Below are 48,295 nucleotides of genomic sequence, written 5' to 3'. Positions count from 1 at the left end.
ATCGCTGCCTTGGTGTTGGGGATCGCTTCCAGTCGATCTGTTTCTGCGTGATAAATCACCAACTCATCTTTGGCGACATCAACACCCACGATCGGCTTTGCGACAGAAACCGGCATTGCCATTGAAAATCCTCCGGGCTAAGGTTTGAACACTTGAAGGGTTCACCCAGAGGCGCAGGCTTGTTCCTATCGTCGGTCTAGGCCAGATGCATTCTTTATCGGCGCTTGGGTGAAAGGAGGAGGGGTGAAATCTCCCACGGTCTGTACTGCGGCTAACAGTCAGAATCGAGCTTTGTCCCTCCTCCTCCCTTCAAGTCCTACCATACAAGCGAGCTTGCTCGCGATGGCGTCGGATCTGTCAATGCCGCTTCTGGATCAGATGAAAAGAGGCACAAACAAAACAGCCCCTGCTTCTTATATAAGAAGCAGGGGCTGTTTCAATGCGGCTTGGGACCTATCGCAAGGCAGGTCTTACTTGCGGTCTTCCAGCTGGGTGATGTCACGCGACTCGTAGCCGGTGTACAGCTGGCGCGGGCGGCCGATCTTGTACGGGCTGGAGAGCATTTCCTTCCAGTGGGAGATCCAGCCGACGGTCCGCGCCAGGGCGAAGATCACGGTGAACATGCTGGTTGGAATGCCGATCGCCTTGAGGATGATCCCCGAGTAGAAGTCGACGTTCGGGTACAGCGAGCGCTCGATGAAGTACGGGTCGGTCAGGGCGATCTCTTCCAGGCGCATGGCGAGTTCGAGTTGCGGATCGTTCTTGATCCCCAGTTCCTTGAGCACTTCGTCGCAGGTCTGCTTCATCACGGTGGCGCGGGGGTCGCGGTTCTTGTAGACCCGGTGACCGAAGCCCATCAGCTTGAACGGATCGTTCTTGTCCTTGGCCTTGGCGATGAACTTGTCGATGTTCGAGACATCGCCGATTTCATCGAGCATGGTCAGCACCGCTTCGTTCGCACCGCCGTGGGCCGGGCCCCAGAGTGCGGCGATGCCGGCGGCGATACAGGCGAACGGGTTGGCACCCGAGGAACCGGCCAGGCGCACGGTGGACGTGGAGGCGTTCTGCTCGTGGTCGGCATGGAGGATGAAGATCCGGTCCATGGCCTTGGCGAGCACCGGGCTGATCGGTTTGATCTCGCACGGGGTGTTGAACATCATATGCAGGAAGTTTTCTGCATAGGTCAGGTCGTTGCGCGGGTACATCATGGGCTGGCCCATGGAGTACTTGTAGACCATGGCTGCCAGGGTCGGCATCTTCGCCACCAGGCGGATCGCGGAGATTTCGCGATGCTGGGGGTTATTGATGTCCAGGGAGTCGTGGTAGAAGGCCGAGAGGGCGCCGACAACGCCGCACATGACGGCCATCGGGTGGGCATCGCGACGGAAGCCGTTGAAGAAGGTCTTCAACTGCTCGTGAACCATGGTGTGGTTCTTCACGGTGCTGACGAACTGGGCCTTTTGCTCTGCGGTCGGCAGCTCGCCGTTGAGCAGCAGGTAGCAGGTTTCCAGGTAGTCCGATTTTTCAGCCAGTTGCTCGATCGGGTAGCCGCGGTGCAGCAGGATGCCGTTGTCGCCGTCGATGTAGGTGATTTTCGACTCGCACGAGGCGGTCGACATGAAACCTGGGTCAAAGGTGAAACGGCCCGTGGCCGTCAGGCCCCGTACGTCGATTACATCGGGACCAACGGTGCCGGTTAAAATGGGCAGCTCGACGGGGGCTGCGCCCTCGATGATCAACTGCGCTTTTTTGTCAGCCATGTGGCCTCCTATTAATGCTTGAAATCATCAGACAGACCCCCCACGCAGGGCCCGCACCACTATAGTGAGATAAATCCGAAAGTCAATTTGCCTAAAGTCTTGCTCCAGAAGGCTTTAACCGCACTTTTTCCGCGAAATTGCCTGCCGTTTACGCCTTTTGCGCCATATGTGCAATGCGCTATTAGGGGAAGGTGAACGCGTTGTCATTAGTAGCCTAACTGTCTATACTCGGCCACCGACCGCCAGGGGCTTTTGGGCCTGCTTTCTTGGGGGTCGTCACTCCCTGGGTGGTGAGTACCTGACCAGTGCGCGCCCCAACAACTTTGCCCTGATTGTTAGGGGCTCTTCAGTGTGAAAAAAAAGCCGTGAAAAGCCAACGACCTGTAAACCTAGACCTAAGGACCATCAAACTCCCAGTCACTGCTTACACGTCCATTCTTCACCGTATTTCCGGTGTCATCCTCTTCGTCAGCCTGGCCATCATGCTTTATGCATTGGACAAGTCGCTCGATTCGGAAGAAGGCTTCGGTCAGGTGAAAGCGTGTCTGACCAGTCCGCTAGCCAAGCTAGTGATTTGGGGCATCCTGTCCGCCTTGCTGTATCACTTGGTCGCCGGTGTGCGCCACTTGATCATGGACATGGGCATCGGTGAGACGCTGGAAGGCGGCAAGCTGGGCTCGAAAATCATTATCGCCGTGTCTGCGGTGCTGATCGTTCTGGCAGGAGTCTGGATATGGTAACCAACGTCACGAACCTTTCGCGTTCGGGCCTCTACGACTGGATGGCCCAGCGTGTGTCTGCGGTCGTTCTCGCGGCTTACTTCATTTTCCTGATCGGATATGTCGTGGCAAACCCTGGCCTGGGCTATGCCCAATGGCATGAACTGTTCGCAAACAACTGGATGCGTATCTTCAGTCTGCTGGCACTTGTCGCACTGGGCGCTCACGCCTGGGTCGGCATGTGGACCATCGCGACCGACTACCTGACGCCAATGGCGTTCGGCAAGTCGGCGACTGCCGTACGTTTCCTTTTCCAGGCAGTATGCGGCGTTGCGATGTTCGCTTACTTCGTCTGGGGTGTGCAGATTCTCTGGGGTATCTGATCCATGGCTAACATTCCAACGATTTCTTTCGACGCCATCATCATTGGTGGTGGCGGTGCCGGCATGCGCGCAGCGCTGCAACTGGCACAGGGCGGTCACAAGACTGCCGTGATCACCAAGGTTTTCCCGACCCGTTCGCACACTGTTTCCGCCCAGGGTGGCATCACCTGCGCCATCGCTTCGGCCGACCCGAACGATGACTGGCGCTGGCACATGTACGATACCGTCAAGGGTTCCGACTACATCGGCGACCAGGACGCTATCGAATACATGTGTCAGGAAGGCCCGGCCGCGGTGTTCGAGCTGGACCACATGGGCATGCCCTTCTCGCGTACCGAGCAAGGCCGTATCTATCAGCGTCCGTTCGGTGGCCAGTCCAAGGACTACGGCAAGGGCGGCCAGGCCGCGCGTACTTGCGCGGCGTCCGACCGTACCGGTCACGCACTGCTGCACACCCTGTACCAGGGTAACCTGAAAGCCGGTACCACGTTCCTGAACGAGTACTACGCCGTCGACCTGGTGAAGAACCAGGACGGCGCCTTCGTCGGTGTGATCGCGATCTGCATCGAAACCGGCGAAACCACCTACATCCGCGCCAAGGCCACCGTACTGGCGACCGGTGGTGCAGGCCGTATCTACGCATCCACCACCAATGCCCTGATCAACACCGGTGACGGCGTCGGCATGGCCCTGCGTGCTGGCGTGCCGGTACAAGACATCGAAATGTGGCAGTTCCACCCGACCGGCATCGCCGGCGCCGGTGTACTGGTGACCGAAGGTTGCCGTGGTGAAGGTGGTTACCTGATCAACAAGCACGGCGAGCGTTTCATGGAACGTTATGCGCCGAACGCCAAGGACCTTGCCGGTCGTGACGTTGTGGCTCGTTCGATGGTTAAAGAGATCATCGCCGGCAACGGCTGTGGCCCGAATGGCGACCACGTGATGCTCAAGCTCGATCACCTGGGTGAGGAAGTGCTGCACAGCCGCCTGCCAGGTATCTGCGAGCTGTCCAAGACCTTCGCCCACGTCGACCCGGTCGTCGCGCCGGTTCCAGTGGTTCCAACCTGCCACTATATGATGGGCGGCGTTGCCACCAACATTCACGGCCAGGCGATCACCCAGAACGCCGAAGGCGTGGACGAAATCATCCCTGGCCTGTTCGCAGTGGGTGAAGTGGCGTGCGTATCGGTCCACGGTGCCAACCGCCTGGGCGGCAACTCGTTGCTCGACCTGGTGGTCTTCGGTCGCGCTGCCGGCCTGCACCTGGAGAAAGCGCTGACCGATGGTATCGAATATGACGATGCCACCGACGCCAACATCGAAGCTGCCCTGGCGCGTCTGTCCGCTCTGAACGAGCGTACCGAAGGCGAAGACGTGGCAACCCTGCGTCGCGAGCTGCAGAACTGCATGCAGAACTACTTCGGTGTGTTCCGTACCGGCGAATACATGCAGAAGGGTATCGCCCAGCTGGCGCAATTGCGTGAACGAATCGCCAACGTGAAGATCAACGATAAGTCGCAGGCGTTCAACACTGCCCGTATCGAAGCGCTGGAATTGCAGAACCTGCTGGAAGTGGCCGAAGCCACCGCCATCGCCGCAGAAGTGCGTAAAGAGTCCCGTGGTGCCCACGCCCGCGAAGACTTCGAAGACCGTGACGACGAAAACTGGCTGTGCCACACCTTGTACTTCCCGGGTGAAAAACGCGTCGCCAAGCGTGCCGTGAACTTCTCGCCGAAGACTGTTCCGACTTTCGAACCAAAAGTCCGGACTTATTAAGGGTGACCGCTATGTTGCAAGTCAGTGTTTATCGCTACAACCCTGATCAGGACGCTGCGCCGTTCATGCAGGACTTCCAGGTCGATACCGGTGGTAAAGACCTGATGGTGCTGGACGTGCTGGCCCTGATCAAAGAGCAGGACGAAGGTTTTTCCTATCGTCGTTCTTGCCGCGAGGGCGTTTGCGGCTCCGACGGCATGAACATCAACGGCAAGAACGGCCTGGCCTGCATCACGCCGCTGTCGGCGGTGGTCAAGGGCAACAAGCTGGTGGTTCGTCCGTTGCCAGGTTTGCCGGTTATCCGTGACCTGGTCGTCGATATGAGCATCTTCTACAAGCAATACGAGAAGGTGAAGCCATTCCTGCAGAACGACACGCCGGCTCCGGCCATCGAGCGTCTGCAGTCTCCGGAAGAGCGTGAGAAGCTCGACGGTCTGTACGAGTGCATCCTGTGCGCTTGCTGCTCGACCTCGTGCCCATCCTTCTGGTGGAACCCGGACAAGTTCCTGGGCCCGGCCGCCCTGCTGCAAGCGTACCGCTTCCTGGCAGACAGCCGTGACACCAAGACGTCCGAGCGCCTGGCTTCGCTGGATGACCCGTTCAGCGTATTCCGCTGCCGCGGGATCATGAACTGCGTCAACGTCTGCCCGAAAGGCCTGAACCCGACTAAGGCCATCGGTCACATTCGTAACATGCTTCTGCAAAGCGGCGTGTGATTCAGCTGCTGTACCCGTAGGACCGTTGTACCCGTAAAGGCCAGGGCGCGGGCTTCAACCCGCGTCTTGGCTATAACCAGAACAGCCGCTCACAAAGCGGTGGTTCTTATTTTGAAGAAATGAGACAAGCAGGGGCATCCGGGCTGGTACCCGGACTATCAGCGTGATCCTAAGTGGCTTGTTTTAGTCGCTGCACTCGGACTTCTGCAAGTTTGCTCGGTGTTTTCGCCGGTGGTGTTCCCCTAATCGAGGGTGACCAAGCATGCAAGAAAGCGTGATGCAGCGCATGTGGAACAGTGCCCACCTCTCCGGTGGTAACGCTGCCTATGTGGAAGAGCTCTACGAGCTCTACCTGCACGACCCTAACGCTGTGCCAGAAGAATGGCGCACCTACTTTCAGAAGCTACCGGCCGACGGTAACTCTGCCACTGATGTTTCGCACTCGACGATTCGCGATCATTTCGTGTTGCTGGCAAAGAACCAGCGCCGCGCTCAACCGGTGTCTGCCGGCAGCGTGAGCTCCGAGCACGAGAAGAAGCAAGTTGAAGTATTGCGACTGATCCAGGCCTACCGGATGCGTGGCCACCAGGCAGCCCAGCTTGACCCGCTGGGGCTGTGGCAGCGTCCTGCACCTGCAGACCTGTCGATCACTCACTACGGCTTGACCAATGCCGACCTTGATACGACCTTCCGTGCCGGCGACCTGTTCATCGGCAAAGAGGAAGCGAGCCTACGCGAAATTCACGAAGCGTTGCAGCAGACATATTGCCGCACCATCGGTGCCGAATTTACGCACATCACCGATTCCGAGCAGCGCCAGTGGTTCCAGCAGCGTCTGGAAAGCGTTCGTGGCCGTCCGACGTACTCCGCCGACATCAAGAGCCACTTGCTCGAGCGCGTCACCGCCGGTGAAGGCCTGGAGAAATACCTGGGCACCAAGTACCCGGGTACCAAGCGTTTCGGCCTGGAAGGCGGCGAAAGCCTGATTCCGATGCTCGACGAGCTGATCCAGCGTTCCGGTTCCTACGGCACCAAGGAAGTCGTCATCGGCATGGCCCACCGTGGCCGCCTGAACGTACTGGTCAACACCTTCGGCAAGAACCCGCGCGAGCTGTTCGACGAGTTTGAAGGCAAGAAGAAGGTCGAGCTGGGCTCCGGTGACGTGAAATACCACCAGGGCTTCTCGTCCAACGTGATGACCAGCGGTGGTGAAGTCCACCTGGCCATGGCGTTCAACCCGTCTCACCTGGAAATCGTTTCCCCGGTGGTCGAGGGTTCGGTCCGTGCCCGCCAGGATCGTCGCAACGATCCGACCGGCGAGAAGGTACTGCCGATTTCCATCCACGGTGACGCGGCATTCGCCGGTCAGGGCGTGGTCATGGAAACCTTCCAGATGTCGCAGACCCGCGGTTTCAAGACCGGCGGCACCGTGCACATCGTGATCAACAACCAGGTTGGCTTCACCATCAGCAACCCGCTGGACTCGCGCTCCACCGAGTACGCGACCGACGTCGCGAAAATGATCCAGGCGCCGATTCTCCATGTGAATGGCGATGACCCGGAAGCCGTGCTGTTCGTGACCCAGTTGGCCATCGACTACCGCATGCAGTACAAGCGCGACGTGGTGATCGACCTGGTCTGCTACCGTCGTCGCGGCCACAACGAGGCCGACGAGCCAAGCGGCACCCAGCCCCTGATGTACCAGCAGATCGCCAAGCAGCGCACCACCCGTGAGCTGTATGCCGAGCGCCTGACCCAGGGCGGTGTTCTGGATGCCGCCCGCGTCCAGGAAAAAGTCGATGAATATCGCAATGCCCTGGACAACGGCCTGCACGTGGTAAAAAGCCTGGTCAAGGAACCGAACAAAGAGTTGTTCGTGGACTGGCGTCCATACCTGGGCCACGCCTGGACCGCGCGTCACGACACGCGTTTCGACCTCAAGACCCTGCAGGAACTGTCCGCCAAGCTGCTGGAGATCCCGGAAGGCTTCGTGGTCCAGCGCCAGGTCGCGAAGATCTACGAAGACCGGCAGAAGATGCAAGCCGGCGGCCTGCCGATCAACTGGGGTTACGCCGAAACCATGGCGTACGCGACCCTGGCGTTCGAAGGTCACCCGGTCCGCATCACCGGCCAGGACGTAGGCCGCGGCACTTTCTCGCACCGCCACGCGGCGCTGCACAACCAGAAAGACGCCAGCACCTACATCCCGCTGCAACACCTGTACAAGGGCCAGCCACGTTTCGACCTGTACGATTCGCTGCTGTCCGAAGAAGCCGTCCTGGCGTTCGAATATGGCTACTCCACCACCGAGCCGAATGCGCTGGTGATCTGGGAAGCCCAGTTCGGCGACTTCGCCAACGGCGCCCAGGTGGTTGTCGACCAGTTCATCACCAGCGGCGAGCACAAGTGGGGCCGTCTCTGCGGTCTGACCATGCTGTTGCCACACGGTTATGAAGGGCAGGGGCCGGAGCACTCGTCGGCACGTCTGGAGCGCTACCTGCAGCTGTGCGCCGAGCACAACGTCCAGGTTTGCGTACCAACGACGCCGGCACAGATCTACCACCTGCTGCGTCGTCAGGTCATCCGTCCGCTGCGCAAGCCGCTGATCGTGCTGACACCGAAGTCGCTGCTGCGTCACAAGCTGGCGATCTCCACGCTCGAGGACCTGGCCGAAGGCTCGTTCCAGACCGTTATTTCGGAAATCGATACCCTGGACGCGGCGAAGGTGACTCGCCTGATCCTGTGCAGCGGCAAGGTCTACTACGACCTGCTGGAAAAACGTCGTGCCGAAGGCCGCGAAGACATCGCCATCGTGCGTATCGAGCAGCTCTACCCGTTCCCGGAAGAAGACCTGATGGAGGCCATCGCGCCTTATACCAACCTCACCCACGTGGTGTGGTGTCAGGAAGAACCGATGAACCAGGGCGCCTGGTACAGCAGCCAGCATCACCTGCGTCGCAGCATCGGTAACCATAACAAGGCCCTGGGCCTGGAATACGCCGGCCGTGATGCTTCCGCTGCACCTGCGTGTGGTTATGCGTCGATGCACGCCGAGCAGCAGGAAAAACTGCTGCAAGATGCTTTCACTGTTTAAGCCTTCGTGCTGACTGAAACCGAATTTTAAGGACCCACAGATAATGGCTATCGAAATCAAAGCCCCGTCATTCCCGGAATCGGTTGCCGATGGCACCGTTGCCACCTGGCACAAGAAACCGGGCGAAGCAGTCAAGCGTGACGACCTGATCGTCGACATCGAGACCGACAAAGTCGTTCTGGAAGTGTTGGCCGAAGCTGACGGCGTGCTCGGCGCAATCGTTGCCGAAGAGGGCGCTACCGTCCTGTCCAACCAGGTACTGGGCTCGATCGAAGAGGGCGGTGCTGCCGCCGCCGCTCCGGCCGCTGCTGCTCCGGCCGCTGCTGCTCCTGCCGCTGCCCAGGCCGCAGCGCCTGCTGCCGATGGCGAAGACGATCCAGTCGCCGCGCCTGCCGCGCGCAAGATCGCCGAAGAGAACGGCATCAACATCGCTTCCGTTGCCGGCACCGGCAAGGGCGGTCGTGTGACCAAGGAAGACGTGGTGGCAGCCGTTGCCGCCAAGAAAGCCGCGCCAGCCGCCGCACCGGCCAAGCCAGCCGCACCTGCCGCCGCCGCTCCGGTGTTCGCTGCCGGTGATCGCGTTGAAAAACGCGTTCCGATGACCCGCCTGCGTGCCAAGGTTGCCGAGCGTCTGGTCGAAGCACAGTCGAACATGGCGATGCTGACCACCTTCAACGAAGTCGACATGACCGAAGTCATGGCCCTGCGTTCGAAGTACAAGGATCTGTTCGAGAAGTCCCACAACGGCGTACGCCTGGGCTTCATGTCGTTCTTCGTCAAGGCTGCCACCGAAGCGCTGAAACGCTTCCCGGCGGTCAACGCGTCGATCGACGGATCCGACATCGTCTACCACGGTTATGCCGATATCGGCGTCGCGGTTTCCAGCGACCGTGGCCTGGTGGTTCCGGTCCTGCGCAACGCCGAACTGATGAGCCTGGCCGAAATCGAAGGCGGCATCGCCACCTTCGGCAAGAAGGCCCGTGACGGCAAGCTGTCCATCGAAGAGATGACCGGCGGTACGTTCACCATCACCAACGGTGGTACATTCGGTTCGATGATGTCGACCCCGATCGTCAACCCGCCACAGGCGGCTATCCTGGGCATGCACAACATCCTGCAGCGTCCTATGGCGATCAACGGTCAAGTCGTGATTCGTCCGATGATGTACCTGGCACTGTCCTACGATCACCGCCTGATCGACGGCAAAGAAGCCGTGACGTTCCTGGTCACCATCAAGAACCTGCTTGAAGATCCGGCTCGTCTGCTGCTGGATATCTGATTTTCGCCGCGAGGGCCGGTCTGTCGACCGGCCTCTTGCTGAAACAACCGGTTTCGTCCCTCGACGGTCATCACAAGTGATCGTCCGGTTTGATTCGAAAAGGAATGACTCATGACTCAGAAATTCGACGTGGTAGTGATTGGTGCGGGCCCTGGCGGCTACGTAGCGGCCATCAAGGCTGCGCAACTGGGCCTTACCACTGCCTGCATCGAGAAATACACCGATGGCGAGGGCAAGCTGGCCCTCGGCGGTACTTGCCTGAATGTCGGTTGCATTCCTTCCAAGGCGCTGCTGGACAGCTCCTGGAAATACAAGGAAGCGAAAGAAAGCTTCAACGTTCACGGTATCTCTACCGGTGAAGTGAAGATGGACGTCGCCGCGATGGTTGGCCGCAAGGCTGGCATCGTCAAGAACCTGACCAGCGGTGTTGCCACCCTGTTCAAGGCCAACGGTGTGACCTCGATCCAGGGCCACGGCAAGCTGCTGCTGGGCAAGAAAGTCGAAGTGACCAAGCCAGACGGCTCGGTTGAAGTGATCGAAGCCGAAAACGTCATCCTGGCGCCAGGCTCGCGTCCGATCGACATTCCGCCGGCTCCGGTCGACCAGAAGGTGATCGTCGATTCCACTGGCGCCCTGGAATTCCAGAGCGTACCAAAACGCCTGGGCGTGATCGGCGCCGGCGTGATCGGTCTCGAGCTGGGTTCGGTATGGTCGCGCCTGGGCGCGCAAGTGACCGTGCTCGAAGCCCTTGACACCTTCCTGATGGCTGCCGACACCGCAGTGTCCAAGGAAGCGCTGAAAACCCTGACCAAACAGGGCCTGGACATCAAGCTGGGCGCTCGCGTGACCGGTTCGAAGGTCAACGGCGAAGAAGTCGTGGTGACCTACACCGACGCCAACGGCGAACAGACCATCACTTTCGACAAGCTGATCGTTGCGGTCGGCCGTCGTCCGGTGACCACCGATCTGCTGGCGGCCGATAGCGGCGTGAACATTGATGAACGCGGTTTCATCGCGGTCGATGATCATTGCGCAACCGACGTGCCGGGCGTCTTCGCCATCGGTGACGTGGTCCGCGGCATGATGCTGGCGCACAAGGCGTCCGAGGAAGGCATCATGGTCGTCGAGCGCATCAAGGGTCACAAGGCCCAGATGAACTATGACCTGATCCCATCGGTTATCTACACCCACCCGGAAATCGCATGGGTTGGCAAGACCGAGCAGGCCTTGAAAGCCGAAGGCGTTGAAGTTAACGTCGGCACCTTCCCGTTCGCCGCCAGTGGCCGTGCCATGGCAGCCAACGATACCGGTGGTTTCGTGAAAGTCATCGCCGATGCCAAGACGGATCGCGTATTGGGCGTTCACGTGATTGGCCCAAGCGCTGCCGAGCTGGTACAGCAAGGCGCGATCGGTATGGAATTCGGCACCAGCGCTGAAGACCTGGGCATGATGGTCTTCTCCCATCCGACCCTGTCCGAAGCCTTGCACGAAGCGGCCCTGGCCGTAAATGGCGGCGCCATCCACGTGGCCAACCGCAAGAAGCGTTAATAGACAATAAGAAACCACGGCGGTATGGCCCGTCGTGAGCCTTGCGAGCAAGACTCACCGCGGAATATCCGCTGGACGCAGCCTTGCGTAGCGGTACCGGTTGACCGGAACGCTGCGCAAGCAGCAGTCACAGGTGGTGCGGCACCAAAAATGGTGCAGCACCGAATGCGCAGTACCTAACGAAGACGGTAATAAGCATGAATCTTCACGAGTATCAGGGTAAGCAGCTGTTCGCTGAATACGGCCTGCCAGTATCCACCGGCTACGCAGTAGACACCCCGGAAGCGGCAGCAGAAGCTTGCGACAAAATCGGCGGCAGCGAATGGGTTGTCAAAGCCCAGGTTCACGCCGGTGGTCGCGGTAAAGCGGGCGGCGTCAAGCTGGTTCGCAGCAAAGAAGACGCCAAAGCCTTCGCACAGCAGTGGCTGGGCAAGCGTCTGGTGACTTACCAGACTGACGCCAACGGTCAGCCAGTCACCAAGATCCTGGTTGAATCGTGCACTGATATCGCTAAAGAACTGTACCTGGGCGCGGTCGTTGACCGTTCGAGCCGCCGTATCGTGTTCATGGCTTCCACCGAAGGTGGCGTGGACATCGAGAAAATCGCTCACGATACCCCTGAGAAAATCCTCAAGGCCACCATCGATCCACTGGTTGGCGCACAGCCATTCCAGGGCCGCGAGCTGGCATTCCAGCTGGGTCTGGAAGGCAAGCAGGTCACTCAATTCGCCAAGATCTTCGTAGGTCTGGCCAAGCTGTTCCAGGACCACGACCTGGCACTGCTGGAAGTGAACCCGCTGGTGATCAAGGCCGACGGCGACCTGCACTGCCTCGATGCCAAGATCAACATCGACGCCAACGCCATGTACCGTCAGCCTAAGCTGAAGACTTTCCACGATCCGTCCCAAGACGATCCGCGCGAAGCGCACGCTGCCAAGTTCGAACTGAACTACGTAGCCCTGGAAGGCAACATCGGCTGCATGGTCAACGGTGCCGGCCTGGCCATGGGTACCATGGACATCGTCAACCTGCATGGCGGCAAGCCAGCCAACTTCCTCGACGTGGGCGGCGGTGCTACCAAGGAACGCGTTACCGAAGCGTTCAAGATCATCCTGTCCGACACCAATGTCGCCGCAGTACTGGTCAACATCTTCGGCGGCATCGTTCGCTGCGACATGATTGCCGAAGGCATCATCGGCGCCGTGAAAGAAGTCGGCGTGAAAATCCCGGTTGTTGTTCGCCTCGAAGGCAACAACGCTGAGCTGGGCGCTAAAGTACTGGCAGAAAGCGGTTTGAACATCATCGCTGCTACCAGCCTGACCGACGCTGCTCAACAAGTCGTTAAAGCTGCGGAGGGCAAATAATGAGCGTCCTGATCAATAAAGACACCAAGGTTATCTGCCAGGGTATTACCGGTTCGCAAGGTAGTTTCCATACCCAGCAAGCCCTGGAATACGGCACCAAGATGGTTGGCGGCGTAACACCAGGCAAAGGCGGCACCGAGCACCTGGGCCTGCCCGTGTTCAACACCGTGAAAGACGCTGTAGCTGCCACTGGCGCCACCGCCAGCGTGATCTACGTTCCAGCTCCTTTCTGCAAGGACTCCATCCTTGAAGCAGCGTTCGGCGGCATCAAGCTGATCGTCTGCATCACCGAAGGCATCCCGACCATCGACATGCTGGAAGCCAAGGTCAAGTGCGACGAGCTGGGTATCACCCTGATCGGCCCTAACTGCCCAGGCGTGATCACCCCAGGCGAATGCAAGATCGGCATCATGCCAGGTCACATTCACTTGCCAGGCAAGGTCGGTATCGTTTCCCGTTCCGGCACCCTGACCTACGAAGCCGTGAAGCAGACCACTGACGCCGGTTTCGGTCAGTCGACTTGCGTCGGCATCGGCGGTGACCCGATCCCGGGCTCGAACTTCATCGACATCCTGAAGCTGTTCCAGGAAGACCCGAAGACCGAAGCGATCGTCATGATCGGTGAGATCGGCGGTTCGGCTGAAGAAGAAGCGGCTGCCTACATCAAGGCCAACGTGACCAAGCCGGTTGTTTCCTACATCGCGGGTGTGACTGCTCCTCCGGGCAAGCGCATGGGCCATGCTGGCGCAATCATCTCTGGCGGCAAAGGCACTGCAGACGAGAAATTCGCTGCGCTGCAAGACGCAGGCGTGAAAACCGTGCGTTCGCTGGCAGACATCGGCAAGGCCCTGGCCGAGCTGACTGGCTGGGAAATGAAGAAGTAAGCTTCGGCTGACCTTTTCGTTCCAGCAACAAAGGCCACCTTCGGGTGGCCTTTGTCGTTTCTGGGGCTATGGCGCCAGGGAGGGCCTCATCGCGAGCAAGCTCGCTCCCACAGTCGAGCGCATTTCATTGTGGGAGCGAGCTTGCTCGCGAAGACGGAATGACAATCGCCAACCATTTACATGCAAAAACGCGACACGGGGATGTCGTGCATCGGATAGTTCGCCCCTTTACAGTGCGTTTTATCGCCAAATTCGTTAGGCTAGCAGCCATTTTTGCGACCGCTGCCCACAAGGAAGCGCCGCGCTAAACGGGTCGGTCCCATACGGACCGGCAGCATTTCCCTCTACCCTCGGGGAAATCCCTCTCTAAATTCCGATTCAGTAGTGTGGTTTCCTTAATGAAAGTGTTGAAAGGCCAGGACATCCTGGCGCTTGGTTTCATGACATTTGCCCTGTTTGTCGGGGCCGGCAACATCATCTTCCCGCCTATCGTCGGTTTGCAGTCCGGGCCTCATGTCTGGATGGCGGCGCTGGGCTTTTTGATCACGGCGGTCGGGCTGCCGGTCATCACGGTCGTTGCACTGGCCAAGGTGGGCGGGGCAATGGACGCCTTGAGCAGCCCCATCGGCAAAGTCGCCGGTGGGTTGCTGGCGGCGGTGTGCTACCTTGCCGTTGGCCCGTTGTTCGCCACGCCGCGTACCGCCACCGTTTCGTTCGAAGTCGGCCTGGCGCCATTGACAGGCGAAAGCCCGCTGGCACTGTTCCTGTATAGCGCCGCGTATTTCCTGCTGGTGTTCTTCATCTCGCTCTACCCGGGTCGGCTGCTGGACACCGTCGGACGTTTCCTCGCTCCGCTGAAGATCATCGCCCTGGCCGTGCTCGGCATCGCCGCGTTTGCCTTGCCGGCCGGCGATATCGGCGTGGCGACCCCCGAATACGTGGCGGCGCCGTTCTCCCAGGGTTTTATCAATGGTTACCTGACCATGGATACCTTGGGCGCATTGGTGTTCGGCATCGTCATCGTCAACGCGATCCGTTCCCGGGGCGTCGAGTCGCCGGCCTTGATCACCCGCTACGCGATCATCGCCGGACTGATTGCCGGGGTGGGCCTGGCGCTGGTCTACGTCAGCCTGTTCCGCCTGGGGTCGGGCAGCCATGAAGTGGCGATGGGTGCGACCAACGGTGCCGCCGTGCTGCACGCCTATGTGCAACACACCTTCGGCAGCCTGGGCAGTGGTTTCCTGGCGGTGCTGATTTCCCTGGCGTGCCTGGTGACCGCGGTCGGCCTGACCTGTGCCTGTGCCGAGTACTTCAGCCGCGTCCTGCTGCTGTCCTACAAGACCCTGGTCGTGATTCTGGCGGCCTTTTCGCTGCTGGTGTCCAACCTGGGACTGACCAAGCTGATCGCGTTCTCGATTCCGGTCCTGACCGCGATCTACCCGCCGTGCATCGCCCTGGTGGCCCTGAGTTTCTGCAAGGACTTCTGGCATGAGCAGGGGCGCATTGTCGGCCCGGTGATGCTGGTGTCGTTCCTGTTTGGCCTGATCGATGCACTCAAGGGCGCCGGCCTGGCGGACTGGATGCCGACGCAACTGGCTCACTTACCGCTGAGCGAACAAGGCCTGGCCTGGCTGGTGCCTTCGGTGATGACCTTGGTGGTCGCGGTGGCGTGTGATCGCCTGCTGGGCAAGCGTAGCGAAGCACTGGCTTAAACAGCTTCAGGCAGATTCACCGGCCACAACCGAAATGCCCCGTATCAATCGATATGGGGCATTTTTTTTGAGTGCGGTGTCTTTTTCCGTGGGCTAACGTCGAAGCAGTGTCTTGAAAGGCTTGCAAACAACCTTGTGGGAGGGAGCTTGCTCGCGATAGCGCCAGATCAGCCAACATCGATGTGTCTGATGGACCGCAATCGCGAGCAAGCTCGCTCCCACAGGGTTAACCGCGACTATTGCTCCAGCTTTTGTTTCAGTCACACAGGAAATCGAATGTCATTCATCCAAGCCAACCTGATCCATCTGCTTGCCGCCGCCTGGTTCATCATCTGCTGGGCGGGCTACACCCGTTACGCCACCTGGAAGGCCCGCGATACAGCCTGCCTGGCCAGCGTCATGCACCTGTACCGCGAAGACTGGATGCGCCGCATGCTGCTGCGCGAGAACCGCATCGCCGATGCCAGCGTGATCGGCAACCTGGAGCGCAACGCCTCATTCTTCGCCTCCAGCACGCTGATCATCCTGGCCGGCATCCTGACGGTGCTCGGGGCGTCGGATCGGGCGGTGTCGTTGCTGGCGGACATCCCCATGGTGCAACAGGCTTCCCAGGGCATGGCGGAGGTCAAGTTGCTGTGCCTGGCACTGGTGTTTGTGTATGCGTTCTTCACCTTCAGTTGGTGCATGCGCCAGTACAACTTCGCGGCGGTGCTGATTGGCTCGGCGCCGATGATCGGTGAGCGGCATGTCTCGGAGCAGGAGCGCAAGGCCTTTGCGCTAAGGGCGGCGCGAGTCATTTCCATGGCGGCCAACCAATTCAACTTCGGCCTGCGTTCCTATTATTTCGGCATGACCATGTTGGCGTGGTTCGTCAGCCCTTGGTTATTCATGTTGATGAGTGCCGGTGTGGTGTTCGTGCTGTATCAGCGCGAGTTTCACTCCGATGTGCTGGACGTGATGGTCTATACCCCCACGCAAGCACCAGTGCCCGAGGTTGGCAAGGAAGCGGCCTGACAGGCGCCGCCAAATCGCAGGCAAAAGAAAACCCGCACCAGGCGGGTTTTCTTTTATAGCTAAAACCGTATCAGTTGGTTTTAGGCGCGGTGGCAGGGGCTTGTTCCTGCTGGGCGGCGCTGTTCGATTCAGACTGAGCTTTGGCGGCTTCGGCGTTTTCTTTCGCCGCGTCGTTCACTTTATCCTGTGCTTTGTTCATGTCTTGCTGAGCTTGCTCAGCGTGTTGTGCGGCATCTTGAGCTTTGTCCTCGGATTTTTTATCGCAGGCAGCGAGACCGAGGGAGGCGGCCAACATCAAGGCAATAGCAAAAGTCTTACGCATGGGGTGTTTCTCCTTATGGAAATAACTACTGGCCTTTTGAGCGACCCCCCTCAGGTTAAGTTCCTCTTTTGCTACAGATATATAACTTTGCACGGTCGCGGAACTTTAGCGAACACGCCTGTTGCCAGGCTTCCAAACAAACAAGGGCATTGATGGACATGGCTGAAGATCCCATTTTTGAGCGTGCCACGCGCTTTTTATCCGCCCTGCGGCATTGCCAGGTGTTGGGTTTGAAGTTGCACAGCGCCAGTCGTGATGGGCTGACGCTCATCCTGCCGTTCAGCCCGCAAATCGTCGGCAATCCCCTGACGGGCATCATCCATGGTGGCGCGTTGACCTCATTGATGGACAGTGCGTGCGGCATGTCGACCTTGTGTGTGCTGCCGCAATTCGAAGTCTGTCCCACCCTCGACCTGCGCATCGACTACATGCACGCCGCCGAGCCCCACAAGGACGTCTACGGCTTCGCTCAATGCTATCGGGTGACCCCGGACGTGATCTTTACCCGGGGTTTCGCCTATCAGGACGACCCCGAGCAACCCATCGCCCATGTGGTGGGCACGTTCATGCGCCTGGGCCAGCATGCCAGGGGCATGGGGAAGGCCAGCCCGATGACTGCCGTGGGCCAGCCATGACCGATACCACCGAGGAACAACTGCGCCGCGCCTGTGAGCAGGGCGACTACGCGCTGCTGCTCGCCTCGATTCCCTATGCCCGACTCATTGGCGTCGAATGCACGCGCCAGGGCGATGACTGGGTGTTTCGCCTGCCGGCCAACAAGGACAACATTGGTAACCCTTTACTGCCGGCCATCCACGGCGGGGTCATCGCCGGCTTCATGGAATTGGCGGCCGCCGTGCATCTGTTGATGGCCACCGGCACGCCGGGGGTGCCAAAAATCATCGACTTTTCCCTGGATTACCTGCGCACCGGGCAGTTTCGCGACACCTATGCCAAATGCCAGGTCTGGCGCCAGGGCCGGCGGGTCGCCAATGTCGCGATCACCGCCTGGCAAGATGTCGAGGCCGAACCCATCGCCACCGCCCGGGCGCATTTCAAGATCCAGGAGCCTTCAAAACCGAAACGCCCTTGAAATCATCAGCGTTGCCCCCACCTTGAGGACATCCCGCCGCCAATCTCAGCGAGGCGGACACCACCATCCACTTGGAGTTTGATGACCATGAGCGTGGAAACTCAAAAGGAAACCCTGGGCTTCCAGACCGAGGTGAAGCAACTGCTGCACCTGATGATTCACTCGCTGTATTCGAATAAGGAAATTTTCCTTCGCGAGCTGATTTCGAACGCCTCTGACGCTGTCGACAAATTACGTTTCGAAGCCCTTTCCAAGCCTGAACTGCTGGAAGGCGGCGCCGAGCTGAAAATCCGTGTGAGCTTCGACAAGGACGCGAAAACCGTCACCCTCGAAGACAACGGCATCGGCATGAGCCGCGAAGAGGTGATCACGCACCTGGGCACCATCGCCAAGTCTGGCACTGCCGACTTCATGAAGAACCTGTCCGGCGACCAGAAGAAAGATTCCCACCTGATCGGTCAGTTCGGCGTCGGCTTCTATTCCGCGTTCATCGTGGCCGACCAGGTCGAAGTGTTCAGCCGCCGTGCCGGCCTCGCTGCGAGCGAAGGCGTGCACTGGTCGTCCAAGGGCGAGGGCGAATTCGAAGTCGCCACCGTCGACAAGGCTGATCGCGGCACCCGCATCGTGCTGCACCTCAAGTCCGGCGAAGACGAGTTCGCCGATGGCTGGCGCCTGCGCAACATCATCAAGAAGTACTCCGACCATATCGCGCTGCCCATCGAGCTGCCGAAGGAAGTCACCGCTGCCGAAGGCGAAGAAAAGCCTGAAGTGGAATGGGAAACCGTCAACCGCGCCAGTGCCCTGTGGACCCGTCCGCGCACCGAAGTGAAAGACGAGGAATACCAGGAGTTCTACAAGCACATCGCCCACGACTACGAGAACCCGCTGAGCTGGAGCCATAACAAGGTCGAAGGCAAGCTGGAATACAACTCGCTGCTGTACGTGCCGGCCCGTGCGCCGTTCGACCTGTACCAGCGCGAAGCGCCACGTGGCCTGAAGCTCTACGTGCAGCGTGTGTTCGTGATGGACCAGGCCGAGTCGTTCCTGCCGCTGTACCTGCGCTTCATCAAGGGCGTGGTGGATTCCAACGATTTGTCGTTGAACGTTTCGCGGGAAATCCTGCAGAAAGATCCGATCATCGACTCCATGAAGTCGGCACTGACCAAGCGCGTGCTGGACATGCTGGAAAAACTGGCGAAGAACGAGCCCGAGCAGTACAAGAGCTTCTGGAAAAACTTCGGCCAGGTCATGAAAGAAGGCCCGGCCGAGGACTTCGCCAACAAAGAGAAAATCGCCGGCCTGCTGCGTTTTGCGTCGACCCAGGGTGACGATGGCGAGCAGATCGTTGGCCTGGCCGATTACCTGGCTCGCGCCAAGGAAGGCCAGGACAAGATCTACTACCTGACCGGTGAAACGTATGCACAGGTCAAGAACAGCCCGCACCTGGAGGTCTTCCGCAAGAAAGGCATCGAAGTGCTGCTGCTGACCGACCGCATCGACGAGTGGCTGATGAGCTACCTCAACGAGTTCGACGGCAAGAGCTTCGTCGATGTGGCCCGTGGCGACCTGGACCTCGGCAACCTGGATTCGGAAGAAGACAAGAAAGCCGCCGAAGAAGTCGCCAAGAGTAAGGAAGGCCTGGTCGAGCGGATCAAGACGGCCCTGGGCGATGCTGTCAGCGAAGTGCGTGTTTCGCACCGCCTGACCGATTCTCCGGCGATCCTGGCCATCGGTGAGCAGGACCTGGGCCTGCAGATGCGCCAGATCCTCGAAGCCAGTGGCCAGAAAGTCCCGGACTCCAAGCCGATCTTCGAATTCAATCCGGCCCACCCGCTGGTGGAAAAACTCGACAACGAGCAGAGCGAAGAGCGTTTCGGCGATCTGTCGCACATCCTGTTCGACCAGGCGGCCCTGGCGGCCGGCGACAGCCTGAAGGATCCGGCGGCGTATGTGCGTCGCCTGAACAAGCTGTTGGTCGAACTGTCAGCTTAATCTGACGCAGGAAAGTCCCTTGTGGGAGCGAGCTTGCTCGCGATTTCGGTCCAACATTCAACAGATACGTTGACTGGTCTACCGTCATCGCGAGCAAGCTCGCTCCCACAAGGGCTTCTTGAATGTTTCATCAGGAGGAGTCTGTCATGAGTCAGGTTACGGTTCGTTCGCTGGTCTATCAGATCGATGGTCAAAGTTATGAAGGTCGCCTGGCCTTCGACGTCAACCAGCAGGGCCCGCGCCCGGGTTTGCTGATGGCGCCGAACTGGATGGGCGTAGGGGCAGGTGCCGAGGAGATCGCCAAGTCGGTGGCGGCCAACGGTTATGTGGTATTGATCGCCGACTTGTACGGGCAGACGGTGCGCCCGAGCAATGCCGATGAAGCGGGGGCGGCGATGATGCCCCTCAAGAACGACCGGGCCTTGTTGCGCAAGCGCATGCAGGCCGCGTTCGAACAACTGCAGAGCCAGGGTGATGCACAGGTCGACACGGCGAGACTGGCCACGTTCGGCTTCTGCTTCGGGGGTTGCTGCTCTCTGGAATTGGCTCGCAGTGGCGCCCCACTGAAGGCGGCGATCTCCTTCCACGGCACCCTGGATACACCGAACCCGGCCGATGCGCAGAATATCAAGGGCGCGGTGTTGGTGCTGCATGGCGCCTCCGACCCGCTGGTGCCGAAAGAGCAGCTACCGGCCTTCGAAGATGAAATGAACGCGGCTGGGGTGGATTGGCAATTGCTGAGCTACGGCGGTGCGGTGCACTCGTTCACCGACCCGCAGGCCAATGTGCCGGGCAAGATGATGTACAACGCCAAGGTCGCCGGACGCGCGTTCCGGTCGATGCATAACTTGCTGGATGAAGTGTTCAAGGGCTGAGGTTGGGTTCTGGATTTGAATCCCTTGTTGTCTGATATAAAGCCATCGCGAGCTTGCTCGCGATGGCGGCCTGACAAGCAATCCTGAAATCAGGGCAACTCGATCCGCTCGCTTTCTCCAGGCACGGTCGGCCAGTCTCCGGCTGCCCAGCGCCGGCGGGCTTCGTCGATCCGGGCCGGGTCGCTGGCGACGAAATTCCAGTTCATCCGTCGCGGTCCATCCAGCGGTGCGCCGCCGAACAGCACGGCATGGCAGTCGCTCTCTGCAAACAGCGTCATTTCTTTCCCGCTTGGCAGTATCACCAACGAGTGGGGGTCCACCGGCTCACCGTCCAGCAACGCCTCGCCGCTCAACACATACAGGGCCCGCTCTTCATGCTCGGTGGGAATCAGCAACGTCGTCGCGGTCTGCAGGTGCAGTTCGGCATACAGCGTGGGCGAGAGCACCGGCACCGGCGACTCCAGGCAAAAGCCTGACCCGGCGATCATGCGGATGCTGACCCCCAGGTTCTCACTGACCGGCAGGCTCTGTGCCGGATGATGGCTGTAGTGCCCCGGGCCTTGTTCGTAGGCTTTGGGCGAGGCCAGCCAGACTTGCAACCCGTGCATGACGAAAGGGCTGCCCAGCAGTGACTCGGGGGTGCGTTCGACGTGGGCGATGGCGCTGCCGGCGGTCATCCAACTGACATCCCCCGCGTCCACCACCTGGTCGGAACCCAGGCTGTCCTTGTGCTGGAGTTTGCCTTCGAACAGGTAAGTGAGGGTGGACAGGCCGATATGCGGGTGCTGGCGGATGTTCATGCCTTTGCCGGCCGGGTAGGTGGTTTGCAGCATGTGATCGAAAAACACGAAAGGTCCGACGCTGCGGCATTTGGCGGACGGCAGCGGGCGAAGAATCGGCTGGCCTTCGACGTCTTCGGCGCGGGGGCGAACGGTCAGGGGAGTGGTCATGTTGTCTTCCAGGTTGAACAACGGTTGCGCGAAGCATAACCCGCCGCCGGCAGACACGGCAGAGGCGCCTTGAACCCCAGCGGGACGGTGAGGGTCTATGTTGCTCATGGCTTCTGGAGACTGCCCGTGCCTTTGACCCGTTTGATCTTTGCCTGGCTGCTGGTTATTTCGAGTAGCAGCGCCGCGGCCCGCGAATATGCCTACAGCGATGCACACCTGCATTACGTCGATTTCTTTCAGGAAACCGCCGGCATGTCCAAGCTGCTCCAGGCGATGGCGGACAATCGCATCGAGCATGTGATGATTTCCGGTGTTCCGGTGGCCAAGAAATGGCATGAAGACGAGCCCAAGCGCCCGCGGTATTACGCCGGTGATGATGCCGACGCCTATTGGTACAGCGCCACCGATGTGATTGTCGCGGCGGCAGTGAGTAAGCTGACCGAGGAGCAACGTCGGCACTTCCATCCTTTCCTGTCGGGCTTCAATCCCAACGACAAGAACTCCGCCGCCCACATCCAGCGCATGCTCGATCTCTACCCGGGGTTGTGGCAAGGCATCGGCGAAGTCTTCACCCGTCATGACGACCTGACGGCGCTGACCTCGGGCGATACCCCGCGGGCCAATAACGAAGCCATGACCCGGATCTATCACCTGGCGGCCGAGAATGACCTACCGGTGATGCTGCATTCCAACATCACGTCCAAGCGTGAAAGAAATCCCCTGTACCTGGCGGAAATCGAGGAGCCGTTGCGCAACCACCCCCATACGCGCTTCATCTGGGCCCATGCCGGCACCAGCATGGAAATCCATCGCCACCAGACCCAACTGGATTTTCTGTTGCCGACCCTGACCCGCATGCTCGAGGCCTATCCCAATCTGTACATCGACCTGTCCTGGAGCCTGCTCACGCCGTACTTGCTGGATGAGGCGGGCAAGCCCCGGGATGAGTGGGTAAAGCTGGTGGAGCGCTTTCCTGAGCGCTTCATGGTCGGCTCGGATGTGGTCGGGCGTTTCAACAAGTTGGGCAAGGAGTTGCACAGTTTCGATCCATTCCTTGATGCCTTGCCGGAAGAGGTGGCCAGGAAGGTCGCGCGGGATAATTTCCTGGCGGTGTTGCCGCGTTCCGTCCCGCGATAGGAAAGCACCTTGTGGCGAGGGGATTTATCCCCGCTGGACTGCGCAGCAGGCCCAAAACTTCGATGGTGATCGGTCTGACACACTGAGATATCAGGTTTGGGCCCGCTTCGCGAGGCCAACGGGGATAAATCCCCTCGCCACAGAGGATTCTCGGTGTATGGCCAATGCTGGTTTGTCATCAGCCTGTCACTGCGGCGTCATACCCTCGCGCTCATCTCAATCAAGGAGCGCACTATGCACCTCACCCGTTCAAGCGCACTGGTCGCGCTGTTGTTGACCTGCGGCCTGGCACAGGCCGAAGTCCGTGTCGAAGGCCCGGTGGAATACGGCGTCTTCGAAGGGCCGCAAGCCGAGCTGCAATCGGGGGAGCGGGTCCTGCGGCGCAGCAACGAGCAGATCCGCCAGACCGAAAGCGTGCCGGCGAAGCTGGGCACCAAGTTCGGCATGCGTTATCAGTTGGCGGGCAAGGTCGCAGACGACCAGCCGTTGACCCTGTTGTACTTCACTCCCGGTATCCGCACCCCCGATGGTGTGCGCCACGACAAGTTCGAGGTCATCCAGAAACTGGTGCCCGGCGCGCCTCAGGATGTCATGGCCTACGAATTCACCGAAAGCCACGAAGTGGTACCGGGGGAGTGGCGGTTCATGGTGTTCCAGGGCGATCGGTTGCTGACGCAGCAGCGGTTTGTGGTGCGCTGAGTTTCATCTCACTGTAGATCTCATGTGGGAGCGGGCTTGCCCGCGAATGCGCAGTGTCAGGCGGTATATTCGTCTGCTGACACACCGCATTCGCGAGCAAGCCCGCTCCCACGGAACCCTGTAGTGGATTGGCAGGCAAAAAAAACGCCCCGAACCAGTCGGGGCGTTTTTTATTGATTTGCTAGGCGCCGGAAAAGCCTGCGATCTTTTCGCTTAAAAGATCGCAGCCTGCGGCAGCTCCTACGCGCCCTGCCAGCGCTTCATCACCAGGGTGGCGTTGGTGCCACCGAAGCCGAAGCTGTTGCTCATCACGGTATTGATGGTGGCGTTTTCGCGAGTCTTGGTCAGGATGGGCAGGTCGGCCACTTCCGGGTCCAGTTCGTCGATGTTGGCCGAACCGGCCATGAAGTTGCCTTCCATCATCAGCATGCAGTAGATCGCTTCGTGAACGCCGGCGGCGCCCAGGGAGTGACCCGACAGGCTCTTGGTGGAGCTGATGGCCGGGGCCTTGTCGCCGAACACTTCGCGTACACCTTTCATTTCCGCGACGTCGCCGACCGGGGTCGAGGTGCCGTGGGTGTTCAGGTAGTCGATCGGTGCATCGACAGTGGACATGGCCATCTGCATGCAACGCACGGCACCTTCACCGCTTGGTGCGACCATGTCGTAGCCGTCGGAAGTCGCGCCGTAGCCGACGATTTCCGCGTAGATCTTCGCGCCACGGGCCAGGGCGTGTTCCAGCTCCTCGACCACGACCATGCCACCACCGCCGGCGATGACGAAACCGTCACGGTCGGCGTCGTAGGCACGGGACGCTTTTTCCGGCGTGTCGTTGCGCTTGCTGGACAAGGCGCCCATGGCGTCGAACAGGAACGACTGGCTCCAATGTTCTTCTTCACCGCCACCGGCGAACACGATGTCCTGCTTGCCCATCTGGATCTGTTCCATGGCGGTACCGATGCAATGGGCACTGGTGGCGCAGGCAGAAGCGATGGAGTAGTTCAGGCCCTTGATCTTGAACGGCGTGGCCAGGCAGGCGGAAACGGTGCTGCTCATGGTCCGCGTGACGCGGTAGGGGCCAACGCGCTTGACGCCTTTTTCGCGCAGGATGTCCAGCGCTTCCATCTGGTTCAAGGTGGAGGCGCCACCGGAGCCGGCAATCAGGCCGGTGCGCGGGTTGGAAACCTGCTCTTCGGTCAGGCCGGAGTCAGCGATGGCGTCCTTCATGGCCAGGTAGGCGTAGGCCGCTGCATGGCCGACGAAACGGTAGATCTTGCGATCGATCAGTTCTTCGAGATTGAGGTCAATGGAGCCGGAAACCTGGCTACGCAGACCCATTTCAGCATATTCCGGGTTGAACCGGATGCCAGGGCGACTTGCACGCAGGTTAGCGGAGACGGTCTCTTTGTCATTGCCCAGGCACGAAACGATGCCCAGACCAGTGATAACGACGCGGCGCATGCGGATAACCCTTAGAAGTTGTCAGTGGAGGTGAAAACGCCGACCCGGAGGCCTTCGGCGGTGTAGATCTCGCGACCGTCCACGGCAACCGAACCATCGGCAATGGCCATGTTCAGCTTGCCCTTGAGGACGCGTTTGATATGAATGTTATAGGTGATTTTCTTGGCGGTCGGCAGGACCTGACCAAAGAACTTCACTTCGCCCGAACCCAGGGCGCGACCGCGACCCGGCAGGCCTTGCCAGCCGAGGAAGAAACCGACCAGTTGCCACATGGCGTCCAGGCCCAGGCAGCCCGGCATCACCGGATCGCCTTCGAAGTGGCAGGCGAAGAACCACAGGTCCGGAGTGATATCCAGCTCGGCGACCAATTCACCTTTGCCGTACTTGCCACCCTCTTCGCTGATATGGGTGATGCGATCCACCATCAGCATGTTCGGGGCGGGCAGTTGCGCGTTACCTGGGCCGAACAGCTCACCGCGACTGCAGCGCAGCAGGTCTTCCCGGGTAAAGGCGTTTTGTTTGGTCATGCGAGCTCCTCAATAGTCCCATGCGGCAGGGTGGGGCAAATCTTCCCGGCCGATCGAAGCGTTCATGCCTCGAATCGACAGCCTACTCATAGACTATTGCGTTGTAGTGAAAGTCACAGCACACGGGAAATGAATGTACACCTGTGCACTGAAATTTTTATTCAAGCCCCAATCGAGGCTTGTTCGGGTGCCTAAGACTGCCGCACTTTCGCCTTTCACGCCAGTCACAGATGGTCCGGTGAGCGGTTCTAGTTCACCCAGCGCTGCAGAATCTGCTGCAGGTCGTTCCTTTTGAACGGCTTGGCCAGGTAATCGTTCATGCCCGCCGCGAGGCAGGCTTCGCGATCGCCCTGCAAGGCGTTGGCCGTCAGGGCGATAATCGGCACCTCGTCGCAGCCAGGCAACTGACGGATCTGCCGGGTGGCTTCGTAGCCATCGATGATGGGCAGGCGGCAATCCATGAGGATCGCTTCGAAAATCAGGCTTTCGGCGCTGCGTACGGCCTGGGCGCCATCGGTGGCGACGCTGACGGTGAAACCCAGGCTGCGCAGCATGGCTTCGATCACCGTCTGGTTGACCGGATTGTCTTCCACCAGCAACACGTTGCGGCCTTCGCCATCGCCGCTACCGGCGGGCAGGCGCGGTGCCAGGGGCGGTTGCGTCTGGCGCGACAGGGCCAGCGGGATCTCCAGGGTGAACACCGAGCCCTGGCCTTCTTCGCTCTGGGCCCGCAGCGTCCCGCCCATGCGTTCGGCCAGGGTGCGGGCGATCGGCAGGCCCAGGCCAGTGCCGCCGTAGCGCCGGGAAATCGAATTGTCGGCCTGCTGGAAGGCGTCGAACATGCGCTCCAGGCTTTCGGCGGGAATACCAATGCCACTGTCGCGCACCGTGCAGGTGAACCACAGCAGTTCGTGGTCCAGGGCCTGCCACTGGCATTGCACGGTGACACGGCCTTGCTCGGTGAATTTCAGCGCGTTGCCGATCAGGTTCACCAGGATCTGCCGTATCCGCGTCGGATCGCCCTGCACCTGCAAGGCCTGCATGTCGTCCGGGACCAGCAGGTCCAGGCCCAGCTTGCGCTGCGCGGCGCTGTGCTGGAACGACTGCGCGCAACTGCCCACCAGTTCGGCCAGGTTGAACGGGATGTGCTCCAGCTCCAAGGCCGAGCGTTCTATGCGCGAGAAGTCGAGGATGTCGTTGATCACCTTCAGCAGGTGCTCGGTGGATTCCGATGCCAGCGCCGTGTACTCGTGCTGTTCGTCGGTCATGCGGGTGGTTTCCAACAGCTGCAACATGCCCAGTACGCCGTTCATGGGCGTGCGCAGTTCATGGCTCATCATCGCCAGGAACTCGGACTTGGCGCTGTTGGCTTTTTCCGCTTCCTCACGGGTCTTGATCAACTGCGCCATGGCTTGGTGCTGTTCGCGGCTGGCTTGTTCCAGGCCGTCGGCCAGGTTGTTGATATGCCGTGATAGGGCCCCCAGTTCGGCATCATCGACGACGGGCAGCGGGGTGCTGTAGTCGCCTTGCTGGATGGCCTTGACCGCGTTGCCGATGTCGCGGATCGGTCGCGACAGGTTGGTCGCCAGCCGGCGCGCCACCAAGAAGGTGAACAGCAGGGCGAACAGCGCCAGGATCGCCGCCTTGAGCAGGATCTCCTGCTGCCGCTGGCTGAAGGCGTCACTGGACATGCCGACGATCACGCGGCCCAGGTAATCTTCGCCGGGCGCCTCGACGGCGGTGCTGTTGCCTTGCAGGAAATCATTGTTCAGGGCAATGCGCTGCAGGCGCACCGGGGCCTGGAAGACTTCGATCTGTTGGGCACGGCTGTGGACTTGCTCGGGTTGTTCGACGTACACCAAGACCTTGTCGGTGCTGTCCTGGACCTCCAGGAAGCGCACGTGCGGGGTCGCCAGGGTCGCGGTGAGCAGGCTTTCCAGCACTTCGTTGTTGCCGGAAATCACCCCGTACTCCGTGGCGGGGGCCAGTTGGTTGGCGATCAGTTGCCCGGTGTGGTTGAGCTCCTGGCGCAAGTCCTGGATGCGCACGAAGGTAAAGAAGCTGATCAGCAGCACGGTCAGCAGCAACGCCGGACCGAGGGCGATGAGCTGGGTGCGGGTATTGATGTCCCAACGACGACGCAAGGTCATGGGCGGTGTTCTCCTTCGGCCAACGTTGCCGCGACGGATTCGGCGTCAATCGGTTCGATCCCCAGCGAGCGGGAGACCTGCCGGTTGCCCAGGACTTTGAAACGGTCCGGATACAGCGTGCGCGGCCAGGTCGTGGCGGGGCGGTCGAGCAGGTCGTCGAGAATCGCCAGCCAGTCTTGCTGGTCGCTGTAGGTGCTGGCCAGGCTGCCGGCCTTGACGAATGCCGCGCTGGGCCCGATCAGCGCACGTTGCCGGGCATAGCTGCTGAGCAACAGGTTCTTCACGGTCTTGGGGTTGTACAAGTCGGGGTCATCGAGGCCCAGCAGCACGTCGCTCTGGCCCAGCAGGTTTTGCAGGGGACGGCTGTCGCTGGTGTCGTCCCAGCGTTCGCTGACGATCACCAGGCCCAGCGGTGCCGCGGCCTGGCGGAGGTCCTTGAGCAGGAATTCACTGTGGGCGTCGTACAGCACGCCGACCTGGCGCACTTGCGGCAGGATGGTGCGGATCAGCCGCAATTGCCGCGCCATCGGTGGATCGCTCCACAACAGGCTCAGATGCGCGGGCGTGGCCTCGCCCAGGCGATCGCGGGCTTGCTGGCGGCTGATGCGCAGGACCAGGGTGGCCGGGCCCCGGGCGTCTTGCAGACGCCACTCCAGGCTGGGCAGGTCGAGCAGAACCAGGCGGATACTATCCGGCAACTTGTCCGGCGCCGGCAGGTTGGCCAGCGGCGTGAACCGCACGCTGTCTTCGGGGCGCAGGGCTTTCAGGGCCTGGGTGAAAGACTGCACGCCGGGGCTGTCCTCGGCACCGGTCAAGAGGATTTCGGCGGCCCGGGCCTGGAGGGTCGTCAGCCACCCGGCAAACACCAGGCACAGGGCCAGCGTCAGGCGGCCATGAAATGGCATCTTGCGGGGGGCGTTCCCGGACATCTAGAACGACAACTCCGCACTGAAGTACACGACATGGCGAGCGTCGTAGCGGTTGTCGACGAAGGTCATGGGCTGGTTGTCCAGGCGCTGTTGCAGGACGCCCGCCAGTTCCAGGCTGGCCTTGCCCAGGGGAATGCGCCGGGCGATGCGGGTGTCCACCCGTTCGAAGCGATAGCCGTTGAGATCGTCGGCGGCGTAATAGAACAGCGCGCTGTTCCAGCCGTGGCCCCAGTCCCTTAGCCACCCCGCCGAGCCGCTGTTGCGGGCGGTCAGTTGTTCGTCGAGGGGGCTGCTGGCCTGGGCGTCGACATAGGCATAGGTCAGGCGCAGGCGGTCGGCGCTGGTCATGCGCCAGTCGAACTGGGTCTCGACCCCGGAGAACTGTGATTCGTTGGCGTTGCTGGCAATGTACTGATTGTTGCGCAGCGGCTCGCTGATCATGCCGGTGATTTCGTCATGGAACAGTTTCACATCGACCGCCAGGCCCAGGTCCACGAAGTAACCGTTGTAGCCCAGTTCCCGGGAGCGCATGTGTTCCTGTTCCAGGTTGCCCGGGCCGCGGGTCTGGACGAAGTAACGGGCACTGTTCTGGCCGAAGGCGGCGGGTTGCAGGTTGGTGACCTGGTAGCTCCAGTTGACGTTGTTCTCGAACATGTCCGGCGAGCGCACGGCTTCGGAGTACACCGCCCGCAGGCCGTGGCGTGGCGTGATCAGGTAATTGACGGCGATCCGCGGAGTCAGCGAGCTGCCGGTCAGGCGGGTGTCTTCGAACATCGCGCCGCCCTGCAACAGCCAATGCTCGGTGGCCCGCCATTCGAGCTGGCCGAACAGGCGCCAGGTGGTGTCGTCCAGGGTGCCGTTGAAGTACGTCTCCGAGTCGGCCCGGTCGTAGCGATAGTTGGCCCCGGTGACCAGTCGCAGGCTGTCGGACAGGCTCAGGGTGTCCTGGATCTCCAGGTCGTAGCGCGATTCCCGGGCGCTCTGGTCGATATCGCCGCACAGGGTTCGCGAGGCGCCGTTGCGCCACTGGTCGAGCACCTGATTGGCCAGCGCCTGTTCCTGTGACGTGCCGGGTGGCGCGCCGGTGCTGGTGTAGCTGGAGATATTGCGCGCCAGCTTCTCGGCATAGTTGGGGTTGAGCTGCCACAGGTCGGTCAGTTGCGGGCTGAAGGACACCTCGGCGTCACAGGCGCGCCAGGTCTGCTGGCGATCCCAGTGCTGGATCGAGCCCTGTACATAAAGGCTGTGATCGGGGTCCAGGTCCAGGTTCCAGCGCAGTGAGCCGGCGTAGTCCTTGGCGATGACGTCGGAGTTATCCCCAGCGGCGGTAATCCCGGCAAACACGGGATGGTAGGTATAAGGCCGCTGGTTGGTCCCATCCTTGGCGTTCAATTGCCAGTCGATGCTCTGCCGTTCGTCCAGGGTCTGGCTGACGGACAGGTTGACTCGGTTCAGGCGGCGGCTGTCGCGGTAGTCGGCGCCGTTGCGGTCGCTGTCAAAGCCATCGTCTTCCTGGCCGGACAGCGACAGCCGCAGGTCGCCGCCGTCCCAGCCGCTGCCCTGGCTGGCGTACCAGTCACTGATGCCACGCTGGCCCCGGGTGATCTTCAGCCGGGTGCCGTGGCTGTCGGCCGGGGCGCGGGTGATGATGTTGACCACCGCCATCAGCGCATTGGCGCCATAACTGACGGTGTTGGGGCCGCGGAAGACTTCGATCCGCTCGATGTCTTCCATGGCCACTGGAATATCGCTCCAGTCCACCGTGGCCAGGCCGGCGCGGTACACCGAGCGGCCGTCGATCAGCACTTGCATGCGGCGGGCTTCGCTGGCGTTGGTGCCATGGTAGTTCACGGCCGCCTGGTTGCCTGTGATGTTGCCGACCATCATGCCCGGCACCAGGCGCAGCAGTTCGCTGATGTCCCGGGCGCCGCTGGCCTTGATCAGCTCGCTGTCGAGCACGGTCATGCTGCCCGGCACCGCCGCCGGCGATTGCTTCAGGCGCGTGGCCGTCAGTACCTGGGGCAGGGGTTGGCTGTCCACGAACAAGTCGTCGGCCAGCACTGGCGGGCTGATGATCAGTGCCAATAGCAGGGACGAACCTGAGCGGGAAGGGCCAACGGACACGGTACAGCCTATGGGAATGGGTGGGTGACGGGCATGTTAACTGAGCTGAACGACTTTTCCATTCACGTTGACAGCATTTTCCTAGGAATTAATGGTCAGCTTCCTACAGCTGGCGGTAATTGTTGCCGGGGCTGGTCGCCATCCGGCCGCTCCGTATAATGCCCCGCATTGCCACTTGGTATGGATGAACGGATTGCATATGACTGAACAGCGCCCGATTGCGGTCCTGGGAGGCGGGAGTTTCGGTACCGCCGTGGCTAACCTGCTGGCCGAGAATGGTCACCCGGTGCGCCAGTGGATGCGTGACCCGGAACAGGCCGAGGCCATTCGGGTCAACCGCGAGAACCCGCGTTATCTCAAGGGCATCAAGATCCGCCCGGAAGTGGTTCCGGTGACAGACTTGCAGGCCACCCTGGAGGGCAGCGACCTGTTCTTCGTCGCCTTGCCGTCCAGTGCCTTGCGCTCGGTGCTGGCGCCCCATTCCGAGCGTTTGAGCGGCAAGTTGTTGGTGAGCCTGACCAAGGGCATCGAAGCCCAGACCTTCAAGCTGATGAGCGAGATTCTCGAAGAAATCGCCCCCAAGGCGCGGATCGGTGTGATTTCCGGGCCGAACCTGGCGCGGGAAATCGCCGAGCATGCCTTGACCGCCACCGTGGTCGCCAGCGAGGACGAAGAGTTGTGCGAACGGGTCCAGGCCGCACTCCATGGCCGCACCTTTCGGGTCTACGCCAGCGCCGACCGTTTCGGGGTGGAGCTGGGCGGGGCGCTGAAGAACGTCTATGCCATCATCGCCGGCATGGCGGTGGCGCTGGGCATGGGGGAGAACACCAAGAGCATGCTGATCACTCGCGCGCTGGCGGAAATGACCCGCTTCGCCGTCAGCCAGGGTGCCAATCCGATGACCTTCCTGGGATTGGCCGGGGTGGGGGACCTGATCGTCACCTGTTCCTCGCCCAAGAGCCGCAACTACCAGGTCGGTTTTGCCCTCGGCCAAGGCCTGAGCCTTGACGAGGCCGTGTCGCGCCTGGGTGAGGTGGCCGAAGGGGTCAACACCCTCAAGGTGCTCAAGGCCAAGTCCCAGGAGACGGGGGTGTACATGCCGCTGGTCGCCGGCCTGCACGCGATTCTGTTCGAAGGGCGCACGCTTGAGCAGGTGATCGAGCTGTTGATGCGTGGCGAACCGAAGACCGACGTCGATTTCATTTCCACCAGCGGTTTCAACTGAACCGCTATTGACCGCAAGCAGGAGCGAGCCATGAACGATCCGCAAGGGCAACCCCAATACGAATCCATCCTGCTGCGTGTGCTGTGGATGGTGGTCTATCTGCTGGTCTGGCAGGTGGCGCAATTCATCCTCGGCGCCGTGGTGCTGGTGCAGTTGATTTATCGGCTGATCTACGGCGCGCCCAGCGCCAGCCTGATGAATTTCGGCGACAGCCTGAGCCAGTTCCTGGCGCAGATCGGCCGCTTCGGCACTTTCCACAGCGACCAGAAGCCTTGGCCGTTCGCCGACTGGCCGACCCCACGCTCGCCGGAAGGCGAAGCGCCACACGCCGTGGCACCGGCACCGCATCCCGTCCGGGACGAGGAGCCGAAGCTATGAAACTGTGGGTATTGCGTCACGGTGAGGCAGAGCCCCATGGTGTCCGTCCCGATCCGGAGCGGGTCTTGACGGTGCACGGGCGCGAGGAGGTGTTGCTCAGCGCCGGCCGGTTGATGGGCGAGCCGTTGCGGGCCATCTACGCCAGCCCTTATGTGCGGGCCCAGCAGACCGCGCAACTGGTGCGCGAGGCACTGGGGTTCGAACCTGAACTGATCACCGTCGATTGGCTCACGCCGGAGACCCGACCGACGGAGGTGCTAAGGCATCTGGAGGACCAGGACGATGTGCTGCTGGTCAGCCATAACCCATTGGTGGGTAGCCTGCTGGGCTTACTGCAGCACGGCCATCTGCAACAACCCGAGCAAGTGCAAACCGCCGGCCTGGCCGAGCTGGAAGGCGATCTGCCGCTGGCCGGGGCGATGGTGCTCAAGGGTATCCAGCATCCATAGGCAGGTTGGCAGCAGGGTTGAGCAGAGTAAAACCATAAAGGAACGACAACGATGAGTCTGTGGCGCACCACCCCCAACATCGAGCAATTGAACGCCGCCGGTAAAAACACCATCAGCGAAGTGCTGGACATTCGGTTCGAGTCCTTCGACGACGAATCCCTGACCGCCAGCATGGTGGTCGATCAGCGCACCCATCAGCCATTCGGCCTGCTGCATGGCGGTGCTTCCGTGGTGTTGGCCGAAACGGTCGGCTCCATGGCCGCCTACCTCTGTGTGGACACCAGCAAATTCTATTGCGTGGGCCTGGAGATCAACGCCAACCACCTGCGCGGCGTGCGCAACGGCCGAGTGACCGCCACGGCCCGGGTGGTCCACCTGGGGCGCACCACCCAGGTCTGGGACATCCGCCTGGTCAATGACGAAGGCAAAGTCAACTGCGTGTCGCGCCTGACCATGGCGGTGGTGCCGTTAGGTGAGCAGCCGCCGGCGCGTTGAACCCCGAGGTTGATGCGATCCTCTGTGGCGAGGGGATTTATCCCCGCTAGGCTGCGAAGCAGCCCTGAAATCAGCCAACTCGGTGCATCAGACTGATCGAGTAGCCCGGTTTGGGGGCGCTTCGCACCCCAGCGGGGATAAATCCCCTCGCCACAGAGGCCGATGTTCACAGTTTCATAACGCCATAGCCCAAGCCCGACTGTCATCATTCCTGTCAGTTACGGTCATTGCCGCGCCGTCGGGTTCTGCGGACAATCTGCCGCAGTTCCCCCAATGGATCGGCTGTCATGTCGCAACAGATTTTTTTCGCCCATGCCAATGGTTTTCCCTCGGCCACCTACGGCAAGCTGTTCGCCGCATTGGCGCCGCAGTACCAGGTCGCGCATCTGGAACTGCACGGCCATGACCCGCGTTTTCCGGTGGACGATAACTGGCACAACCTGGTGGACGAACTGATCCATCACCTGGAGCAGCAACCGGCGCCGGTATGGGGCGTTGGCCACTCCCTGGGCGGCGTGCTGCACCTGCACGCGGCGTTGCGCTGCCCCCAGTTGTATCGCGGCGTGGTGATGCTCGATTCGCCCGTGCTGACCCGTGCCGACCAGTGGGTGATCCTGGCCGCCAAGCGCCTGGGGTTCATCGATCGCCTGACCCCGGCGGGCCGGACGCTGGGGCGGCGCGAGGAGTTCGCTGACCTGGAGTCCGCCCGGCAGTATTTTGCCGGCAAGACACTGTTTCGCGGCTTTGACCCGGATTGCTTCGATGCCTACCTGCAACACGGCCTGCAACAAGTCGGCGACCGGTTGCGGCTGCGCTTCGACCCGGCCACGGAAATCAGTATCTACCGCGGCGTGCCGCACACCAGCCCAGGACGGCCCCGCAAGCTCAAGGTGCCGCTGGCGGTGGTGCGCGGCCGGCAGAGTCGCGTGGTGATGCGGCATCACACCCGTTCGGTGGGGCGTATGCGCCATGGCGAATCCCTGAGCATGCCCGGCGGCCATATGTTTCCCCTCGAACGTCCACAAGACACGGCCAACCTGCTCAAGAACCTGTTCCAGCGTTGGGAGGGGCGCAGCGCATGAGTATGGTCGAAGAGGTCCGCCTGAGCCTGCCTCACATCGAACTGGCGGCTCATTTGTTCGGCCCGGAAGACGGGCTGCCGGTAATTGCCCTGCACGGTTGGCTGGACAACGCCAACAGTTTCGCCCGCCTGGCGCCCAGGCTCGAGGGGCTGCGGGTGATCGCCCTGGACATGGCCGGTCACGGTCACTCCGGACATCGACCGCCGGGTGCCAGTTATGCCTTGTGGGACTATGTCCATGATGTGCTGCAAGTGGCCGAGCAACTGGGCTTGAAGCGCTTTGCCCTGCTGGGACATTCCATGGGCGCCATTGTCTCGCTGGTGCTGGCCGGTTCCCTGCCGGAACGGGTGACGCACTTGGGCTTGATCGACGGGGTGATTCCTCCTACAGCCAAAGGCGATAATGCTGCTGAACGCATGGGCATGGCCCTGCAGGCCCAGTTGGATTTGCAGCAAAAACGCAAGCCAGTCTACAAAACCCTCGACCGGGCCATCGAAGCGCGTATGAAGGGGTTGGTAGCGGTCAGCCGCGAGGCCGCCGAGTTACTGGCCCAGCGCGGCCTGATGCCGGTGCCCGGGGGCTATACCTGGCGCACCGACAACCGCCTGACCCTGCCATCGCCCCTGCGCCTGACCGAGGAGCAGGCCATGGCGTTCGTTGCGCGGGTCGCTTGTCCGGCACATCTGGTGGCGGCGGCCGATGGCATGCTGGCCCAGCACCCGGAGCTGCTGGAGCGTCTACCCTTCAGTCATGAGCAGTTGCCTGGCGGCCATCATCTGCACCTTAACGATGAGGTCGGTGCCGGGCTTGTAGCAGACTGTTTCAATCGGTTCTTCACTGTTCCTTGACTTGCGCCGGGCAACTGTCGAGGCTGGGCGGGTTGAAAGGGAGACAACCATGACAGACCTCTGTTTGCCAGCCTCGCGGTGCATCGGCGACGCCCGTCGCATCCAAGCGTCCCAGGCCAAGCCGATCCGATGAAATTATCCGTTCACTTACTCGTCCTGCTGGTGCTGGCCTGCTTCAGCCCGGCGTCGTTCGCCGTCGATGTGGCGGGCAGTCGCGACCTGGATCGCGTGCCACGCATGCCCGATGCACAGATCGTCGATTATCGGCAGACCAGCGACCTGGAACGTGTCTACCCCATGGGCTCGATCCGCAAGATCAGCGGCCAGTTGCGCTTTGACGGCCAAGTCGATGCCCGTGGGAATGTCACGTCGGTCACCTATGAGCTGCCGCCGGAACATGCCGCGACCCAGGCCTTTACCGCGGCGCGCGAAGCGTTGCAGAAACAGGGCGCCGAGCTGTTGTTCTGGTGCCAGGCCCGCGATTGCGGCGAAAGCAGCCTGTGGGCCAACGACGTCTTCGGCAACGCCAAGCTCTATGGCGCCGACAACGGCCAGGCCTTCCTGCTGCTGCGCCTGGCGCCGCCCGCGGACAACACGCTGATTGCGCTGTATGCCATCACCCGCGGCAATCGCAAGGCCTACCTGCATGTCGAGCAGTTTGAGGCGAATGCTGCGTTGGGGGACTTGCTGCCGACATCGGCCACCCTGTTGCGCCAGCTCAAGGACACTGGGATCCTGGACTTGCCGCGTCTTGCCGGTGAGCCGGACGACACCTGGTTGCGCCTGCTGTCCCGGGCGCTGAACCTGGACACGGGCCTGCGGGTCAGCATCGCCGGTCCCCGGGCCGAGGACTGGCTTGAGGCGCTGGCGGGCCAGGGCGTCCGGGCGGCGCGCATGGAGGCCGCCAGCAGCGAAGCAGCGGGATTGCACCTGGAGTTGCTGCGCTAAGCTGTCTCGGGGCAGTGGTTTCAAACCCGTGCCCCGGTCCTGTTCATTTTTTCGAGACCCTACATGCTCAATAACGATCGGCTGTTGGTGCAGATCCTGCTCCTGGTGTTGTTCGGCGCAAGCCTCTGGGTCATGGCGCCGTTCTGGTCGGCGCTGTTCTGGGGCGCGGTGCTGGCGTTCGCCAGCTGGCCGTTGATGCGCCTGCTGACCCGCTGGGTCAATGGTCGCGAATCCCTGGCGGCGGCGTTACTGACGGTGGGCTGGATGCTGTTGGTGGCGGTGCCGCTGGTGTGGTTGGGTTTCAACCTGGCCGACCATGTGCGCGATGCCACCGCGTTCATCAGGGATGTCCAGGTCGATGGCTTGCCCGAAGCCCCAGACTGGCTTGCCGCTATCCCCTTGGTGGGCGGGCGGCTGGTGGGCATCTGGAACAGCATCGATCAGCAGGGCGCGGCCATGATGGTGTCCATCAAGCCGTACCTGGGACAGGTCGGCAACTGGCTGTTGGCGCGCAGTGCGCAGATTGGCGGCGGGATACTCGAACTGACCCTGAGTATTGTGTTCGTGTTCTTTTTCTATCGCGACGGCCCGCGCCTGGCGGCGTTCGTCCATGGGTTGCTGGAACGCCTGATCGGCGACCGTGCCGGTTACTACATCGAGCTGGTGGCCGGTACAGTGCAGCGGGTGGTCAACGGCGTGATCGGCACCGCGGCGGCCCAGGCCGTGCTGGCGCTGATCGGCTTCCTGATCGCCGGGGTGCCGGGGGCGCTGGTACTGGGGATCGTCACATTCCTGCTGAGCCTGATCCCCATGGGGCCACCCCTGGTCTGGATCCCCGCCACGGCATGGCTGGTGTGGAAGGGTGAATACGGGATGGCGGTGTTCCTCGGCATCTGGGGCACATTCATCATCAGTGGCGTGGACAACGTGCTCAAACCCTACCTGATCAGCCGTGGCGGAAACCTGCCCCTGGTCATTGTGTTGCTGGGGGTGTTCGGCGGGTTGATCGCCTTCGGTTTCATCGGCCTGTTCATCGGCCCGACCCTGTTGGCGGTGGCCTACAGCCTGTTGACGGACTGGAGCAAGAGCCAGGCGCGATAGCTTGAATGCCAAGCACCTGTGGCGGGGGAGATTGCCGTGGCGAGGGGATTTATCCCCGCTGGGTTGCGAAGCGACCCTAAGATCAGGCAATCCGGTATGTCAGGCTGACCGAGTCGGCTGATTTGAGGTTGTTGCGCAGCCCAGCGGGGATAAATCCCCTCGCCACAAGTGAGTTTCAATCCAGGCTTGCCGGTGAATCAGGTCGCCACGTTCAGGTGTTTCCCTACAGTGGCGACGTTATCCAGCGAGTATTGCCGGCTGAGGTTGGCAATCATTCTGTTCAACGCTTCGCTGCCATTGGCCTGCCCGCTGGTGCTGTCGCTACGGCGGCCGGCCTGCAAGGCGTCGTTGAACTCGTCGCTGTCGACTCCGCCGCTGCTGTCGCTGTCGAGGGCTTCCATCAGCATCGCGCTGGTGTCGGTGCTCGCGGACGTACCGTTGCTGGCCTGCAAGGCGCTGCTCAGTTCGCTGGCGGTGACGGTGGCGTCGCCATCGGCATCGAGCTGGCTGAACAGCTCTTCCCCGGAGTCCTGTTGCGGTGGTGGCGGTGATGCAAGGCTGGCGGCGAGTTCGTCGAGGCTGACAGTGCCGTCTTCATTCTTGTCCAACGCTGAGAACACTTGCTGGCTGTCGGCATCGCTGTCCGTGCTGGCCAGACCGTTGCTCAACTCATCGCTGCTGACCGAGCCATCACCGTCGCTGTCCAGGGCGCTGAGCAGCGCGTCGGCCAGTTCGGTATTCGGCGCCTGGTCCCGCGGCGGTGGAGGTGGCGGCGCCATCGCGGCCATTTCCTCGCTGCTCAGGTCACCGCTGCCATCACTGTCCAGGTCGCCAAAATTGTCGCTCAGGCTGACCAGGATGCCGTCGTCGCTTTTTTGCGACAGGGCGCTGCTCAACTCTTCCTGATTGACCGAGCCGTCGCCGTCACTGTCGAGCTTGCTGAGCAGTTCCTTTTGAAACTGCTGGCTGCGGGCACTGCTGGTTGCGGTACTGCTGGTGCTGGTATAGGTCGAGTAACTGCTGACGCTACCGATCATGGGCGCTCTCCTTGGGCTGGAATAGCCGGTGGGTGCACCGGCTTATGCAGCCTCGGTGGGGCAGTTGTCGTGGGTGTGTGGAGTTTGTACCGGTGGGTGTACAAACGCAGTCCCGGCGCAGTGTCGAGTGTGGGAGCGGGCTTGCTCGCGAATGCGGTATGTCATCCAAGCTTGTATCGACTGAACCACCGCATTCGCGAGCAAGCCCGCTCCCACAGGGGGACATCGGTGGGATTCAGGTGCGAGGCAGGCTGATCACCGCCGTCAACCCACCCCCCGGCGTTTCTTCCAGGCTCAACTGCCCGCCCAGGCGTTCGGTGGCTTCCCGGGCGATGGTCATGCCCAGGCCGACACCGCCGGAGTTGCGATTGCGCGAGCCTTCCAGGCGGAAAAAGGGCTCGAACACCGCCTCGCGTTTGTCCGCCGCAATACCGGGGCCGTGGTCGATGACCCGGATCAATACCTGGTGTGGCTGGTCTTGCAGGGCAATCAAGGCGTGGCCGGCGTAGCGCAGGGCGTTGTCGATGAGGTTGTTGAGGCACGAGCGCAGTGCCATGGGTTGCACCTGCAAGGGGGCGCAGGCGCCGCTGACCTGCACATCGGCGCCCTGGTCCTGGGCGTTTTCGCTCAATGATTCCACCAGGGCCTGCACGTCCATCCATTGCAGCGCTTCACTGGTGCGCTGTTCGTGCAAGTAGGTCAGGGTGGCATCGAGCATGCCGATCATGTCGTCCAGGTCCTGGCGCATCTGGCCTTGCAGCTTGATGTCATCGATCTGCTCCAGGCGCAGCTTGAGCCGCGAGAGCGGCGTGCGCAGGTCATGGGACACCGCGCCGAGCATGCGCGAGCGCTGCTGCACCTGCTCGCGGATCCGCTGTTGCATCAGGTTGAACGTATGGGCTGCCTGCCGTGCCTCACGGGGGCCGTTTTCGTCCAGCGGCGGGCTGTCGAGGTTTTCGCTCAGGCGCTCGGCGGCGTCGCTCAGGCGTTGGATCGGTCGGGTCAGCAGCTTGGCGCCGTACCAGGCCGCGATGATCAGGAACACGAATTGAAAGGTCAGTGGCACCACCGGGCCGCCGAACCAGGGACGCGGACGGCGGTTGGGGGGCGGGCCGAAGCGCGGGGGGGCTTCGCCTTGTTGGCTCATTCCTGGCGGTGGCCCGGGGGGCGGCTGGTCGTAATGGAAAAACCAGGCAAAGGCCAACAGATGCGCCAGGACAATCGCCAGTAGCAGCACGCCGAACAGGCGGCCAAACAGAGAGTCCAGGCGCAGTCGCATCAACCGATGTCCCGGGCGTCGAACAAGTAGCCCTCACCGCGGACGGTCTTGATCAGTTGGGGGGCCTTGGGATCGTCGCCCAGCTTCTGGCGCAGGCGCGATACCAGCAAGTCGATGCTGCGGTCGAACGCTTCGATGGAGCGGCCGCGAGCCGCGTCCAGCAGTTGTTCGCGGCTGAGCACCCGGCGCGGTCGTTCGATGAAGACCCACAACAGGCGAAACTCGGCATTGGACAGGGGCACCACCAGCCCGTCAACCGAGATCAGTTGGCGCAGCACGCTGTTGAGCCGCCAGTTGTCAAAACGGATATTGGCCCGTTGCTCGGTACGGTCGTCACGTACCCGGCGCAGGATTGTCTGGATGCGCGCCACCAGTTCCCTGGGTTCGAACGGCTTGGCCATGTAGTCATCCGCGCCCAGTTCCAGGCCGATGATGCGGTCGGTGGGCTCGCAGCGGGCAGTGAGCATCAGGATCGGGATGTCCGATTCGGCGCGCAACCAGCGACACAACTGCAAACCGTCTTCACCCGGCAGCATCAGATCGAGCACGACCACGTCGAAGTGCTCGGCCTGCATCGCCTGGCGCATGGCTGCGCCATCGGTCACGCCGCTGGCCCGTATGCTGAAACGGGCCAGGTAATCGATCAGCAGCTCGCGGATCGGCACGTCGTCGTCGACGATCAGCGCTCGGGTACTCCAGCGTTTGTCGTCATCGGACACTTTTTGATCGTCAGAATTTGCAACAGGGGTGTTCTGCATGGATGCATCATCTGCCAGGTAGGCTGCCAACCGCAAAGAAGGCGGCGAGGTTGAGGCTTCAGCATAGGCGTCGTGCCGCGAGGCGTGAAGCGCTGAAAGAGCGGGGTGCGGCGGCGGACGGTAGCGTGTCGACGTGTTGTACGCATGTCATGAATGTATCGGCTTCGACACAAAGGCCGCTATCGTCCATGCTCCTGGGGGGCGATGAGATTTACCGATCATCGGGTCCCGCACGGGCGCTCGTTCCGCTACAATGCGCGCCGATTTCGACTTGCCTGAGAGCCCGCTCATGTCCGCCTGCCAGACGCCCATTATCGTCGCCCTGGATTTCCCCACCCGTGACGCCGCCCTGAAGCTGGCCGACCAGTTGGACCCCACGCTTTGCCGGGTCAAAGTCGGCAAGGAACTGTTCACCAGTTGCGCTTCGGAAATTGTCGGGACCCTGCGTGACAAGGGTTTCGAAGTGTTCCTGGACCTGAAGTTCCACGACATTCCCAACACCACCGCCATGGCAGTCAAGGCGGCTGCGGAGATGGGCGTATGGATGGTCAACGTGCATTGCTCCGGTGGCCTGCGCATGATGGCGGCCTGCCGTGAAGTGCTGGATCAGCGCAGCGGCCCGAAACCGTTGCTGATCGGCGTGACCGTGCTGACCAGCATGGAGCGCGAGGACCTGGCCGGGATCGGCCTGGACATCGAGCCTCAGGAGCAGGTGCTGCGGTTGGCGGCGCTGGCGCAGAAAGCCGGCCTGGACGGTCTGGTCTGTTCGGCCCTGGAAGCTGGCGCCCTGAAAGCGGCCCACCCGTCGCTGCAACTGGTGACCCCGGGGATTCGTCCGGCGGGCAGCGCCCAGGACGACCAGCGTCGCATCCTGACTCCGCGTCAGGCGCTGGACGCCGGTTCCGACTACCTGGTGATCGGTCGCCCGATCAGCCAGGCCGCCGATCCGGCCCAGGCGCTGGCGGCGGTCGTGGCCGAACTGGCCTGATTCAACGCCGAAGTTTGCCCTTGTGGGAGCGGGCTTGCTCGCGAACGCGAAGTGTCAGGCGCCATTTATGCCAGCTGACACACCGCCTTCGAGCAAGCCCGCTCCCACAGTTGTTTTGTGTCAGACCTTGAGTACGAGTTTCCCGAAGTTCTCCCCGCTGAACAATTTGGTCAGCGTCTCGGGGAAGGTCTCCAGCCCTTCCACAATGTCTTCCTTGCTCTTGAGCTGCCCTTTGGCCATCCAGCCGGCCATTTCCTGCCCGGCGGCGGCGAACTGCGAGGCGTAGTCCATCACCACGAAACCTTCCATGCGGGCCCGGTTGACCAGCAGTGACAGGTAGTTGGCGGGTCCCTTCACCGCTTCCTTGTTGTACTGGCTAATGGCACCGCAAATCACTACGCGGGCCTTGAGGTTCAGGCGGCTGAGCACGGCATCCAGGATGTCGCCCCCGACGTTGTCGAAATACACATCCACGCCTTTGGGGCATTCGCGCTTGAGGCCGGCGTGGACGTCTTCGTTCTTGTAGTCGATGACACCGTCGAAGCCCAATTCATCGACCAGGAATTTGCATTTGTCGGCACCGCCAGCGATGCCCACCACACGACAGCCTTTGATCTTGGCAATCTGCCCGGCGATGCTCCCCACCGCACCGGCGGCGCCCGACAGCACCACGGTCTCGCCGGCCTTGGGCGCGCCAACGTCCAACAGGGCGAAGTAAGCGGTCATGCCGGTCATGCCCAGGGCGGACAAATAACGTGGCAGCGGTGCCAGTTTCGGATCGACTTTGTAGAAACCCCTTGGCTCGCCGAGGAAATAATCCTGCACGCCCAGGGCACCGTTGACGTAGTCCCCGACCGCGAACCCCGGATTGTTCGAGGCAATCACTTGGCCGACACCCAGCGCCCGCATCACTTCACCGATGCCCACCGGTGGGATGTAGGACTTGCCCTCGTTCATCCAGCCGCGCATGGCCGGGTCCAGGGACAGGTATTCGTTCTTCACCAGGATCTGGCCGGCTGCCGGCTCGCCCACCGGTACTTGCTGATAGGTGAAAGTCTCGCGGGTCGCGGCGCCTACCGGGCGTTTGGCGAGCAGGAACTGGCGATTGGTCTGGGCAGTCATGGTTGGCACTCAAGATGAATGAAGACTTGTTGATAGCCCTTCGAAGCCTTTGCCGCAAGATTCGCCGCCTCAGCGAATGCTCGTCGATCCAACCCAGTGATAGTGCCTTGGGGCCCCTTATCACTGGCGCCCATGAATGCCCAACCGGCATCTGGATAGTGCTGCCGTGCCTCGTCAGGCTGTGGCTACACTGGCGCGACCCCGCATTCTTCGAGGAACAGACAATGAGCATGACGTTTTCCGGACAGGTCGCTGTGGTAACCGGCGGTGCCGCAGGCATTGGCTGTGCCACGGCCCAGGCGTTCGCGGCAGAGGGCCTGAAAGTGGTCGTGGCCGACCTGGACGCGGCGGGCGGCGAGCGTACGGTACAGTCGATTCGTGATGCGGGCGGCGAAGCGCTGTTCGTGCGCTGCAACGTGACGCTGGAAAGCGATGTGCAGCACCTGATGGACGAGGTGATCAAGGCCTACGGGCGCCTTGACTATGCCTTCAACAACGCCGGGATCGAGATCGAGAAGGGCAAGTTGGCCGACGGTACCCTCGACGAGTTCGACGCGATCATGGGCGTCAATGTGAAGGGCGTCTGGTTGTGCATGAAGTACCAGCTGCCCTTGCTGCTGGCCCAGGGCGGCGGTGCCATCGTCAACACGGCCTCGGTGGCCGGCCTGGGCGCTGCGCCGAAGATGAGCATCTATGCCGCTTCCAAGCACGCTGTGATTGGCCTGACCAAATCGGCTGCCATCGAATACGCCAAGAAGAAGATCCGCGTGAATGCGGTCTGTCCGGCGGTGATCGACACCGACATGTTCCGTCGTGCCTACGAGGCGGATCCGAAAAAGGGCGAGTTCGCCAATGCCATGCACCCGGTGGGGCGTATCGGCAAGGTCGAGGAAATCGCCAGCGCCGTGCTCTATTTGTGCAGCGATGGCGCGGCGTTCACCACCGGCCATTCCCTGGCGGTGGACGGCGGCGTCACGGCGTTCTGAGGACGTTTCCCTGAGCTTGTAGGAAGAAGCCCGCACTGGTTGCGGGCTTTTTCTTTGGGCCGGGGAAACATCCCCGGAGCGGCCTATCAATGTGTTTCAAAGGGTGAGAATCGGCGCTTTTGGCGACGTTGTCGTACATCGTTCGGGGGTGGCCTGTGCTTAACTGTTTCCGGAAATAAAACAAACGCTTAGGAGCTTGGTTACTCATGGAGTTGAGAATCGACCGGCAGGCCTTGGTGCCTGTCGTGCAGCAAATCGTCGACGCGCTGACCGGCTGGATCCGACAGGATGCGGTGCAACCGGGGACTCGCCTGCCGTCCGTGCGCCAACTGGCGCGGCAGAACCTGCTCAGCCAGTCCAGCGTCAATGAAGCGTGTGAACGCCTGGTTGCCCAAGGCCTGCTGGCGTCCCGGCATGGCTCCAGCTTTTTTGTCGCGCCATCCCCCGCATCCGGGCAGGCGGGCATCGACCCGGAGCGGCGGCAGGCTATGCCCGCCGAGGGCATTGATTCGCCGCCCTGGGCGTTGAAGCTGGGGTGTGGCGGGTTGCCCGAGAGCTGGCGTGAAAGCGATGACCTGGGTTATGCGATCCGGCAGGTCACCCGCACCGATATGGCGGGGTTGTTCAACTACAGCACGTCACTGGGGCTGCCCGCCCTGCGTGAGCAGCTGTCCAGGCGCCTGAAGCAATTCAATATCGAGGCCGATAAAGACCTGATCCTGACCACCACCGGAGCGACCCACGGGCTGGACCTGATCGTGCGGACACTGCTGCAGCCAGGCGCCTGCGTGGTGGTGGAGAGCCCTGGCTATTCAAGCCTGTTCGACCTGCTCAGGTTGCACAAGATCGACATGATCGAATTGCCCAGGACCCCACGCGGCCCGGACGTCGATGTGTTGCAAGACTTGTTGGCGACACACCGGCCCAGCGCGCTGTTCGTCAACAGTGCCTGTCACAACCCGACCGGCAGCAACCTGGCACCGGCCGTGGCCCAACGGTTGTTGCAACTGACGAAGCAACACGCCGTGCTGGTGATCGAAGACGATGCCTATGGCGACTTCCAGAACTCGGCGCGGACCCGGTTGGCAGCGCTGGATGCCGACGTGGTCTACGTGGGCAGTTTCTCGAAGACCCTGAGCAGTTCGTTGCGCGTTGGTTTCGTGGTGGCCGGGCCGTCCATCATCGCGCGCCTGAGCGAGGTCAAGGGCATTACCAGCATGGGTGGGTCGCGGTTCTGTGAGTCGGTGCTTGCCAATCTCCTGGCCAATGGGGCCTATCGCAAACTGGTCCAGCGCCAGCGCCAGCGCTTGGGCGTCGATACGGCGGCGCTGTTGCAGGTGTTGGAGGATGCCGACTGGGAGGTCTTTGGCAAACCCGCCGGCGGGCTTTTCATTTGGGCAAGACCGCCCATCAGTGACTACGCTGGATTACAGCGCCTGGCCAAGCGGTTTGGCGTGTTGTTGTCTTCGCCCACCGCCTTCAGCCCTTCGGGCGCCGACAGCGACTGGCTACGGATCAACGTGGCCTATGCCCGTGATCCCCGGGCACTGGGTTTTTTCCGGGCTGTGGCTCTGGATCGACCTCAAGTGTCCTGAAAACGACGCGGCTGTAGCTTTTTGCCATTATTCCGACGCCAGCATCTTGTGTTGCAGGGCGTCTCGTTGCGAATCTGCAATCAACACACACTGGCAGAGGACTGAGCGCAATGATTTCGGCCGTGCAAGGACGTTTTGCCAACCTGGGTATGGCAAAAAAACTGGGTATCGGATTTGTCCTGGTGCTGCTGTTGACCGCAGTGGTCGCGGCCATCGGCGTCTGGTCTCTGCAGACCATCAGCTATCGCTTCGATGGCCTGAAGCAGATGTCGTCCCTCAACAGCGGGTTGCTCAAGGTCCGGCTGCTGGAGCAGGAATACGCCTCCCGTTCCGATCCCAAGACGGCCGATGCCCTGCGCCAGGGTGTCGACGGGCTGCTGGCCCTGGCGAACGAACTCAAGGCGCAGTCGCCGGCCAACGTGCCGGTGATGAACGACGTCGAGCAAGCGCTGGGGGCCTATCGCAAGGCATTCGACGAGTTCGTCGGGCTGAGCCAGAGCAAGGACCTGGCGCTGGAAATGGCCAGTTGGTCGGTGTCCAGCGTGGCCAACAACCTCGATGTATTGCAGGCCGGGCTGGCGGATGACGGTACCTATACCTTGAAAGATTCCGAAGGCAAGGAAGGGGCCGAATTCATCGAGCAGGCCAACCAGATCAGCGAAGTGTCGCGGTTGATGTTGCAGGCCATGAATGAAGCGCGGGTTCGTTTGGACCAGAGCCGCAAAGGCAACGTCGAGGGCGCCGGGGAAGGCAGCATCGAACAGGCCGAGCAGGCCATGAAACAGGCCGAAGCCCTCAAGACCACGGTCAAGGACCCGGGGTACCAGACCGTGCTTAACGAAGTGGCCGGGCATATCGCTGGGTTCAATGAGCAACTGGCCGAGTACACCGGCCTGTTGGCGAAGGAAAAAATCGTCTACCAGCAACTGCACGAGCGTGCCGATCAAGTGGTGGCGCGGGTCGACCAGGCCTTCAGTGCCGAAGACCATGCCATGCAGACCGAACTGAAGAAGAACTCGCTGCTGATCATCGGTTCGTCGGCCTTGGCGTTGCTGGTGGGATTGATCGCGGCGTGGGTCATCACCCGGCTGATCGTGACGCCGCTGCGCAGCGTCATTCGCGTTGCCCAGCGGATCGCGGCGGGTGACTTGAGCGCCACGGTGGAAGTGACGCGCCGGGACGAGATTGGCCAGTTGATGCAGGCGATGCAACAGATGGGCGCAGGGCTGAGCAGTATCGTCAGCGGCTTGCAGGCCGGGATCGAGCAGTTGGCCAATTCGGCTCAATCGCTGTCGGCTGTGACCGAGCAGACCAACCTGGAAGTCAGCAGCCAGAAAGAGGAAACCGAGCAGGTCGCCACGGCCATGAACCAGATGACGGCCACCGTGCACGATGTGGCGCGCAATGCCGAAGAAGCGGCACAAGCGGCCCAGACTGCCGACGACAAGGTCGAAAGCGGCCAGCAGGTGGTGCGCCAGAGCATGGTGCGCATCGAACAACTGGCCGATTCGGCCACCTCGGCCAGTTCCAGCATCGAAAGTCTCAGTGCCGAGATCCAGAACATCGGCACGGTGCTGAGTGTGATCAAGAGTGTGGCCGAGCAAACCAACCTGCTGGCCCTCAATGCCGCTATCGAGGCGGCCCGTGCCGGGGAGCAGGGCAGGGGCTTTGCGGTCGTGGCCGATGAGGTGCGGGCCCTGGCCAGGCGCACGCAACAGTCCACCGAGGAAATCGAGCGACTGGTGAGCGCCTTGCGTTCAGCGGCCCAGGCTTCCGTGCAGCAGATCCAGAGCAGTGGCGAGTTGGTGAAGATGGCGGTCAGCGACGCACTTCAGACCGAGAGCGCGTTAGGCAGCATTGCGGCGGCGGTGTCGTTGATCCAGCAGATGAACCAACAGATCGCCGCGGCAGCCGAGCAGCAGAGCTCGGTGGCCGAAGAGATCAACCGCAGTGTCACCAGCATTCGCGCCAGCGCTGATCAATCGTCCCTGGCGATGCGCGGCAATGCCGCTTCCAGCATCGAGCTGGCGCAGCTGGGGATTGAGTTGAAAGGGATGGTGGGGCATTTCAAGTTGTGACGCAGGGGTATCCGTTGGGTGCCGCGCCCTATGGGGCTTGTATGAGCTTGTGAGCTGTAGGAGCTGTCGAGTGCAACGAGGCTGCGATCTTTCCCCTAACACTTGAGTCTCAAGCGAAAGATCAAAAGATCAAAAGATCAAAAGATCGCAGCCTCGTTGCACTCGACAGCTCCTACAAGCTCGTACGCTCGCCACGATGAGGCTGCGTTGCCTCAGTCGTAGACCTTCTTCTTCTTCCACTCGTCGTTTATTTCGTCGTCCTTCAAGCCTTCGGTCAACTGGTTGACCTCGCCCTCGACCGGCTGAGTGCTGGCCAGGACCTGGGCATTGGCGCGGGCCAGGAGTTTCTCCAGGTAGGCCAGTTGTTCGGCGTAGACCTGTGGTTCCTGTTGCTTGCGCAGGTACTGCACGCCGCGCTCGAAGGCCAGGCGAGCCTGCCCGGGCTGTTCTTGCTGCAAAGCCTGCTGGCCGAGGTTGTTGAAGAACTCGATGTGCAGCAGCACCAGGATGTGCCGCACCTCACGGATCCAGCGCTTGGCTTCGTTGGGCGGCAGGAAACCGTCCTGGGCGGCGCGGGTGATCTGGCCATGCAAGGCCTCGAGCAGAAAGCGAACGTCCTTGGCCTTGGCTTCGGTCTGGATCGGTGCCGGTGGATTGCTCACCGGGATCGATTCACCCTGGGCCGCCAGCGCGCTCAGTTCATCCAGGCGTGCCTTGACCGCGGAATTGGTTTTTTCCAGGTTCAGCAGGCGCTGGCAGACATTCATCTCGAGGCGCGTCATCAACAACTTCAGGGCAGGGGTCATCAACTGCCCGGGGAAGGTTTCGGTGAGCTCGCCACAGCGACGCATGCGGTCGTTGAGTTCTACCTTGGTGCGGGCCTTTTCCAGCTTGTTGTTTTCCACCACGTGGTTCATGTAGCCAATGGCGATCAACAGGGCGATCCCGGCTACGACGAGCAGGGTGATCATGAGTGGTGTCACCGGTAAGACCTCTTTATTAGGGTACGCATGTCATGAGTGTAGTGGCTTGGCTTTTAAGCGCATAGGCCCGAGCGACGTGATTAGACGGGCGTCGTGCTGTTTATAGGATGTATGATCGGGTAAGAGCACATTGCCATCATTTGTCGGGCGCGACTATAGCGTCTCGGCGGGCGACAGAATATAGGCGTCAGAGACCGGACGAGCAAAATGTGCGGATCGTCCCCAAACCGGGCGAAGTCATTGATTTAAATAAATTTATATCTGGGGGTTGACGACCCTTCAATCCATCCATAGAATGCGCGCCACTTACAGCGTAAAGCACTCAGCCAAACGCTCTAAGTAGTGAATGTTGTACGTGTGTCCCCTTCGTCTAGTGGCCTAGGACACCGCCCTTTCACGGCGGTAACAGGGGTTCGAGTCCCCTAGGGGACGCCA

The 48,295-nt window shown here is 61.4% G+C and carries 42 protein-coding genes, 1 tRNA gene and 1 pseudogene; 30 read left to right on the top strand and 14 right to left on the bottom strand.

Translation table 11 applies throughout. The features are described from left to right. Together BM317_RS31305 and gltA are read right to left on the bottom strand one after the other, a co-directional pair. Positions 1 to 122, bottom strand: a pseudogene (locus tag BM317_RS31305) (IS110 family transposase); the annotation flags it as partial. 348 nt (positions 123 to 470) lie between these two features. Next, entirely contained in the window at positions 471 to 1,760 is a 1,290-nt protein-coding gene (gltA, locus tag BM317_RS27020) for a citrate synthase (RefSeq protein ID WP_003204440.1), read from the bottom strand. 365 nt (positions 1,761 to 2,125) lie between these two features. Between gltA and sdhC the strand changes: the two genes are divergently transcribed. The 11 genes from sdhC (at position 2,126) to BM317_RS26965 (ending at position 16,249) form a co-directional block, all read left to right on the top strand. Next, positions 2,126 to 2,500 (top strand): succinate dehydrogenase, cytochrome b556 subunit, encoded by a 375-nt coding sequence (gene sdhC, locus BM317_RS27015; RefSeq protein WP_003179220.1) that lies wholly within the window; start codon positions 2,126 to 2,128, stop codon positions 2,498 to 2,500. After that, positions 2,494 to 2,862 carry a succinate dehydrogenase, hydrophobic membrane anchor protein gene (gene sdhD / locus BM317_RS27010; RefSeq protein ID WP_003204438.1) on the top strand — a complete coding sequence of 123 codons (369 nt, stop codon included), beginning with the start codon at positions 2,494 to 2,496 and terminating at the stop codon, positions 2,860 to 2,862. The genes sdhC and sdhD overlap by 7 nt, the downstream gene beginning before the upstream one ends. Before the next feature lie 3 nt (positions 2,863 to 2,865). Then, complete coding sequence (gene sdhA, locus BM317_RS27005; RefSeq protein ID WP_092170923.1) at positions 2,866 to 4,638, top strand: succinate dehydrogenase flavoprotein subunit; 1,773 nt, start codon at positions 2,866 to 2,868, stop codon at positions 4,636 to 4,638. Positions 4,639 to 4,649: 11 nt separating this feature from the next. Next, positions 4,650 to 5,354: a succinate dehydrogenase iron-sulfur subunit gene (locus BM317_RS27000; RefSeq protein ID WP_053123967.1), complete on the top strand. Its 705-nt coding sequence runs from the start codon at positions 4,650 to 4,652 to the stop codon at positions 5,352 to 5,354. 262 nt (positions 5,355 to 5,616) lie between these two features. After that, the gene (locus tag BM317_RS26995; RefSeq protein ID WP_092170919.1) at positions 5,617 to 8,448 is read left to right on the top strand and encodes a 2-oxoglutarate dehydrogenase E1 component; all 2,832 of its coding nucleotides are present in this window, start codon (positions 5,617 to 5,619) and stop codon (positions 8,446 to 8,448) included. Between the two features lie 43 nt (positions 8,449 to 8,491). After that, positions 8,492 to 9,727, top strand: a complete 1,236-nt coding sequence (gene odhB / locus BM317_RS26990) for a 2-oxoglutarate dehydrogenase complex dihydrolipoyllysine-residue succinyltransferase (protein WP_092476912.1) — start codon at positions 8,492 to 8,494, stop codon at positions 9,725 to 9,727. A 111-nt stretch (positions 9,728 to 9,838) separates the two neighbouring features. Beyond that, positions 9,839 to 11,275: a dihydrolipoyl dehydrogenase gene (gene lpdA, locus BM317_RS26985; RefSeq protein ID WP_092170916.1), complete on the top strand. Its 1,437-nt coding sequence runs from the start codon at positions 9,839 to 9,841 to the stop codon at positions 11,273 to 11,275. Positions 11,276 to 11,472: 197 nt separating this feature from the next. After that, positions 11,473 to 12,639 (top strand): ADP-forming succinate--CoA ligase subunit beta, encoded by a 1,167-nt coding sequence (sucC, locus tag BM317_RS26980; protein ID WP_003179235.1) that lies wholly within the window; start codon positions 11,473 to 11,475, stop codon positions 12,637 to 12,639. Next, the gene (gene sucD / locus BM317_RS26975) at positions 12,639 to 13,523 is read left to right on the top strand and encodes a succinate--CoA ligase subunit alpha (RefSeq protein WP_014339581.1); all 885 of its coding nucleotides are present in this window, start codon (positions 12,639 to 12,641) and stop codon (positions 13,521 to 13,523) included. The genes sucC and sucD overlap by 1 nt, the downstream gene beginning before the upstream one ends. Before the next feature lie 398 nt (positions 13,524 to 13,921). After that, positions 13,922 to 15,235, top strand: coding sequence for a branched-chain amino acid transport system II carrier protein (gene brnQ, locus BM317_RS26970; RefSeq protein WP_092476910.1), 1,314 nt, complete (start codon positions 13,922 to 13,924; stop codon positions 15,233 to 15,235). A 276-nt stretch (positions 15,236 to 15,511) separates the two neighbouring features. Continuing rightward, positions 15,512 to 16,249 (top strand): DUF599 domain-containing protein, encoded by a 738-nt coding sequence (locus tag BM317_RS26965; RefSeq protein WP_092170908.1) that lies wholly within the window; start codon positions 15,512 to 15,514, stop codon positions 16,247 to 16,249. Between the two features lie 70 nt (positions 16,250 to 16,319). Here the strand turns inward: BM317_RS26965 and BM317_RS26960 are convergent, their stop codons facing one another. Next, positions 16,320 to 16,571, bottom strand: coding sequence for a hypothetical protein (locus BM317_RS26960; RefSeq protein ID WP_060741163.1), 252 nt, complete (start codon positions 16,569 to 16,571; stop codon positions 16,320 to 16,322). A 158-nt stretch (positions 16,572 to 16,729) separates the two neighbouring features. Between BM317_RS26960 and BM317_RS26955 the strand changes: the two genes are divergently transcribed. From BM317_RS26955 to BM317_RS26940, 4 genes are all read left to right on the top strand, one after another. Continuing rightward, entirely contained in the window at positions 16,730 to 17,206 is a 477-nt protein-coding gene (locus BM317_RS26955; RefSeq protein WP_092171195.1) for a PaaI family thioesterase, read from the top strand. Further along, positions 17,203 to 17,664, top strand: a complete 462-nt coding sequence (locus tag BM317_RS26950; protein ID WP_092476908.1) for a PaaI family thioesterase — start codon at positions 17,203 to 17,205, stop codon at positions 17,662 to 17,664. Before BM317_RS26955 ends, BM317_RS26950 begins: the two co-directional genes overlap by 4 nt. A gap of 87 nt (positions 17,665 to 17,751) precedes the next feature. Next, the gene (htpG, locus tag BM317_RS26945; protein WP_060743152.1) at positions 17,752 to 19,656 is read left to right on the top strand and encodes a molecular chaperone HtpG; all 1,905 of its coding nucleotides are present in this window, start codon (positions 17,752 to 17,754) and stop codon (positions 19,654 to 19,656) included. A gap of 146 nt (positions 19,657 to 19,802) precedes the next feature. Then, the gene (locus BM317_RS26940) at positions 19,803 to 20,531 is read left to right on the top strand and encodes a dienelactone hydrolase family protein (RefSeq protein ID WP_092476906.1); all 729 of its coding nucleotides are present in this window, start codon (positions 19,803 to 19,805) and stop codon (positions 20,529 to 20,531) included. An 89-nt stretch (positions 20,532 to 20,620) separates the two neighbouring features. Here BM317_RS26940 and BM317_RS26935 read toward each other — a convergent pair whose 3' ends face one another. Then, complete coding sequence (locus BM317_RS26935) at positions 20,621 to 21,481, bottom strand: pirin family protein (RefSeq protein ID WP_092476914.1); 861 nt, start codon at positions 21,479 to 21,481, stop codon at positions 20,621 to 20,623. Positions 21,482 to 21,601: 120 nt separating this feature from the next. Here BM317_RS26935 and BM317_RS26930 point away from each other — a divergent pair, with 120 nt between their 5' ends. Together BM317_RS26930 and BM317_RS26925 are read left to right on the top strand one after the other, a co-directional pair. Further along, positions 21,602 to 22,618 carry an amidohydrolase family protein gene (locus BM317_RS26930; RefSeq protein ID WP_170842338.1) on the top strand — a complete coding sequence of 339 codons (1,017 nt, stop codon included), beginning with the start codon at positions 21,602 to 21,604 and terminating at the stop codon, positions 22,616 to 22,618. A 234-nt stretch (positions 22,619 to 22,852) separates the two neighbouring features. Next, complete coding sequence (locus BM317_RS26925; protein ID WP_018610122.1) at positions 22,853 to 23,317, top strand: DUF3859 domain-containing protein; 465 nt, start codon at positions 22,853 to 22,855, stop codon at positions 23,315 to 23,317. Positions 23,318 to 23,557: 240 nt separating this feature from the next. Here the strand turns inward: BM317_RS26925 and fabB are convergent, their stop codons facing one another. The 5 genes from fabB to BM317_RS26900 form a co-directional block, all read right to left on the bottom strand. Beyond that, a complete protein-coding gene (fabB, locus tag BM317_RS26920) occupies positions 23,558 to 24,778 on the bottom strand; it encodes a beta-ketoacyl-ACP synthase I (protein ID WP_092170892.1) in 1,221 nt (406 codons plus the stop codon). An 11-nt stretch (positions 24,779 to 24,789) separates the two neighbouring features. After that, a complete protein-coding gene (fabA, locus tag BM317_RS26915; RefSeq protein WP_003204400.1) occupies positions 24,790 to 25,305 on the bottom strand; it encodes a 3-hydroxyacyl-[acyl-carrier-protein] dehydratase FabA in 516 nt (171 codons plus the stop codon). 248 nt (positions 25,306 to 25,553) lie between these two features. Beyond that, the gene (locus tag BM317_RS26910; RefSeq protein WP_092170889.1) at positions 25,554 to 27,455 is read right to left on the bottom strand and encodes an ATP-binding protein; all 1,902 of its coding nucleotides are present in this window, start codon (positions 27,453 to 27,455) and stop codon (positions 25,554 to 25,556) included. Beyond that, a complete protein-coding gene (locus tag BM317_RS26905; protein ID WP_092170885.1) occupies positions 27,452 to 28,384 on the bottom strand; it encodes an ABC transporter substrate-binding protein in 933 nt (310 codons plus the stop codon). Before BM317_RS26905 ends, BM317_RS26910 begins: the two co-directional genes overlap by 4 nt. Then, positions 28,385 to 30,508: a TonB-dependent receptor plug domain-containing protein gene (locus tag BM317_RS26900; protein ID WP_092476904.1), complete on the bottom strand. Its 2,124-nt coding sequence runs from the start codon at positions 30,506 to 30,508 to the stop codon at positions 28,385 to 28,387. It abuts the gene before it with no gap. A gap of 199 nt (positions 30,509 to 30,707) precedes the next feature. Between BM317_RS26900 and BM317_RS26895 the strand changes: the two genes are divergently transcribed. The 8 genes from BM317_RS26895 to BM317_RS26860 all read left to right on the top strand — a co-directional run bounded on the left by BM317_RS26895 (position 30,708) and on the right by BM317_RS26860 (position 37,034). Then, on the top strand, positions 30,708 to 31,733 hold the full coding sequence (locus BM317_RS26895) for an NAD(P)H-dependent glycerol-3-phosphate dehydrogenase (protein ID WP_092170878.1): 1,026 nt from the start codon (positions 30,708 to 30,710) through the stop codon (positions 31,731 to 31,733). Positions 31,734 to 31,763: 30 nt separating this feature from the next. After that, positions 31,764 to 32,111, top strand: a complete 348-nt coding sequence (locus tag BM317_RS26890) for a DUF4389 domain-containing protein (protein WP_092170874.1) — start codon at positions 31,764 to 31,766, stop codon at positions 32,109 to 32,111. Beyond that, a complete protein-coding gene (sixA, locus tag BM317_RS26885; RefSeq protein ID WP_092476902.1) occupies positions 32,108 to 32,560 on the top strand; it encodes a phosphohistidine phosphatase SixA in 453 nt (150 codons plus the stop codon). Before BM317_RS26890 ends, sixA begins: the two co-directional genes overlap by 4 nt. Positions 32,561 to 32,611: 51 nt before the next feature. Next, entirely contained in the window at positions 32,612 to 33,055 is a 444-nt protein-coding gene (locus BM317_RS26880) for a hotdog fold thioesterase (protein ID WP_092170868.1), read from the top strand. A gap of 287 nt (positions 33,056 to 33,342) precedes the next feature. Next, entirely contained in the window at positions 33,343 to 34,137 is a 795-nt protein-coding gene (locus tag BM317_RS26875; RefSeq protein ID WP_092170865.1) for an alpha/beta fold hydrolase, read from the top strand. Further along, positions 34,134 to 34,985 carry an alpha/beta hydrolase gene (locus BM317_RS26870; protein ID WP_092476901.1) on the top strand — a complete coding sequence of 284 codons (852 nt, stop codon included), beginning with the start codon at positions 34,134 to 34,136 and terminating at the stop codon, positions 34,983 to 34,985. The genes BM317_RS26875 and BM317_RS26870 overlap by 4 nt, the downstream gene beginning before the upstream one ends. Before the next feature lie 129 nt (positions 34,986 to 35,114). Next, complete coding sequence (locus BM317_RS26865; protein WP_092476899.1) at positions 35,115 to 35,933, top strand: DUF4892 domain-containing protein; 819 nt, start codon at positions 35,115 to 35,117, stop codon at positions 35,931 to 35,933. Between the two features lie 63 nt (positions 35,934 to 35,996). Further along, the gene (locus tag BM317_RS26860) at positions 35,997 to 37,034 is read left to right on the top strand and encodes an AI-2E family transporter (RefSeq protein WP_060741180.1); all 1,038 of its coding nucleotides are present in this window, start codon (positions 35,997 to 35,999) and stop codon (positions 37,032 to 37,034) included. Positions 37,035 to 37,231: 197 nt separating this feature from the next. Here BM317_RS26860 and xopAW read toward each other — a convergent pair whose 3' ends face one another. The 3 genes from xopAW to BM317_RS26845 all read right to left on the bottom strand — a co-directional run bounded on the left by xopAW (position 37,232) and on the right by BM317_RS26845 (position 40,108). Next, positions 37,232 to 38,071 (bottom strand): XopAW family type III secretion system calcium-binding effector, encoded by an 840-nt coding sequence (gene xopAW / locus BM317_RS26855; RefSeq protein ID WP_092170855.1) that lies wholly within the window; start codon positions 38,069 to 38,071, stop codon positions 37,232 to 37,234. A gap of 235 nt (positions 38,072 to 38,306) precedes the next feature. After that, positions 38,307 to 39,350, bottom strand: a complete 1,044-nt coding sequence (locus tag BM317_RS26850; protein ID WP_092170851.1) for a sensor histidine kinase — start codon at positions 39,348 to 39,350, stop codon at positions 38,307 to 38,309. Further along, the gene (locus BM317_RS26845) at positions 39,350 to 40,108 is read right to left on the bottom strand and encodes a response regulator (protein ID WP_060741183.1); all 759 of its coding nucleotides are present in this window, start codon (positions 40,106 to 40,108) and stop codon (positions 39,350 to 39,352) included. Before BM317_RS26845 ends, BM317_RS26850 begins: the two co-directional genes overlap by 1 nt. A gap of 289 nt (positions 40,109 to 40,397) precedes the next feature. Here BM317_RS26845 and pyrF point away from each other — a divergent pair, with 289 nt between their 5' ends. Next, the gene (gene pyrF, locus BM317_RS26840) at positions 40,398 to 41,096 is read left to right on the top strand and encodes an orotidine-5'-phosphate decarboxylase (RefSeq protein WP_060741184.1); all 699 of its coding nucleotides are present in this window, start codon (positions 40,398 to 40,400) and stop codon (positions 41,094 to 41,096) included. Between the two features lie 120 nt (positions 41,097 to 41,216). Here the strand turns inward: pyrF and BM317_RS26835 are convergent, their stop codons facing one another. After that, positions 41,217 to 42,218: an NADP-dependent oxidoreductase gene (locus tag BM317_RS26835; protein ID WP_092170848.1), complete on the bottom strand. Its 1,002-nt coding sequence runs from the start codon at positions 42,216 to 42,218 to the stop codon at positions 41,217 to 41,219. A 224-nt stretch (positions 42,219 to 42,442) separates the two neighbouring features. Here BM317_RS26835 and BM317_RS26830 point away from each other — a divergent pair, with 224 nt between their 5' ends. From BM317_RS26830 to BM317_RS26820, 3 genes are all read left to right on the top strand, one after another. Further along, complete coding sequence (locus BM317_RS26830) at positions 42,443 to 43,204, top strand: SDR family oxidoreductase (protein ID WP_092170845.1); 762 nt, start codon at positions 42,443 to 42,445, stop codon at positions 43,202 to 43,204. Positions 43,205 to 43,410: 206 nt separating this feature from the next. After that, complete coding sequence (locus BM317_RS26825) at positions 43,411 to 44,799, top strand: aminotransferase-like domain-containing protein (RefSeq protein WP_092476898.1); 1,389 nt, start codon at positions 43,411 to 43,413, stop codon at positions 44,797 to 44,799. A gap of 110 nt (positions 44,800 to 44,909) precedes the next feature. Next, a complete protein-coding gene (locus BM317_RS26820) occupies positions 44,910 to 46,877 on the top strand; it encodes a methyl-accepting chemotaxis protein (protein WP_092476896.1) in 1,968 nt (655 codons plus the stop codon). A gap of 212 nt (positions 46,878 to 47,089) precedes the next feature. Here BM317_RS26820 and BM317_RS26815 read toward each other — a convergent pair whose 3' ends face one another. Then, a complete protein-coding gene (locus tag BM317_RS26815; protein ID WP_072406400.1) occupies positions 47,090 to 47,848 on the bottom strand; it encodes a hypothetical protein in 759 nt (252 codons plus the stop codon). Positions 47,849 to 48,219: 371 nt separating this feature from the next. Between BM317_RS26815 and BM317_RS26810 the strand changes: the two genes are divergently transcribed. Then, a tRNA-Glu gene (locus BM317_RS26810) sits at positions 48,220 to 48,295 on the top strand.

The organism is Pseudomonas sp. NFACC24-1 (assembly GCF_900115235.1).
Lineage (GTDB): Bacteria > Pseudomonadota > Gammaproteobacteria > Pseudomonadales > Pseudomonadaceae > Aquipseudomonas > Aquipseudomonas fluorescens_AA.
This window is presented reverse-complemented; position numbering and strand designations above follow the sequence as displayed.

Coding starts and splice junctions, on each gene's coding strand:
- htpG (WP_060743152.1), top strand. CDS start 17,752: ATGAGCGTGGAAACTCAAAAGGAAACCCTGGGCTTCCAGACCGAGGTG.
- BM317_RS27000 (WP_053123967.1), top strand. CDS start 4,650: ATGTTGCAAGTCAGTGTTTATCGCTACAACCCTGATCAGGACGCTGCG.
- sucC (WP_003179235.1), top strand. CDS start 11,473: ATGAATCTTCACGAGTATCAGGGTAAGCAGCTGTTCGCTGAATACGGC.
- fabA (WP_003204400.1), bottom strand. CDS start 25,305: ATGACCAAACAAAACGCCTTTACCCGGGAAGACCTGCTGCGCTGCAGT.
- BM317_RS26940 (WP_092476906.1), top strand. CDS start 19,803: ATGAGTCAGGTTACGGTTCGTTCGCTGGTCTATCAGATCGATGGTCAA.
- brnQ (WP_092476910.1), top strand. CDS start 13,922: ATGAAAGTGTTGAAAGGCCAGGACATCCTGGCGCTTGGTTTCATGACA.
- lpdA (WP_092170916.1), top strand. CDS start 9,839: ATGACTCAGAAATTCGACGTGGTAGTGATTGGTGCGGGCCCTGGCGGC.
- BM317_RS26890 (WP_092170874.1), top strand. CDS start 31,764: ATGAACGATCCGCAAGGGCAACCCCAATACGAATCCATCCTGCTGCGT.
- sdhD (WP_003204438.1), top strand. CDS start 2,494: ATGGTAACCAACGTCACGAACCTTTCGCGTTCGGGCCTCTACGACTGG.
- sucD (WP_014339581.1), top strand. CDS start 12,639: ATGAGCGTCCTGATCAATAAAGACACCAAGGTTATCTGCCAGGGTATT.
- BM317_RS26955 (WP_092171195.1), top strand. CDS start 16,730: ATGGCTGAAGATCCCATTTTTGAGCGTGCCACGCGCTTTTTATCCGCC.
- BM317_RS26870 (WP_092476901.1), top strand. CDS start 34,134: ATGAGTATGGTCGAAGAGGTCCGCCTGAGCCTGCCTCACATCGAACTG.
- BM317_RS26830 (WP_092170845.1), top strand. CDS start 42,443: ATGAGCATGACGTTTTCCGGACAGGTCGCTGTGGTAACCGGCGGTGCC.
- BM317_RS26850 (WP_092170851.1), bottom strand. CDS start 39,350: ATGCGACTGCGCCTGGACTCTCTGTTTGGCCGCCTGTTCGGCGTGCTG.
- BM317_RS26815 (WP_072406400.1), bottom strand. CDS start 47,848: ATGATCACCCTGCTCGTCGTAGCCGGGATCGCCCTGTTGATCGCCATT.
- sdhA (WP_092170923.1), top strand. CDS start 2,866: ATGGCTAACATTCCAACGATTTCTTTCGACGCCATCATCATTGGTGGT.
- BM317_RS26905 (WP_092170885.1), bottom strand. CDS start 28,384: ATGTCCGGGAACGCCCCCCGCAAGATGCCATTTCATGGCCGCCTGACG.
- BM317_RS26950 (WP_092476908.1), top strand. CDS start 17,203: ATGACCGATACCACCGAGGAACAACTGCGCCGCGCCTGTGAGCAGGGC.
- gltA (WP_003204440.1), bottom strand. CDS start 1,760: ATGGCTGACAAAAAAGCGCAGTTGATCATCGAGGGCGCAGCCCCCGTC.
- BM317_RS26825 (WP_092476898.1), top strand. CDS start 43,411: ATGGAGTTGAGAATCGACCGGCAGGCCTTGGTGCCTGTCGTGCAGCAA.
- sixA (WP_092476902.1), top strand. CDS start 32,108: ATGAAACTGTGGGTATTGCGTCACGGTGAGGCAGAGCCCCATGGTGTC.
- xopAW (WP_092170855.1), bottom strand. CDS start 38,071: ATGATCGGTAGCGTCAGCAGTTACTCGACCTATACCAGCACCAGCAGT.
- BM317_RS26995 (WP_092170919.1), top strand. CDS start 5,617: ATGCAAGAAAGCGTGATGCAGCGCATGTGGAACAGTGCCCACCTCTCC.
- BM317_RS26965 (WP_092170908.1), top strand. CDS start 15,512: ATGTCATTCATCCAAGCCAACCTGATCCATCTGCTTGCCGCCGCCTGG.
- fabB (WP_092170892.1), bottom strand. CDS start 24,778: ATGCGCCGCGTCGTTATCACTGGTCTGGGCATCGTTTCGTGCCTGGGC.
- BM317_RS26935 (WP_092476914.1), bottom strand. CDS start 21,481: ATGACCACTCCCCTGACCGTTCGCCCCCGCGCCGAAGACGTCGAAGGC.
- BM317_RS26925 (WP_018610122.1), top strand. CDS start 22,853: ATGCACCTCACCCGTTCAAGCGCACTGGTCGCGCTGTTGTTGACCTGC.
- BM317_RS26845 (WP_060741183.1), bottom strand. CDS start 40,108: ATGCAGAACACCCCTGTTGCAAATTCTGACGATCAAAAAGTGTCCGAT.
- BM317_RS26895 (WP_092170878.1), top strand. CDS start 30,708: ATGACTGAACAGCGCCCGATTGCGGTCCTGGGAGGCGGGAGTTTCGGT.
- BM317_RS26910 (WP_092170889.1), bottom strand. CDS start 27,455: ATGACCTTGCGTCGTCGTTGGGACATCAATACCCGCACCCAGCTCATC.
- BM317_RS26875 (WP_092170865.1), top strand. CDS start 33,343: ATGTCGCAACAGATTTTTTTCGCCCATGCCAATGGTTTTCCCTCGGCC.
- BM317_RS26835 (WP_092170848.1), bottom strand. CDS start 42,218: ATGACTGCCCAGACCAATCGCCAGTTCCTGCTCGCCAAACGCCCGGTA.
- BM317_RS26960 (WP_060741163.1), bottom strand. CDS start 16,571: ATGCGTAAGACTTTTGCTATTGCCTTGATGTTGGCCGCCTCCCTCGGT.
- BM317_RS26880 (WP_092170868.1), top strand. CDS start 32,612: ATGAGTCTGTGGCGCACCACCCCCAACATCGAGCAATTGAACGCCGCC.
- BM317_RS26860 (WP_060741180.1), top strand. CDS start 35,997: ATGCTCAATAACGATCGGCTGTTGGTGCAGATCCTGCTCCTGGTGTTG.
- pyrF (WP_060741184.1), top strand. CDS start 40,398: ATGTCCGCCTGCCAGACGCCCATTATCGTCGCCCTGGATTTCCCCACC.
- BM317_RS26865 (WP_092476899.1), top strand. CDS start 35,115: ATGAAATTATCCGTTCACTTACTCGTCCTGCTGGTGCTGGCCTGCTTC.
- BM317_RS26820 (WP_092476896.1), top strand. CDS start 44,910: ATGATTTCGGCCGTGCAAGGACGTTTTGCCAACCTGGGTATGGCAAAA.
- odhB (WP_092476912.1), top strand. CDS start 8,492: ATGGCTATCGAAATCAAAGCCCCGTCATTCCCGGAATCGGTTGCCGAT.